Origin of the sequence: Pseudomonas sp. P42 (assembly GCF_017973755.1) — a bacterium.
Classification (GTDB): Bacteria; Pseudomonadota; Gammaproteobacteria; order Pseudomonadales; family Pseudomonadaceae; genus Aquipseudomonas; species Aquipseudomonas iridis.
In genome coordinates this window covers 505,685-561,720 of sequence record NZ_JACOPU010000004.1, presented here as the reverse complement: position 1 = coordinate 561,720, position 56,036 = coordinate 505,685, and the positions used below count along the sequence as shown (strand labels likewise).

General features: G+C 58.7%; 54 protein-coding genes and 4 tRNA genes (2 of these 58 running past the window's edge). 37 read left to right on the top strand and 21 right to left on the bottom strand.

Annotated elements, in window-relative coordinates; all coding sequences use genetic code 11:
• On the top strand, positions 1-196 hold the 3' portion of the coding sequence (locus H8B20_RS15765; protein WP_042560036.1) for a shikimate 5-dehydrogenase. The gene continues 623 nt to the left of window position 1, outside the view; 196 of the gene's 819 nt are visible here — the last part of the coding sequence; the start codon falls outside the window, past its left edge; it ends in the stop codon at positions 194-196.
• A gap of 200 nt (positions 197-396) precedes the next feature.
• Positions 397-915 (top strand): cupin domain-containing protein, encoded by a 519-nt coding sequence (locus H8B20_RS15760; protein WP_210623789.1) that lies wholly within the window; start codon positions 397-399, stop codon positions 913-915.
• A 70-nt stretch (positions 916-985) separates the two neighbouring features.
• Here the strand turns inward: H8B20_RS15760 and H8B20_RS15755 are convergent, their stop codons facing one another.
• Complete coding sequence (locus H8B20_RS15755; RefSeq protein ID WP_210623788.1) at positions 986-1,633, bottom strand: YceH family protein; 648 nt, start codon at positions 1,631-1,633, stop codon at positions 986-988.
• 125 nt (positions 1,634-1,758) lie between these two features.
• On the opposite strand from H8B20_RS15755, the gene H8B20_RS15750 reads away from it, so the two are divergent.
• The gene (locus H8B20_RS15750; protein WP_042560033.1) at positions 1,759-2,268 is read left to right on the top strand and encodes a DUF1993 domain-containing protein; all 510 of its coding nucleotides are present in this window, start codon (positions 1,759-1,761) and stop codon (positions 2,266-2,268) included.
• Between the two features lie 230 nt (positions 2,269-2,498).
• Here the strand turns inward: H8B20_RS15750 and sstT are convergent, their stop codons facing one another.
• Positions 2,499-3,731: a serine/threonine transporter SstT gene (gene sstT / locus H8B20_RS15745; protein ID WP_210623787.1), complete on the bottom strand. Its 1,233-nt coding sequence runs from the start codon at positions 3,729-3,731 to the stop codon at positions 2,499-2,501.
• A gap of 335 nt (positions 3,732-4,066) precedes the next feature.
• Between sstT and H8B20_RS15740 the strand changes: the two genes are divergently transcribed.
• On the top strand, positions 4,067-5,230 hold the full coding sequence (locus H8B20_RS15740) for an MFS transporter (protein ID WP_210623786.1): 1,164 nt from the start codon (positions 4,067-4,069) through the stop codon (positions 5,228-5,230).
• Here H8B20_RS15740 and nhaR read toward each other — a convergent pair.
• The gene (gene nhaR / locus H8B20_RS15735; protein WP_042560030.1) at positions 5,225-6,124 is read right to left on the bottom strand and encodes a transcriptional activator NhaR; all 900 of its coding nucleotides are present in this window, start codon (positions 6,122-6,124) and stop codon (positions 5,225-5,227) included. The genes H8B20_RS15740 and nhaR overlap by 6 nt on opposite strands.
• A gap of 136 nt (positions 6,125-6,260) precedes the next feature.
• On the opposite strand from nhaR, the gene H8B20_RS15730 reads away from it, so the two are divergent.
• Positions 6,261-6,503 carry a hypothetical protein gene (locus H8B20_RS15730; RefSeq protein WP_042560029.1) on the top strand — a complete coding sequence of 81 codons (243 nt, stop codon included), beginning with the start codon at positions 6,261-6,263 and terminating at the stop codon, positions 6,501-6,503.
• 29 nt (positions 6,504-6,532) lie between these two features.
• Positions 6,533-7,282, top strand: coding sequence for a TerC family protein (locus H8B20_RS15725; RefSeq protein WP_200611884.1), 750 nt, complete (start codon positions 6,533-6,535; stop codon positions 7,280-7,282).
• A 156-nt stretch (positions 7,283-7,438) separates the two neighbouring features.
• Here the strand turns inward: H8B20_RS15725 and H8B20_RS15720 are convergent, their stop codons facing one another.
• A complete protein-coding gene (locus H8B20_RS15720) occupies positions 7,439-7,606 on the bottom strand; it encodes a hypothetical protein (RefSeq protein WP_210623785.1) in 168 nt (55 codons plus the stop codon).
• A 179-nt stretch (positions 7,607-7,785) separates the two neighbouring features.
• On the opposite strand from H8B20_RS15720, the gene H8B20_RS15715 reads away from it, so the two are divergent.
• The 3 genes from H8B20_RS15715 to H8B20_RS15705 all read left to right on the top strand — a co-directional run bounded on the left by H8B20_RS15715 (position 7,786) and on the right by H8B20_RS15705 (position 9,023).
• On the top strand, positions 7,786-8,511 hold the full coding sequence (locus H8B20_RS15715) for a peptidase C39 family protein (protein ID WP_210623784.1): 726 nt from the start codon (positions 7,786-7,788) through the stop codon (positions 8,509-8,511).
• A gap of 89 nt (positions 8,512-8,600) precedes the next feature.
• Complete coding sequence (locus tag H8B20_RS15710) at positions 8,601-8,807, top strand: DUF6021 family protein (RefSeq protein WP_042560025.1); 207 nt, start codon at positions 8,601-8,603, stop codon at positions 8,805-8,807.
• A gap of 12 nt (positions 8,808-8,819) precedes the next feature.
• On the top strand, positions 8,820-9,023 hold the full coding sequence (locus tag H8B20_RS15705; RefSeq protein ID WP_042560024.1) for a hypothetical protein: 204 nt from the start codon (positions 8,820-8,822) through the stop codon (positions 9,021-9,023).
• Between the two features lie 55 nt (positions 9,024-9,078).
• On the opposite strand, the gene pbpG is transcribed toward H8B20_RS15705, so the two are convergent.
• A complete protein-coding gene (pbpG, locus tag H8B20_RS15700; protein WP_210623783.1) occupies positions 9,079-10,017 on the bottom strand; it encodes a D-alanyl-D-alanine endopeptidase in 939 nt (312 codons plus the stop codon).
• A 230-nt stretch (positions 10,018-10,247) separates the two neighbouring features.
• Positions 10,248-11,102, bottom strand: a complete 855-nt coding sequence (gene folD / locus H8B20_RS15695; protein ID WP_210623782.1) for a bifunctional methylenetetrahydrofolate dehydrogenase/methenyltetrahydrofolate cyclohydrolase FolD — start codon at positions 11,100-11,102, stop codon at positions 10,248-10,250.
• A gap of 275 nt (positions 11,103-11,377) precedes the next feature.
• On the opposite strand from folD, the gene H8B20_RS15690 reads away from it, so the two are divergent.
• The 4 genes from H8B20_RS15690 (at position 11,378) to H8B20_RS15675 (ending at position 11,856) form a co-directional block, all read left to right on the top strand.
• Positions 11,378-11,454: transfer RNA gene (locus tag H8B20_RS15690), tRNA-Arg, on the top strand.
• A gap of 32 nt (positions 11,455-11,486) precedes the next feature.
• Positions 11,487-11,562 (top strand) — tRNA-His (locus H8B20_RS15685).
• Between the two features lie 57 nt (positions 11,563-11,619).
• Positions 11,620-11,704 (top strand) — tRNA-Leu (locus H8B20_RS15680).
• A gap of 76 nt (positions 11,705-11,780) precedes the next feature.
• Positions 11,781-11,856, top strand: a tRNA-His gene (locus tag H8B20_RS15675).
• A gap of 45 nt (positions 11,857-11,901) precedes the next feature.
• Here the strand turns inward: H8B20_RS15675 and H8B20_RS15670 are convergent.
• Positions 11,902-12,114, bottom strand: a complete 213-nt coding sequence (locus H8B20_RS15670; RefSeq protein WP_042559950.1) for a hypothetical protein — start codon at positions 12,112-12,114, stop codon at positions 11,902-11,904.
• Positions 12,115-12,258: 144 nt separating this feature from the next.
• Here H8B20_RS15670 and tig point away from each other — a divergent pair, with 144 nt between their 5' ends.
• The 7 genes from tig (at position 12,259) to H8B20_RS15635 (ending at position 22,002) form a co-directional block, all read left to right on the top strand.
• On the top strand, positions 12,259-13,569 hold the full coding sequence (gene tig, locus H8B20_RS15665) for a trigger factor (protein ID WP_042559949.1): 1,311 nt from the start codon (positions 12,259-12,261) through the stop codon (positions 13,567-13,569).
• 92 nt (positions 13,570-13,661) lie between these two features.
• Positions 13,662-14,297 carry an ATP-dependent Clp endopeptidase proteolytic subunit ClpP gene (clpP, locus tag H8B20_RS15660; RefSeq protein ID WP_042559948.1) on the top strand — a complete coding sequence of 212 codons (636 nt, stop codon included), beginning with the start codon at positions 13,662-13,664 and terminating at the stop codon, positions 14,295-14,297.
• Positions 14,298-14,410: 113 nt separating this feature from the next.
• Positions 14,411-15,694, top strand: coding sequence for an ATP-dependent Clp protease ATP-binding subunit ClpX (gene clpX / locus H8B20_RS15655; RefSeq protein ID WP_042559947.1), 1,284 nt, complete (start codon positions 14,411-14,413; stop codon positions 15,692-15,694).
• A 162-nt stretch (positions 15,695-15,856) separates the two neighbouring features.
• On the top strand, positions 15,857-18,253 hold the full coding sequence (gene lon / locus H8B20_RS15650; protein ID WP_042559946.1) for an endopeptidase La: 2,397 nt from the start codon (positions 15,857-15,859) through the stop codon (positions 18,251-18,253).
• A 147-nt stretch (positions 18,254-18,400) separates the two neighbouring features.
• Complete coding sequence (locus tag H8B20_RS15645) at positions 18,401-18,673, top strand: HU family DNA-binding protein (RefSeq protein ID WP_008077714.1); 273 nt, start codon at positions 18,401-18,403, stop codon at positions 18,671-18,673.
• A 229-nt stretch (positions 18,674-18,902) separates the two neighbouring features.
• Complete coding sequence (locus H8B20_RS15640) at positions 18,903-20,774, top strand: SurA N-terminal domain-containing protein (protein ID WP_210623781.1); 1,872 nt, start codon at positions 18,903-18,905, stop codon at positions 20,772-20,774.
• A gap of 349 nt (positions 20,775-21,123) precedes the next feature.
• Positions 21,124-22,002: a DUF2242 domain-containing protein gene (locus H8B20_RS15635; protein ID WP_210623780.1), complete on the top strand. Its 879-nt coding sequence runs from the start codon at positions 21,124-21,126 to the stop codon at positions 22,000-22,002.
• A gap of 359 nt (positions 22,003-22,361) precedes the next feature.
• Here H8B20_RS15635 and H8B20_RS15630 read toward each other — a convergent pair whose 3' ends face one another.
• Positions 22,362-23,402 carry an AraC family transcriptional regulator gene (locus H8B20_RS15630; protein ID WP_210623779.1) on the bottom strand — a complete coding sequence of 347 codons (1,041 nt, stop codon included), beginning with the start codon at positions 23,400-23,402 and terminating at the stop codon, positions 22,362-22,364.
• Positions 23,403-23,405: 3 nt separating this feature from the next.
• Entirely contained in the window at positions 23,406-24,533 is a 1,128-nt protein-coding gene (locus tag H8B20_RS15625) for a carbon-nitrogen hydrolase family protein (protein WP_210623778.1), read from the bottom strand.
• A gap of 208 nt (positions 24,534-24,741) precedes the next feature.
• Here H8B20_RS15625 and H8B20_RS15620 point away from each other — a divergent pair, with 208 nt between their 5' ends.
• The 3 genes from H8B20_RS15620 to H8B20_RS15610 all read left to right on the top strand — a co-directional run bounded on the left by H8B20_RS15620 (position 24,742) and on the right by H8B20_RS15610 (position 28,801).
• On the top strand, positions 24,742-26,781 hold the full coding sequence (locus H8B20_RS15620; protein ID WP_210623777.1) for an NADPH-dependent 2,4-dienoyl-CoA reductase: 2,040 nt from the start codon (positions 24,742-24,744) through the stop codon (positions 26,779-26,781).
• A gap of 165 nt (positions 26,782-26,946) precedes the next feature.
• On the top strand, positions 26,947-27,867 hold the full coding sequence (locus tag H8B20_RS15615; protein WP_210623776.1) for a 1-aminocyclopropane-1-carboxylate deaminase/D-cysteine desulfhydrase: 921 nt from the start codon (positions 26,947-26,949) through the stop codon (positions 27,865-27,867).
• Positions 27,868-28,213: 346 nt separating this feature from the next.
• On the top strand, positions 28,214-28,801 hold the full coding sequence (locus H8B20_RS15610) for a hypothetical protein (RefSeq protein ID WP_210623775.1): 588 nt from the start codon (positions 28,214-28,216) through the stop codon (positions 28,799-28,801).
• A gap of 110 nt (positions 28,802-28,911) precedes the next feature.
• Here the strand turns inward: H8B20_RS15610 and phnX are convergent, their stop codons facing one another.
• Together phnX and H8B20_RS15600 are read right to left on the bottom strand one after the other, a co-directional pair.
• Positions 28,912-29,739 (bottom strand): phosphonoacetaldehyde hydrolase, encoded by an 828-nt coding sequence (gene phnX, locus H8B20_RS15605; protein WP_042559938.1) that lies wholly within the window; start codon positions 29,737-29,739, stop codon positions 28,912-28,914.
• Between the two features lie 140 nt (positions 29,740-29,879).
• Complete coding sequence (locus H8B20_RS15600; protein WP_210623774.1) at positions 29,880-30,989, bottom strand: 2-aminoethylphosphonate--pyruvate transaminase; 1,110 nt, start codon at positions 30,987-30,989, stop codon at positions 29,880-29,882.
• Between the two features lie 112 nt (positions 30,990-31,101).
• Here H8B20_RS15600 and H8B20_RS15595 point away from each other — a divergent pair, with 112 nt between their 5' ends.
• A complete protein-coding gene (locus H8B20_RS15595) occupies positions 31,102-31,962 on the top strand; it encodes a LysR substrate-binding domain-containing protein (protein WP_210623773.1) in 861 nt (286 codons plus the stop codon).
• A gap of 115 nt (positions 31,963-32,077) precedes the next feature.
• On the opposite strand, the gene H8B20_RS15590 is transcribed toward H8B20_RS15595, so the two are convergent.
• Entirely contained in the window at positions 32,078-32,950 is an 873-nt protein-coding gene (locus H8B20_RS15590; protein WP_210623772.1) for a LysR family transcriptional regulator, read from the bottom strand.
• Positions 32,951-33,219: 269 nt separating this feature from the next.
• On the opposite strand from H8B20_RS15590, the gene H8B20_RS15585 reads away from it, so the two are divergent.
• Complete coding sequence (locus H8B20_RS15585) at positions 33,220-34,545, top strand: MFS transporter (RefSeq protein WP_210623771.1); 1,326 nt, start codon at positions 33,220-33,222, stop codon at positions 34,543-34,545.
• A 73-nt stretch (positions 34,546-34,618) separates the two neighbouring features.
• A complete protein-coding gene (locus H8B20_RS15580) occupies positions 34,619-36,010 on the top strand; it encodes an FAD-dependent oxidoreductase (protein WP_210623770.1) in 1,392 nt (463 codons plus the stop codon).
• 69 nt (positions 36,011-36,079) lie between these two features.
• On the opposite strand, the gene H8B20_RS15575 is transcribed toward H8B20_RS15580, so the two are convergent.
• Positions 36,080-37,489 (bottom strand): type VI secretion system Vgr family protein, encoded by a 1,410-nt coding sequence (locus tag H8B20_RS15575; protein WP_210623769.1) that lies wholly within the window; start codon positions 37,487-37,489, stop codon positions 36,080-36,082.
• A 221-nt stretch (positions 37,490-37,710) separates the two neighbouring features.
• On the opposite strand from H8B20_RS15575, the gene H8B20_RS15570 reads away from it, so the two are divergent.
• Positions 37,711-38,415, top strand: coding sequence for a YebC/PmpR family DNA-binding transcriptional regulator (locus H8B20_RS15570; RefSeq protein WP_042559931.1), 705 nt, complete (start codon positions 37,711-37,713; stop codon positions 38,413-38,415).
• Positions 38,416-38,540: 125 nt separating this feature from the next.
• On the opposite strand, the gene H8B20_RS15565 is transcribed toward H8B20_RS15570, so the two are convergent.
• Both H8B20_RS15565 and zapE read right to left on the bottom strand, forming a co-directional pair.
• Positions 38,541-39,854, bottom strand: a complete 1,314-nt coding sequence (locus tag H8B20_RS15565; RefSeq protein ID WP_210623768.1) for a leucine-rich repeat-containing protein kinase family protein — start codon at positions 39,852-39,854, stop codon at positions 38,541-38,543.
• A gap of 127 nt (positions 39,855-39,981) precedes the next feature.
• Complete coding sequence (zapE, locus tag H8B20_RS15560; protein WP_210623767.1) at positions 39,982-41,112, bottom strand: cell division protein ZapE; 1,131 nt, start codon at positions 41,110-41,112, stop codon at positions 39,982-39,984.
• A 286-nt stretch (positions 41,113-41,398) separates the two neighbouring features.
• Between zapE and H8B20_RS15555 the strand changes: the two genes are divergently transcribed.
• From H8B20_RS15555 to H8B20_RS15525, 7 genes are all read left to right on the top strand, one after another.
• A complete protein-coding gene (locus H8B20_RS15555; RefSeq protein WP_210623766.1) occupies positions 41,399-41,920 on the top strand; it encodes a Csu type fimbrial protein in 522 nt (173 codons plus the stop codon).
• 105 nt (positions 41,921-42,025) lie between these two features.
• On the top strand, positions 42,026-42,559 hold the full coding sequence (locus tag H8B20_RS15550) for a Csu type fimbrial protein (protein WP_210623765.1): 534 nt from the start codon (positions 42,026-42,028) through the stop codon (positions 42,557-42,559).
• Positions 42,560-42,579: 20 nt separating this feature from the next.
• The gene (locus tag H8B20_RS15545; protein WP_210623764.1) at positions 42,580-43,116 is read left to right on the top strand and encodes a Csu type fimbrial protein; all 537 of its coding nucleotides are present in this window, start codon (positions 42,580-42,582) and stop codon (positions 43,114-43,116) included.
• A gap of 4 nt (positions 43,117-43,120) precedes the next feature.
• The gene (locus tag H8B20_RS15540) at positions 43,121-43,621 is read left to right on the top strand and encodes a Csu type fimbrial protein (protein WP_210623763.1); all 501 of its coding nucleotides are present in this window, start codon (positions 43,121-43,123) and stop codon (positions 43,619-43,621) included.
• Between the two features lie 34 nt (positions 43,622-43,655).
• Positions 43,656-44,444 (top strand): fimbrial biogenesis chaperone, encoded by a 789-nt coding sequence (locus tag H8B20_RS15535; RefSeq protein WP_210623762.1) that lies wholly within the window; start codon positions 43,656-43,658, stop codon positions 44,442-44,444.
• A 78-nt stretch (positions 44,445-44,522) separates the two neighbouring features.
• Positions 44,523-46,880, top strand: a complete 2,358-nt coding sequence (locus tag H8B20_RS15530) for a fimbria/pilus outer membrane usher protein (RefSeq protein ID WP_210623761.1) — start codon at positions 44,523-44,525, stop codon at positions 46,878-46,880.
• Positions 46,877-47,848, top strand: a complete 972-nt coding sequence (locus H8B20_RS15525) for a Csu type fimbrial protein (RefSeq protein WP_210623760.1) — start codon at positions 46,877-46,879, stop codon at positions 47,846-47,848. Before H8B20_RS15530 ends, H8B20_RS15525 begins: the two co-directional genes overlap by 4 nt.
• Before the next feature lie 23 nt (positions 47,849-47,871).
• On the opposite strand, the gene H8B20_RS15520 is transcribed toward H8B20_RS15525, so the two are convergent.
• Both H8B20_RS15520 and H8B20_RS15515 read right to left on the bottom strand, forming a co-directional pair.
• Entirely contained in the window at positions 47,872-48,627 is a 756-nt protein-coding gene (locus tag H8B20_RS15520) for an anti-sigma factor family protein (RefSeq protein ID WP_210623759.1), read from the bottom strand.
• Positions 48,624-49,130 (bottom strand): sigma-70 family RNA polymerase sigma factor, encoded by a 507-nt coding sequence (locus H8B20_RS15515; protein ID WP_210623758.1) that lies wholly within the window; start codon positions 49,128-49,130, stop codon positions 48,624-48,626. The genes H8B20_RS15520 and H8B20_RS15515 overlap by 4 nt, the downstream gene beginning before the upstream one ends.
• 270 nt (positions 49,131-49,400) lie before the next feature.
• Here H8B20_RS15515 and H8B20_RS15510 point away from each other — a divergent pair, with 270 nt between their 5' ends.
• Both H8B20_RS15510 and H8B20_RS15505 read left to right on the top strand, forming a co-directional pair.
• Complete coding sequence (locus H8B20_RS15510; protein ID WP_210623757.1) at positions 49,401-50,507, top strand: catalase family peroxidase; 1,107 nt, start codon at positions 49,401-49,403, stop codon at positions 50,505-50,507.
• Complete coding sequence (locus tag H8B20_RS15505) at positions 50,504-51,049, top strand: cytochrome b (protein ID WP_047301987.1); 546 nt, start codon at positions 50,504-50,506, stop codon at positions 51,047-51,049. Before H8B20_RS15510 ends, H8B20_RS15505 begins: the two co-directional genes overlap by 4 nt.
• Here the strand turns inward: H8B20_RS15505 and H8B20_RS15500 are convergent.
• The 3 genes from H8B20_RS15500 to H8B20_RS15490 form a co-directional block, all read right to left on the bottom strand.
• Positions 51,046-52,245, bottom strand: a complete 1,200-nt coding sequence (locus H8B20_RS15500; RefSeq protein WP_115147305.1) for an MFS transporter — start codon at positions 52,243-52,245, stop codon at positions 51,046-51,048. The genes H8B20_RS15505 and H8B20_RS15500 overlap by 4 nt on opposite strands.
• Positions 52,246-52,397: 152 nt before the next feature.
• Positions 52,398-53,549, bottom strand: coding sequence for a M14 family metallopeptidase (locus H8B20_RS15495; protein ID WP_210623756.1), 1,152 nt, complete (start codon positions 53,547-53,549; stop codon positions 52,398-52,400).
• 469 nt (positions 53,550-54,018) lie between these two features.
• A complete protein-coding gene (locus H8B20_RS15490) occupies positions 54,019-54,357 on the bottom strand; it encodes a DUF6124 family protein (RefSeq protein ID WP_042559920.1) in 339 nt (112 codons plus the stop codon).
• Positions 54,358-54,487: 130 nt separating this feature from the next.
• Between H8B20_RS15490 and H8B20_RS15485 the strand changes: the two genes are divergently transcribed.
• The gene (locus tag H8B20_RS15485) at positions 54,488-55,147 is read left to right on the top strand and encodes a LexA family protein (RefSeq protein WP_210623755.1); all 660 of its coding nucleotides are present in this window, start codon (positions 54,488-54,490) and stop codon (positions 55,145-55,147) included.
• A 39-nt stretch (positions 55,148-55,186) separates the two neighbouring features.
• Here H8B20_RS15485 and H8B20_RS15480 read toward each other — a convergent pair whose 3' ends face one another.
• Positions 55,187-56,036, bottom strand: the end of a protein-coding gene (locus H8B20_RS15480; RefSeq protein ID WP_210623754.1) for an acetyl/propionyl/methylcrotonyl-CoA carboxylase subunit alpha. 1,100 nt of this gene lie beyond the right edge of the window; 850 of the gene's 1,950 nt are visible here — the last part of the coding sequence; its start codon lies off the right edge, out of view; the stop codon is at positions 55,187-55,189.

The following is a 56,036-nucleotide window of genomic DNA, read 5'->3' as shown; positions in this document are numbered from 1 at the left end:
GGCGCAGACTGTGTTTGATGTGGTGGCGATTCCTTCGGAAACGCCGCTGATCGTGCGCGGACGGGCTGAAGGCAAGCGAGTGATCACCGGGCTGGAGGTGATTGCGATCCAGGCGCTGGAGCAGTTTGTGCTTTATACCGGGGTGCGGCCGACCGAAGAGCAGTTTCAGGCGGCGGTGGAGTTTGCGCGTAGCTGAAAGTCATGCGGTGAATGAGCTGGCCCCATCGCTGGCAAGCCAGCTCCCACAGGAATCTCGGTGAACACAATACCTGCGTATCACCAAGACCCAATGTGGGAATTGGCTTGCCAGCGATGGGGTCACTGCGGTGCATCGGGTTGCCTATACTGCTTCGCCAGCAAGGCCAGACTTGCCCACCCACAAAAACCGAGGTCAGCATGCACCCGCGCATTCTCAATCTGCATCAGGTCGAACTCGAACCGCTGCCCGAAGCCCTGTCCCCCGAAGGCGAGACCGCCGCACGTTACCAGCAACGCTCAGCGCGGATTGGCCAGCAACTCGGTGCCCAGAAACTCGGGTATCGCCTGTATGCACTGCCACCGGGTATGCGCGGCAGCCCGTTTCACAGCCATCGGGTCAACGAGGAAATGTTCTACGTGGTGGCCGGGGAAGGCGAGGTGCGTCTTGGCGCCGAGCGATTCCCGATCCGGGAAGGTGATGTCATTGCCTGTCCGCCGGGCGGCCCGGAGATGGCGCATCAGATCATCAATACCAGCGCGGGCGAACTGCGCTATCTGGCAGTCAGCACTCAGCAGCAGCCGGATATTTGCGAATACCCGGATTCGAATAAATATGCGGTGATGGACAATTTCACGGTCGATGCCGAAGGCAATGCGTCAGGCTTTGTCGCTGTGGCGCGACAGGCGGATGGGGTGGATTACTGGGATGGCGAATAACACGCACGTCTTAACGTCGGATATTTCCTGTGGGAGCTAGCCTGCTGGCTCCCACACTGATTTCAGATGCTTATTCCAGCCGCGCCAGACGCTCTTCCAGCGCCGCAATCCGCGCCTCAAGCTCTTCGATACGCTCCACCGAAACACCGCTACCCGCGCCGCGCTCCTGAGGATTCTGCCGCGCCGCCAGAATGACCTCGATATCCGCCGGATCACCCAGCGCATGGGTGTAACGATCTTCGCGCTGCCCGGCCTGACGTGGAATCAACACCGCCAGCCCGCGAGCAATCAGGCGCTCGAGCTGATGCAACACCTGCTCGGCATCTTCGAAATCATGCATGCGCCCGCTGCGGGTCAGCAGTTCGTTGATGGTTTGCGGGCCGCGCAGAAACAGCAGCCCCGTCAGGATCACCTGCGCCGGCACCAGTTCCAGCGCCTTGTCGACCTTGTGCTCCCAGCGGTCGGCACGACTGCCCATGACAAGCTTGGCAAAACCGCGACCTTCCAGAGCGCGCAGGCTCTGGCCAACCTGGCCCTGGGTCAGGTTCATCACCGGTTCACGGCTGGTTTTCTGATTGCAGGCGGTGACCAATGCGTTGAGGGTCAACGGGTAGGTTTCCGGGCTGGTGGCCTGTTTCTCGATCAACGAACCGAGGATACGGATTTCCGTGGCGTTAAGCCGTGGCTCGTCGAAGGTGGATTCTGGTTCGGTGGTCATCGCGCGTTCCCTCAGCAGTCGAAGGCGCCTAGCGTAATCCTTGCCAAACAAAAGGCAAGCCGTGTGGTCATCAAGCATGGCTATAATCGCCCCCATGTTCCACCCAGCCACTACACGAGACTGCCATGACCATTTCCCTGTACGCCGCATCCGTCCCGGTTTTTCAACAAATGCTCAACGCCCTGAGCGATGTCCTGAAAAAGGCTGAAGCCCACGCCACCGAGAAAAACATCGACCCGAACGCCTTCCTGCAAGCGCGCCTGTACCCGGACATGTTCCCGCTGACCCGTCAGGTGCAGATTGCCGTGGACTTCGCCAAAGGTGTTTCCGCGCGTCTGGCTGAAGTCGAACTGCCGAAGTACGACGACAGCGAAACCACCTTCGCCGAGCTGCAAGCCCTGATCGCCAAAGTCCTGGCCTTCATCGGCGAGATCAAGCCAGAGCAGATCGATGGCAAGGAAGGCATCGAAATCGTTACCCGTCCAGGCACACCGAAAGAGAAGCGCTTCAGTGGCCAGTCCTACCTGCTGACCTACGGTCTGCCGCAGTTCTTCTTCCACGTCACCACCACTTACGCCTTGCTGCGTCACAACGGTGTTGAAGTGGGTAAACGCGATTACATGGGCGCGTTCTAAATCGCCAAGAGCCCCTCTCCCAGGGGGAGAGGGGACTGATCCGGTTGTCTTCTCGAGCTGCGCCGACCTGATTTATCGAGTCGAACTCAGGTTTTGAACAGCACCCAAATCAGCTCCCTTTTCCCCTCGCCCCCCCGGGGGGAGAGGGATGGGGTGAGGGGACCGCGATTTCAGCCACAAAAAAGCCCGCCAAGGTTCACACCTTGGCGGGCTTTTTATTGCAGCAAAAATTACGCGGTGCGTTGGGCTTTCTCTTCCTCACCCAGGCACGCCGCTGCGGTAAACAGCACGTCGGTGGAGGAGTTCAGCGCGGTTTCGGCGGAATCCTGCAGCACGCCAATAATGAAACCTACCGCGACCACCTGCATGGCGATCTCGCTTGGAATGCCAAACAGGCTGCACGCCAGCGGGATCAGCAACAGCGAGCCACCGGCCACACCCGAAGCGCCGCAGGCGCAGATCGCGGCGACGACACTCAGCAGGATCGCCGTCGGAATATCCACGGCAATGCCCAGCGTGTGCACTGCGGCCAGGGTCAGCACGGTGATGGTGATTGCCGCGCCGGCCATGTTGATCGTCGCGCCCAGCGGGATCGATACCGAGTACGTGTCTTCGTGCAGGCCCAGACGCTTGCTCAATTCCAGGTTGACCGGAATGTTCGCCGCCGAACTGCGGGTGAAGAATGCAGTGATGCCGCTTTCGCGCAGGCACTTGAGGGTCAGCGGATACGGGTTACGACGCAGCTTCCAGAACACGATCAGCGGATTCATCACCAGCGCCACGAACAGCATGCAGCCCAGTAGCACCGCCAGCAGGTGCGCATAACCGACCAGCGCGCCGAAGCCGGACGTAGCCAGCGTCGAAGCGACCAGGCCGAAGATCCCCAGTGGGGCGAAGCGAATCACCACGCGCACGATTACCGTGACACCGTTGGACAGATCACCCAGCACTTCGCGGGTAGTGTCGCCGGCATGACGAATCGCGATGCCCATGCCGATCGCCCAGGCCAGAATGCCGATGAAGTTGGCGTTCATCAGCGCACTCACCGGGTTATCCACCACGCTGAGCAGCAGGCTTTGCAGCACTTCACCGATACCGCCCGGCGCGGATACCGCAACGTTCTCGGTGGCCAGTACCAGATTCGACGGGAACAACATGCTCGCGACCACAGCCACCGCTGCTGCGGAGAAGGTGCCCAGCAGGTAAAGGAACAGAATCGGACGGATGTGAGTTTCCTGGCCGTGCTTGTGGTTGGCGATCGACGCCATGACCAGCACGAACACCAGAATCGGCGCCACGGCTTTCAATGCCGAAACGAACACCTTGCCGATAAACGCCGTCGATTTCGCCGCTTCCGGCGCGAACATCGCCAAGACGATACCGGCAATCAGGCCGATCACGATCTGCGTGACGAGGCTCAGGTTTTTCAAGCGTTGCAATAGAGAAGGGGATGAAGCGGTCATGACGGCATCTCTGTTTTTTTATTGGGTACAAGGTTGCGTGAGGCGGTGGCAAAACCAGGGCAGACCACCACCACGCAGCGAAAGTGTTGACGCAATTTCAACGTCCTTAAACAGGCCGCTGAACGGGTGTACGTTTTTCAGGGCGCGGACTTTATCACAGCGTAGGCCTTATCCTTCAGGCATGTGACGATCTGCCACCCGATCTGTCAGCAAGATAGACCGGTTTGTGCAAGTCAGTCCGGACACACTCTGTTAAGATCGCGCATCCTCATTTTAAAGTTCTGCCAGCGGGCCTTCCGGTCATCGCTGGTGTCGTCGTTTCGTTGGAGTTTCCCATGCTGTTTCCCATCCTTCTGTTGTCCGCCGCCGGTTTCACGGTGCTGACCACGGAATTCGTTATCGTCGGCCTGCTACCGGCGATAGCCCGAGACCTTGAGGTCACCATCCCGCAGGCCGGTCTGCTGGTGACTCTATTCGCTTTTACCGTGGCGATGTTCGGCCCATTCTTGACCGCGTATTTCGCTCGCTTCGAGCGGCGCAAGCTGTTTATCAGCATCCTGATCATGTTCGGTCTGGCCAATACCGTGGCCGCACTGGCGCCCAATATCTGGGTGATGGCGATTGCCCGGTTGATCCCGGCGCTGGGGCTGCCGGTGTTCTGGGCGCTGGCCAGTGAAACGGCGGTGGACATCGTCGGCCCGGACTTTGCCGGTCGAGCCATCGCCAAGATCGGCTTCGGCATTGTCTGCGCCACGGTGTTCGGTATTCCGGTCGGCACCTTGATATCCGATGCATTCGGCTGGCGCAGCGCGTTTGGCATTCTGGCGGTGATCGCCTTTGCCAAGGCATTGCTGCTGTTTGTGTATCTGCCGAAAACCGATCTGCACCAGCATCAGGTCAGCTTCAGCTCGCAGTTCAAGATCTTGCGCAGCCCGCTGATGATCGGCCACGTCGTGTTGTCGATTCTGGTGTTCAGCGGCATGTTCACCGTTTACACCTATCTGGCCGACATCCTTGAACGGCTCGCCGGTTTCAACGGCACAGTGGTTGGCTGGTGCCTGATGGGCTTCGGCGCGGTCGGCTTGATCGGCAACTCGTTGGGTGGTCGTGCAGTGGACCGCCATCCGCTGGGAGCGTCGGTTTTGTTCTGTGCGTTCATGATTGCCGGCATGGTGTCGCTGGTGCCGAACATTCATTCGCCGCTGGGTTTGACGGTTGCGATGGGGATCTGGGGCGTGACTCAGGCGGCGTTGTTCCTGGTCAGCCATGTGCGCCTGATGAAAGCCGCGCCTGAAGCGCCGGCCTTCGCCGCATCGCTGAACATCGCCGGGGCCAACCTGGGAATCGGTCTGGGCGCGATGGTCGGCGGCCGGGTCATCGACAGCGCAGGTCTGGGCTTCCTCGGGTTTGCCGCCGCAGGGTTCATTCTGCTGTCGGTGTTCCTCGCCATGGTGCTGATGACGCTCAAGCCGCGCGACGTCTGCGTCGAGGCTTCATAACGCGGTAAACAGCTCGCGTCGGGCACCTTCGGTAATCGCAACGATGCCGGGGTGCTTGACCTTGCGCTCCACGGATATGGCATAGAACGACTCGGTCACCGCGTCGGTCTGGCCGATCAGCTGAACGCCGTACTGGCGCTTCACTTCCTCGGCAATCACGCTGGGGCCGATAAAAATCCCGCTGCCCGATTGGCCGAAGGCCTGCATCAAGGCACTGTCATCGAACTCGCCGACGATTTGCGGCTGGATCTGCTGCTCGGCAAACCAGCGCTGCAACCGACTGCGCACCACGGTTTCCGGTCCGGGAATCAACAGCGGTGCGCCGTGCAGACTGCGCGGAAAATCCTGACCGAAGCGCGCAGCCAGTTCGGCGGTCGCGAAGAAACTGATCCCGCACTCACCGAGTTTCTGGCTGTAGCCCTTGATGTCGAGGTGTGATGGCATCGGGCTGTCGGAAATCACCAGATCCAGGCGCTGGATCGCCAGATCCGCCAGCAATCGCTCGAGTTTGTCTTCGCGGCAGGTGATGCGCAGTGGTTCGTTCAGCTCCATGGTTGGCGCGATCAGGCGATAGACGATGGATTTCGGCACCACGTCTGCAACACCAACGCGGAACAGGATCTGCTGTTCGTTGGGCTGGGCGCGCAGCATCAGTTCCAGTTCACCGCCCAGTTGAAACATCTGCTCGGCGTAGGGCAGGGCCTGACGCCCGGCCTCGGTGAGCTCCAGTTGCCGGCCAACCCGTCTGAACAATTCAATACCGTAAGTTTGCTCAAGCAGGGAAATCTGCCCGCTGATAGTCTGTGGCGTCAGGTTCAGCTGCTCGCAGGCACGCACGATGCTGCCGGTCTTGGCGACCACCCAGAAATAATGCAGTTGTCGGTAATTGAGCATTAGCGGCTCCGTCAGTTCGTAAAAACCGAAGTATAGCCGCTAAAAATACGAATTTTCCTGAAGTGTTTCGCTCCCTAGAATGCCCAGCCATCGAGGGTCGGTCTGTGACCCTGACTGTTTATTCCAAGGAAGCCTCATGAAATACACATTCCCTGTGTTGATGTTTACGTCTTTACTGGTTCTGACCGGTTGCGATCAGGCCGAGAAAAGCGCTCAGCAGTTGATGGGCAAAGCGGCCGAAAGCGCCAAGCAAGCCATCGACGACACCCACAAGGCTGCCGAGCAAGCAATCAGCGACGCCACTGGCGGGCTGATCGAGAAAAAAGAACCATCGGAAAAAGACTCGGAAACTTCCGAATCTTCCTCCAAGACCATCTAAATCGTCTTACACAGAGTCAGGACTGACCCATGGAATATCTGTTAGAACTCGCCGCCAGCCCCACCGCCTGGGTTGCCTTGGCCACACTGGTCGTGATGGAGATCGTGCTCGGCATCGATAACCTGATCTTCATTTCGATCCTGACCAACAAGTTGCCTGAGCAGCATCGCCAGAAGGCGCGGCGCATTGGTATCGGCATGGCGTTGATTCTGCGTCTGGCGCTGTTGAGCACCATCGCGTTCATCGTGCAGTTGACCGAGCCGGTGATTGACATCCTCGGCCAGGCTTTCTCCTGGAAGGACATGATCCTGATTGCCGGTGGTCTGTTCCTCGTCTGGAAAGCCACGACCGAGATCCATCACAGCATGGACCCGGCGCCGGAAGACCCGAAGTCGGCCACCTCGACGGTCACGCTGGGCTTTGCTGCGGCTATCGGCCAGATCCTGGTGCTCGACATGGTGTTCTCGATCGACAGCATCATCACTGCGGTCGGCATGACCGAACACTTGCCGATCATGATCATCGCGGTCGTGGCCTCGGTACTGGTGATGTTGTTGGCTGCTGATCCGCTGGCCAAGTTCATCAACGACAACCCGACGGTGGTGATGCTGGCCCTGGGCTTCCTGATCATGATCGGCATGACGCTGATCGCCGAAGGCTTCGGCGCCCACGTACCGAAAGGTTATGTGTATGCGGCCATGGCGTTCTCGGCCGGGATTGAAGTGCTGAACATGCTGTCGCGTCGTGCCAAGCAGAAGAAGCTGGCCGCGCAGGCGTAATAGCTGAAAGACAAAAGGCCGCTTGAACTCCTGGAGTTCAGGCGGTTTTTTTTCGACTGAAGATTTGTGGTGTCTATTCGAACCCGCCCGTCATCGCGCCGCCCGCCCAGACCTCTCACGAGGGAGAGGGCCAGGGTGAAGGGCTTTCAGCATTTTTTAATGCGCTGTGGCGTGACGTACGCGATGCTTGTCAACCTTATCTACCGGCGTGGTCTGAACCGGATGATGATGGCGCCGCGCAATCCGCAGCACTCCCCAAAGCATGGCGGTGGCCACAGCCAGCCAGCCGGCAATCAACATTACGATGGTCATGGTCAGGCTCATCAGTGCCTCCTCTTTGCCCTGCATCGGGCGCCCACTTTTCAGTTCGTTCTGTCTCAGTGACAGTCTAGTCACTGGGGTGTTTCAAGCTATTGACCAAAGGTCGGTGATGACCAATCAGTTTGCTCTATGCAATCGATGTGTCTGCGGTTTAAGGCTATACCGCAGCCTTGTGGCGTCCTATGATCCTTGACCTTGCCGGAACACGACGACCGGCGTCTGAACAGAGAGTGACAAAGGTGCAGGTATTTTCTCGAATTCGTGCGGCGCTGTTGGTGGCCGGATGCGCGACTGTGATGGCCGGGTGTGCGAGCACTGTCGCGCCGCAGGTCAAGCGACTGCCGGAACGGGTCGAGCTGAGCGGGACGTTCTATCGGGGCGAAGCCAATCAAAGCGGCCCGCAGGTGTTGGCCAGTCTGTTGTCGCAGCAAGGCATCGTGATCACGCCGGGCTTGCTGGAAAAACCGCTGCACCTGCCGGGTGCCGAGGACAAGCTGCAACAGAACATCCAGAACCTGGCCCGGGAATACGGCATGGTTGTGTATCCGCTGGACAAGAGCTTGCCGGCCTTGTTGACTCAGGTTGCCGCAGGGTTCCCGGTTATGGTGCGGTTCAGCGAAGGTTCGGCATTCTGGGCTGAGCCGCGTTACGCGATTCTTTCCGGTTACGACCGCAATAAACAGAAGGTGCTGCTGCGCGCGGGCATGAACCGTCGCGAGCTGATGAGCTTCAGCGCTTTTGAATCGGCCTTCGAAAAATCTGGCGGCTGGGCCATCCTGATCCAGAAACCTGCGCAGATTCCTGCGGACGTGGATCGCCAGCGCTGGCTCAAGGCTGCCGACGAGTTGTCCCAGGCGGGTCAGGAGCCCGAAGCGGCGCAAGCGCGTAAGGCGCTGGCCGCGCACTGAGTCTCCGTTCGTCATCTGCCGGGCACGACTGCGCCCGGCAGGCCTCTGAAGATGACAACCCGTTGTTCACGGGTGAACAAGGAGGCGACATGACAGATTCTCGATCCCCGCAAGGCCCGCATTCTTCCGAGCATTCCTCAGGCGATGACCTGGGGTTTGATCCGGATTCGCCGGATGTCGCCGATCCACAAGTTGATCCCGTAGGTCCCGCCAAGGCACCGCTGGATGTGGAGCCCGGTGAAGAAGAAAAGAAACCGGCCAAACCCTACGATCCTTTAGCCAATCTGAAACCTTGATGTGAGGTGCGTATGAGTACCGATTCAAGCTTCGATGACCAAAAGCCCGACAGCGTGCCGACGACGCCTGAGGAAGGCGTTGATCCAGTGCTCGATCCGGACAGCCCGATGCGCGACCCAATGGCCCGGCCCTTGGTAGCCCCTGGGCTTACGCCGGATGTGAGCAAGGGAGATGGCATTCCTGACGATGACAAGATGCCATTGCCTAACGACTGAGGCGTGTAGATGAAAAAAAGCCCCGAAAATTCGGGGCTTTTTGTTTGGGTACCTTTTACTTGGAGGCTTCAACTACGCCACTCTGGCGGCTCTTGAGGTTTTTATCGGCCTTGTACTGTTGAGCCACCGCTGGAACGTTGGCGCTCTTGCCCGTCTCAACCCAGCTGCGGATACGGCTGGCATCGGCAAAATGTGTGTATTTGCCGAATGCGTCAAGAATCACCAGCGCTACCTGACGATTGCCCATGCTCGTCACCAGCACCAAGCAATGCCCGGCCTGATTGGTGAAACCGGTCTTGGTAATCCTGATGTTCCAGTTGTCCTTGCTCACCAAATGGTTGGTGTTACGAAAACCCAGGGTGTAGTTGGGTTTGCGAAACGCTACGGTTTTTTCCTTGGTGGTGGTCAACTGAACAAGCAGCGGTTGCTTGTGCGCCGCTATCAGCAATTTGCTCAAGTCACGCGCGGTGGATACGTTGCGCGGCGACAGGCCAGTCGGCTCGACAAAGTGAGTGCTGGTCATGCCCAGTGCTTTTGCCTTGGCATTCATCGCCGCGATAAACGCTGCGTAGCCACCCGGGTAGTGATGCGCCAGGCTTGCAGCTGCGCGGTTTTCCGAAGACATCAGGGCAATCAGCAGCATCTCGCGGCGCGGCAATTCACTCTTGAGTTTGACTCGGGAGAACACGCCTCTCATTTCCGGCGTGCTGCTGATATCGACATTGATCCATTCGTCCATGTTCTGTCGGGCTTCAACCACTACCAGTCCAGTCATCAGCTTGCTGACGGAAGCGATCGGAACGATCACGTCAGGATTGCTGGAATAGATGACTTTGTTGGTCTGCATATCCATGAGCAGGGCGCTGCCGGAAGCGATCTTCAGTGTCGAAGCGTCACGTGGGGCGGCGGTGGTTTCCGCAGCATTGATCGTTGGCGTGATGAATGCGCCTGTAAATGCAAAAAACAGGCTCAGAATCGAATGACGAATTTTCACGCGGGCGAACTCATAAAAGTTGGATATTCCGTTAGTTTGTAACGGGTTATTTCTTAAAAGCATCGCATTCTAGAAGTATGGCTGAACATCTGTCGATGGTTGTTTGAATGACCTGAAAATCTCGTGAAAAGACCTGTAAAAAGAGGGGTTTCCGGCGAACGGTTAGTGTTTTTTCTCACGCATGAAAAACCCCGCACGAGGCGGGGTTCCAATGCTGCGAAAAAACCGACTTAAGCGTGCAGGGTTTCTGCCGCGTAGAGGGTGTTTTCCAGCAGGCAGGCGCGAGTCATCGGGCCCACGCCGCCTGGCACTGGCGTGATCCAGCCGGCGCGGGGCAGGGCGGTTTCGTAGACAACGTCACCGACCAGTTTGCCGTCTTCCTGACGGTTAATGCCGACGTCGATCACGATCGCGCCTTCCTTGATCCACTCGCCCTTGACCAGGCCCGGCTTGCCGGCGGCCACGACTACCAGATCGGCACGGCCAACGTGGCCGGCCAGATCCTTGGTGAAGCGGTGTGTCACGGTCACGGTGCAACCGGCCAGCAGCAGTTCCATCGCCATCGGACGACCCACAATGTTGGAGGCGCCGACAACCACCGCATCCATGCCATAAAGATCAGCACCGGTGCTTTCCAGCAGGGTGATGATGCCTTTTGGCGTGCATGGGCGCAGCAGTGGGATGCGCTGGGCCAGACGGCCGACGTTATAAGGATGGAAACCGTCTACGTCTTTGTCCGGACGGATGCGCTCCAGTAGTTTGGAGGCGTCCAGATGCTCGGGCAGCGGTAGCTGCAGCAGAATGCCGTCGATGGCCGGATCGTCGTTAAGACGGTCGACCAGATCGGTCAGCGCTTGCTGAGAGGTGTCGCTGGGCAGGTCGTAGGCTTGCGAGAGGAAGCCGACCTCTTCACAGTCTTTACGCTTGTGCGAGACATAAACCTGAGAGGCAGGATCGCTGCCGACCAGGATCACCGCGAGGCCGGGAGTGCGCAGGCCTTGCTGGCGACGCTCGGCAACTCGTTTGGCGATCTGCTGGCGCAGGCTGGCGGCGATCGATTTGCCGTCGATTAGTTGTGCAGTCATTGCGCGTGATTAACCATCGAGAGGGGAAAAAAAGAGAACGCATTCTCGCATGTCGGGCGGTGAGGGCAAAGGCGCTTGGTCAGCAAATTCCCCTAACTCCTTTAATTAAATGAATTTTTTTCAAAAAGGATTTGACGACCTTTGGAGCGCTCTATACTATTCGTCGCACTTGTCGGGCACAGCCTAGCACTGGTTAAGAAAGTAAAGCGGAATCAACGTTCCGCGGCACTGGAAAGCACTTAGTTTGTAGTCCTTTAAGAGTACAGATTAATAAGGCGCCCGTAGCTCAGCTGGATAGAGCATCCGCCTTCTAAGCGGATGGTCGCAGGTTCGAGTCCTGCCGGGTGCGCCATTAGGCAGCTTTGGCACAAGTAACGCGATATGGTGGGCGTAGCTCAGTTGGTAGAGCACGGGATTGTGACTCCCGTTGTCGTGGGTTCGATCCCCATCGTCCACCCCATATTTCGAAAAGCGCCAGATTTAACGGTCTGGCGTTTTTGTTTTAAAAGCTTCATCCGCGGATGTGGTGGAATTGGTAGACACACTGGATTTAGGTTCCAGCGCCGCGAGGCGTAAGAGTTCGAGTCTCTTCATCCGCACCAATTAAAGCTTCATTTATGCCTTTGGGCTGGTGAGGTTCAACAAAGAAGTTGTTTGGCTTTTTTGTTACGCAATATGGTGGGCGTAGCTCAGTTGGTAGAGCACGGGATTGTGACTCCCGTTGTCGTGGGTTCGATCCCCATCGTCCACCCCATATTTCGAAAGGCGCCAGATTTAACAGTCTGGCGCCTTTTTTGTTTTAGCGATTTGAAAAGTCGGCGATTGCCGCTTTCGAGTCGCAAGAGCAGGGCGCTTCGTCGAATTTATGTTGCTCGATGATGCTGTGCTGCTCGTCGAGCTTGCTTGCAAGGTCGGCCGTCAGGGAATGATTGGTCGCCGCTTCTATATATAGAAGAGGTCGGCGCAGAGCCCTGGCGTGATTGGTTGTATTCGCCTCGGGGGCGCGACGCATCCGTGCATCGGCTCCTATAAATTGCCTGCTGTTTTTTTACCCGTTTTCAGTAGGGTGACTTCTTGAGTTTGACCCACTAGAATGCATGCCCTTGATTCTGGGGTCGGAAACGGCCGGCTAACGTCTGTGCAACGAGGAATATCCATGCAAGTTTCTGTTGAAAATACTACTGCTCTTGAGCGCCGCATGAGCGTCACCGTGCCGGCTGAGCGTATTGAGAGCCAGGTCAACAAGCGTCTGCAGCAGACTGCCCAAAAGGCCAAGATTGCTGGCTTCCGTCCAGGCAAAGTGCCAATGAGCGAAATCAAGCGCCGTTTCGGTGCTGATGCTCGTCAGGAAGCTGTTGGTGATGTCATCCAGTCCTCCTTCTACGAAGCTGTGGTCGAGCAGAAGCTGAACCCGGCTGGTTCGCCTGCAATCGAGCCAAAGTCGCTCGAAGCTGGCAAGGATCTGGAATACGTTGCCGTATTCGAAGTGTTCCCTGAGTTCACCGTTGCTGGTTTCGAAGGTATCACCGTTGAGCGCCTGAGCGCTGACGTGGCTGACGCTGACCTGGACAAAATGCTCGACATCCTGCGCAAGCAGAACACCCGTTTTGAAGTGGCCGATCGCGCTGCCCAGAACGAAGACCAGCTGAACATCGATTTCGTTGGCAAGGTCGACGGCGAAGTGTTCGCTGGCGGCTCCGCCAAGGGCACTCAGCTGGTGCTGGGTTCCGGCCGCATGATCCCTGGCTTCGAAGATGGCCTGGTTGGCGCTAAGGCGGGCGAAGAGCGCGTTCTGAATCTGACCTTCCCAGAGGACTATCAGAACCTGGACCTGGCTGGCAAAACCGCCGAGTTCACCGTGACTGTAAACACCGTTTCCGAGCCAAAGCTGCCTGAGCTGAACGAAGAGTTCTTCGCTCAATTTGGCATCAAGGAAAGCGGTATCGACGGTTTCCGCACTGAAGTTCGCAAGAACATGGAGCGTGAACTGCGTCAGGCGATCAAATCCAAGGTCAAGAATCAGGTAATGGACGGTCTGCTGGCCACCAACCCGATTGAAGTGCCAAAGGCTCTGCTGTCCAACGAAGTCGACCGTCTGCGCGTGCAGGCTGTTCAGCAGTTCGGTGGCAACATCAAGCCTGACCAACTGCCGGCCGAGCTGTTCGAAGAGCAAGCCAAGCGCCGCGTCGTGCTGGGCCTGATCGTGGCTGAAGTGGTCAAGCAGTTCGACCTCAAGCCTGACGAAGCCCGCGTACGCGAAATGATTCAGGAAATGGCTTCTGCTTACCAGGAACCTGAGCAGGTTGTGTCCTGGTACTACAAGAACGACCAGCAACTGAACGAAGTTCGTTCGGTTGTGCTGGAAGAGCAAGTTGTGGATACTGTTCTGCAGAAAGCTAGCGTGACCGACAAATCGGTCTCTTACGAAGAAGCGGTCAAGCCGGTAGAAGCTCCAACAGCCGACTGATTGTTTTTGCGTTAAGAAGTGCTCACATAAGCCAGCTCTCGAGCTGGCTTATGCGTATTCAAGACATAACTATTTGGGAGTGACTGCAGAGCATGTTCCGTAATTCGTATATTCAGCAGAACTCTGATATCCAGGCCGCAGGCGGCCTGGTTCCGATGGTTGTCGAGCAATCTGCTCGTGGCGAACGCGCCTATGACATCTACTCGCGCCTGCTTAAGGAGCGAGTGATCTTTCTGGTTGGTCCGGTAGAGGACTACATGGCCAACCTGATTTGCGCGCAACTGCTGTTCCTTGAAGCGGAAAACCCGGACAAGGACATCCATCTCTATATCAACTCCCCGGGCGGTTCGGTGACAGCGGGCATGTCGATCTACGACACCATGCAGTTCATCAAACCCAACGTATCGACCACTTGCATCGGCCAGGCCTGCAGCATGGGCGCATTCCTGCTGACCGCAGGTGCTCCAGGCAAGCGTTTCTGCCTGCCGAACTCGCGTGTGATGATTCACCAGCCACTGGGCGGTTTCCAGGGCCAGGCATCGGATATCGAAATCCATGCCAAGGAAATCCTCTTCATTCGCGAACGTCTGAACACGTTGATGGCCAAGCACAGCGGTCACACTCTGGAAGAAATCGAGCGCGATACCAACCGCGATAACTTCATGAGTGCAGAAGCTGCCAAGGCATATGGCTTGATCGACGAAGTGATCAACCAGCGCCCAGCGTAAAAATAAGCAGCTCAAAATAGGCTTGGTCGGCTGGTCTGATCAGCGGCGGGCTTGAAAAAGCCCGCAATAGCCTTCATCTTGTGTTGCAAGCCTATCGGATTTGGATCGAACGAATGACTGACACCCGCAACGGCGAGGACAACGGCAAGCTGCTCTATTGCTCCTTCTGTGGCAAAAGCCAGCATGAAGTGCGCAAATTGATTGCCGGCCCCTCGGTCTTTATCTGCGACGAGTGCGTCGACCTGTGCAATGACATCATCCGCGAGGAGGTGCAGGAAGCCCAGGCCGAAAGCAGCGCGCATAAATTGCCTTCGCCTAAAGAAATCAGCGGCATCCTTGACCAGTACGTCATTGGTCAGGAGCGTGCAAAAAAGGTTCTGGCCGTAGCGGTGTACAACCACTACAAGCGTCTTAACCAGCGTGACAAAAAGGCTGACGACGTCGAACTCGGCAAGAGCAACATCCTGCTGATCGGCCCGACAGGCTCCGGTAAAACCCTGCTGGCCGAAACACTGGCCCGCTTGCTGAACGTTCCGTTCACCATCGCCGATGCAACCACCCTCACCGAGGCCGGTTACGTGGGTGAAGATGTCGAGAACATCATTCAGAAACTGCTGCAGAAGTGCGATTACGACGTAGAGAAAGCCCAGATGGGTATTGTCTATATCGACGAAATCGACAAGATTTCCCGCAAGTCCGACAACCCGTCGATCACCCGGGACGTTTCCGGTGAGGGCGTGCAGCAGGCCTTGCTCAAGTTGATCGAAGGCACTGTCGCTTCCGTACCGCCGCAAGGTGGTCGCAAGCATCCGCAGCAGGAGTTCCTGCAGGTCGACACCCGTAACATCCTGTTCATCTGCGGTGGCGCTTTCTCGGGTCTCGAGAAGGTCATCCAGAACCGTTCCACCAAGGGTGGCATCGGTTTTAACGCAGAAGTGCGCAGTAAGGAAGAAGGCAAGAAAGTTGGTGAATCCCTGCGTGAAGTCGAGCCTGACGATCTGGTCAAGTTCGGTCTGATCCCGGAGTTCGTCGGTCGTCTGCCGGTCCTCGCAACGCTGGACGAGCTGGATGAGGCTGCGCTGATGCAGATCCTCACCGAGCCGAAAAATGCTCTGACCAAACAGTATGCCAAGCTGTTCGAGATGGAAGGCGTCGATCTGGAATTCCGTGCCGATGCACTGAAATCAGTTGCTAAACGTGCCCTGGAACGTAAAACCGGTGCTCGTGGCCTGCGTTCGATTCTCGAAGGTGTGCTGCTCGACACGATGTATGAAATCCCCTCGCAGTCTGAGGTGAGCAAAGTCGTGATCGATGAAAGTGTGATCGAAGGCAAGTCCAAGCCACTGTATATCTACGAAAACAGTGAGCCGACTGCCAAGGCAGCGCCGGACGCATAAGCGTCCACTCTGCCGGAATAAAGAAGGGGCCTTCGGGCCTCTTTTTTTTATGTCGTTTTTTACATCCGCTTTGCGCTTGTTTTTTTTCAAGGCAGCCCCCATCTTGGTTTCAAGTTTAATTCCATCTGATTACGGCCATATGGCCGCCGAAGAGGCGAAATCATGAAGACAACCATCGAATTGCCTCTCTTGCCATTGCGTGATGTCGTGGTTTATCCGCACATGGTTATCCCGCTGTTCGTGGGGCGCGAGAAATCCATCGAAGCCCTCGAAGCTGCGATGACGGGCGACAAGCAGATTCTGTTGCTGGCCCAGAGAAACCCGGCTGATGATGATCCCGGTGAGGACGCTCTCTATCGCGTAGGTACGATCGCTACCGTTCTGCAGCTACTCAAGCTGCCTGACGGCACCGTCAAGGTGCTGGTCGAGGGTGAGCAGCGCGGTACCGTTGAACGCTTCAGTGAGGTCGACGGGCACTGCCGTGCCGAAGTCTCGCTGATCGAAGAAGTCGAGGCTGTCGAGCGCGAATCCGAAGTGTTCGTGCGCACGCTGCTTTCGCAGTTCGAACAATATGTACAGCTGGGCAAAAAAGTCCCGGCTGAAGTCCTGTCTTCGCTCAACAGCATCGATGAGCCGGGCCGCCTGGTGGACACCATGGCTGCACACATGGCGCTGAAGATCGAGCAGAAGCAGGAAATTCTCGAAATTATCGATTTGTCGGCACGGGTCGAGCACGTCCTGGCATTGCTGGACGCCGAGATCGATCTGCTGCAAGTCGAAAAACGCATCCGTGGTCGCGTCAAAAAGCAGATGGAGCGCAGTCAGCGCGAGTACTACCTGAATGAGCAGATGAAGGCCATTCAGAAAGAACTGGGTGACAGCGATGAAGGCCACAACGAAATCGAAGACCTGAAAAAGCGTATCGACGCTGCGGGTTTGCCGAAGGACGCCTTGACCAAAGCCACTGCCGAGCTGAACAAGCTCAAGCAAATGTCGCCGATGTCCGCCGAGGCCACCGTGGTGCGCTCTTACATCGACTGGCTGGTGCAGGTGCCGTGGAAGGCGCAGAGCAAGGTGCGTCTGGACCTGGCTCGCGCAGAAGACATTCTCGATGCTGATCACTACGGCCTCGAAGAGGTCAAGGAACGTATCCTTGAATACCTCGCTGTGCAAAAACGCGTGAAAAAAATCCGTGGCCCGGTGTTGTGCCTGGTTGGTCCTCCTGGCGTGGGTAAAACCTCGTTGGCGGAGTCGATTGCTCATGCCACCAACCGCAAATTCGTGCGCATGGCCCTGGGTGGCGTGCGTGATGAAGCGGAAATTCGCGGTCACCGCCGGACTTACATCGGTTCGATGCCGGGAAGATTGATTCAAAAAATGACAAAGGTGGGCGTCCGTAACCCGCTGTTCCTGCTCGATGAAATCGACAAAATGGGCAGTGACATGCGTGGCGATCCGGCATCTGCTTTGCTGGAAGTGCTTGATCCGGAGCAGAACCACAACTTCAACGACCACTATCTGGAAGTCGATTACGACCTTTCGGATGTGATGTTCCTGTGCACCTCGAACTCGATGAACATCCCGCCGGCGCTGCTCGACCGGATGGAAGTCATCCGTCTGCCGGGCTATACCGAAGACGAGAAGATCAACATCGCGGTCAAATACCTGTCGCCTAAGCAGATCACCGCCAACGGTCTGAAGAAGGGCGAACTGGAATTCGACGCCGAAGCAATCCGCGACATCATTCGTTACTACACCCGTGAAGCCGGTGTGCGCGGCCTCGAACGTCAGATCGCCAAGGTCTGCCGCAAGGCGGTGAAAGAGCATGCGATGGAAAAACGCTTCTCGGTGAAAGTGACAGCTGAGTTGCTGGAACACTTCCTCGGTGTGCGTAAATTCCGCTATGGCCTGGCCGAGCAGCAGGATCAAATCGGTCAGGTCACCGGCCTTGCCTGGACGCAGGTTGGTGGCGAATTGTTGACTATCGAAGCCGCTGTCGTACCGGGCAAAGGTCAGTTGATCAAGACGGGCTCGCTGGGCGATGTAATGGTCGAATCGATCACTGCGGCCCTGACCGTTGTGCGCAGCCGTGCGAAGAGTCTTGGCATTCCTCTGGACTTCCATGAGAAGCGCGACACGCACATTCACATGCCGGAAGGGGCGACCCCGAAGGATGGTCCTAGCGCCGGTGTAGGCATGTGCACGGCATTGGTGTCTGCGCTGACCGGTATTCCGGTGCGCGCTGATGTCGCCATGACGGGCGAAATCACATTGCGTGGTCAGGTGCTGGCGATCGGCGGTCTGAAGGAAAAACTGCTGGCGGCACACCGCGGCGGAATCAAGATTGTGATTATTCCGGAAGAGAACGTGCGCGATTTGAAGGAGATTCCTGACAATATCAAGCAGGATCTGCAGATTAAACCGGTTAAATGGATTGACGAGGTCCTGCAAATTGCGCTGCAATACGCGCCGGAGCCCTTGCCGGATGTGGCTCCGGAGATAGTTGCCAAGGATGAAAAACGTGAGTCTGACTCTAAGGAAAGAATTAGCACGCATTAATCGTTTTTGACTGGGTGGCTTCCTTGACAGCTTTTTAGAGCCCTTGTTATAAAGCGGCTCTTAAGTGTTTGTAGGCCATCCAGCACTCGTTTTTGCTTTCACCAAAAAACTTAGAATCATCTCAAAATAGATATAAGGGGACTTAGAGTGAACAAGTCGGAACTGATTGATGCTATCGCTGCATCCGCTGATATCCCGAAAGCTGCTGCTGGCCGTGCGCTGGACGCTGTAATCGAATCCGTCACTGGCGCTCTCAAGGCTGGCGACTCCGTAGTTCTGGTTGGTTTCGGTACTTTCTCCGTAACTGATCGTCCAGCTCGCGTTGGTCGTAACCCACAGACCGGCAAGACGCTGCAAATCGCTGCTGCTAAAAAACCAGGTTTCAAAGCCGGTAAAGCACTGAAAGAAGCGGTTAACTAAGTTTTCAGGTTTTTACCCATCCGGGTCGGGGTTATGCCTGACTTGGCAGCGGAGCGGTAGAGCAGGTCGCTGAAACAGTTGCCTGTAACGCCGGGATCGAGGGTTCGAGCCCTGTCCGCTCCGCCAGTTACGAGAAGGCGCATCCTCGGATGCGCCTTTCTTCTATCCGGATTTTACCCACGCTCCACGGTTGCCTAAATATTGAAATTCAACCGTTTCTGGGGGACGCATGCTGCAGAATATCAGGGACAATTCACAAGGCTGGATTGCCAAGACTATTATCGGGATCATCGTTGTATTGATGGCGTTCACGGGTGTCGAGGCCATTTTCCAGGCTACGACCAACAGCCAGAATGCGGCCAAGGTCAACGGTGAAGACATCAGCCAGAATGAGCTCAGCCAGGCCGTTGATATGCAACGCCGTCAACTGATGCAACAGCTGGGCAAGGATTTCGACGCTTCGTTGCTCGATGAAAAAATGCTCCGCGAATCAGCCCTCAAGGGTTTGATCGATCGCAAGCTGCTGTTGCAAGGTGCGGACGAAGCGAAATTTGCTTTCTCCGAAGGTGCCCTTGATCAGGTGATTCTGCTGACGCCTGAATTTCAGGTTGACGGCAAGTTCAGCTCCGAGCGTTTCGACCAGGTAATCCGTCAACTGGGTTACAGCCGTATGCAGTTCCGCCAGATGCTGGCTCAGGAAATGCTGATCGGCCAACTGCGCGCCGGTGTTGCAGGCAGCGGCTTTGTGACCGACGCCGAAGTGCTGGCTTTCGCCCGTCTGGAAAAACAGACCCGTGACTTCGCGACCCTGAACGTCAAGGCCGATCCGGCTGCAGTCAAGGTGACCGACGATGAGGTCAAGGCTTACTACGACGAACACGCCAAGGAGTTCATGACTCCGGATCAAGTCGTCATCGATTACCTGGAGCTGAAGAAGGCCTCGTTCTTCGACCAGGTTACTGTCAAGGATGAAGATCTGCAGGCGGCGTATCAGAAAGAGATCGCCAACCTGTCCGAGCAGCGTCGCGCGGCTCACATCCTGATCGAAGTGAACGACAAGACCACCGAAGCTCAAGCCAAAGCGAAGATCGAAGAGGTGCAGGCGCGTCTGGCCAAAGGCGAGAAATTCGAAGCGCTGGCCAAGGAGTTCTCGCAGGATCCGGGTTCGGCCAACAATGGCGGTGACCTCGGTTACGCAGGTCCTGGTGTCTACGACCCAGCCTTCGAAAAATCGCTGTACTCGCTGGCCAAAGATCAGGTTTCCGAGCCGGTTCGCACCGATTTCGGTTTCCACCTGATCAAGCTGCTGGGTGTTGAAGCACCTGAAGTGCCGTCCCTGGCCAGCCTGAAAGACAAGCTGACCCGCGATTTGAAAGCGGCGCAGGTCGAGCAGCGTTTCGTCGAGGCGACCAAGCAGCTGGAAGACTCCGCGTTTGAAGCGTCTGACCTGGCTCAGCCAGCAGCAGATTTGAAGCTGACCGTTCACACTTCCAAGCCATTCGGCCGTGAAGGTGGCGAAGGGGTTACGGCCAACCGTGCCGTAGTCACTGCTGCATTCAGCACCGAAGTGCTCGATGAAAGTGCCAACAGCACTGCCATTGAGCTGGATCCGGACACTGTGATCGTGCTGCGTGCCAAGGAGCACTTGAAGCCTGCTCAACTGCCTCTGGAAAGCGTGAGTGCGGCCATCCGCGCTCAGTTGACCAAAGAGCATGCCAGCGCTGCAGCCAAGACCAAGGCCGAGAAGCTGATTGCTGATCTGCGTGATGGCAAGGCTCCTCTGGACAAAGCGGTTGACGGTCAGGACTGGAAAACCACTGAAGCGGCCACCCGTGGTCACGAAGGTGTTGAGCCGGCGGTGCTGCAAGCACTGTTCCGCATGCCGAAACCGGCTGCCAAGGACAAACCGACGTTCACCAGTGTGACGTTGCCGGACGGCAGTTTGATGATCGTTCGCCTTAATGGCGTGAACGAAGCCGCTGCTCCGACGGATGAAGAGAAGGTTCAGTACCGTCGCTTCCTTGCGTCGCGTGAAGGTCAGCAAGACTTTGCGGCGTATCGCAAGCAGTTGGAAAGCAAGGCTGACATCAAGAGGTTCTGATGGCGGTTTGAGCTGTAGTACAAGAAGCCCCGGCCTGTGTGCCGGGGCTTAATGAGATGGTCAGCCTGACCGAGAAGCCCTGCAGGTTTGCGCTTGCAGGGCTTTTCTCGTTTTCGGCTTATGCTCTCTTCTGTAACTATCCATTCGGTTTGGGGTGGTGCTGTCGTCGCTTTTAGCCGAGAACTGATTCTGGATTTTGCTGGATTTCCTTCATTGAATTATCAGCGCGACCTTTTTCCGCAATCTGGGGTCGATAGGCTTGTAACCGTTTCAAGACACTAATCCTTACGCCGCGAGGGCGCGTTCTGTTGCACAATACGCCCCGGACTGTTTTCCCTCAGGATGTTTAATGTTGATTTCCACTCCCCTGCGTGTTGTCGGGTTGGCGCTGTTGTTGGCCGGTGTTGCCGGTTGTGCGAAAGACAAGCCGATGTATGAGCACGAGAGCTTCGATGACTCCGGTACGTTTTCGCGTAATTACCCCGTGACCGACGTTGTCAGTTGCGAAGCGGCGCGTCGTGCGTTGTTGAGTCAGGGCTACATCATTACCAGCAGCGACTCGAAACTGATCAGTGGCCACAAGAGTTTTCAGCAAACCGGCGATACGCACATGGAGATCAGCTTCAATGTGGTCTGCGCTGATGACGGCAGTGCCGGGCACCACGCGACGATGTTCGCCAATGCCTTGCAGGATCGTTATGCGCTGAAGAAGACCAACAACTCGGCCAGTCTCGGTGTCGGCGTGTTGGGCTCGGTATCGATGCCGATCGGCTCGTCGGACGATTCGATGGTCAAGGTCGCCAGCGAGACGGTGACGGCGCAAAAGTTCTATGAGCGCTTCTTTACCCTTGTAGAACAGTTTCTGCCGGCAGAAACCAAGAAAGCAGCACATATCGAGGAAAAGCCGAAGCCGGATCTGGGCGTGCCTGAGGCAAAAGTGGCCCCCGCGAGCCTGACGCCAGCCGCAGAGCCCGCTCCAGCGCCTGTTACAGCTCCTGTTACAGCGCCTGTACCAGCACCGGAGCCAGCCGTGACCGCGCCTGCGCCCGCTGAGCCGGCACCGGTCAGTTCTGAGCCGTTAGCGCCTCCTGCGGAGTCGCCCCCCATTGCTCCGGCACCCAGTGCAGAACCTGCGCCGGCTACCGAAACCATCACGCCACCGGCCAATCCGACGGACATTCCGCCGCCGTCCGAGCCGATTCCGGCAATGCCGGCCTCCGGCCAATAATCCCACGCCTCGGCTAGTCCCTTGTAGGAGCTGCCGAAGGCTGCGATCTTTTGATCTTGAAATCATCAAGGATCGAGCCTTCGGCAGCTCCTATAGAGGAATATCTCGTTACATTCCCCTGACAAAAATCCCGCGATAAATTCCTGACCGCCTGCTACGTTTTATTCATGAAGGCCAAGCTTCACTTTTCCTTCACACGGGCACGTTATGCTCGAGGCACTGGGCATTTGCTCAGGCCCATTCAACAGAGCAGCAGGGGGATTACGCGATGGATGACTATCAGGAAGAACTGCTCGAATACCAGGCCTACGAACTGGATTCGCCAGAGCCGGCGGAAGACGCTACCGAGCTTTAAGGTGTCAGGCTGTTTTACGATGACTGCGGCGGAATTCGCCCGGCGTCTGGCCGCTCCAGCGTTTGAACGCTCGCTGGAATGCTTCGGCTGAAGCAAAGCCGAGCAGGTAAGCGATTTCGCCGAACGCCAGTTCCGTATCGCGGATGTAGGTCATCGCCAGATCACGGCGAGTGTCGTTGAGGATTGCGCGAAATTGCGTGCCTTCCTCAGTCAGTTTGCGTCGCAAGGTCCATGTCGGCAGCTTCAGGCGTGCCGCCACTTCTTCCAGGTCGGGTTCTCGGCCACCATTCAATAACGGCCCAAGCAGTTGCGTGATGCGTTCGCGCAGGCTACGAGTGCGGGTCAGTTGCTCCAGCTCTCTTTCACACAGCTGCAGCAGATGCCGCCAAGTGCTCGGGCAGTGTTCGGGGTTGCGCAGGGCAAGGCTGGCCAGGTTCAGGCGCAACTGGTTGCGCTCGGCGCTGAACTGGATCGGGCAATCACCCAAGGCAGCGTAAGCGTCGCGATAATCGGGCGCGTCGAATTCGATTTCAACACGTTCAGCCCGCAGCGGTTCGCGGCTGACGCTAGATAGTTGATGCAGCCAGCCGGCGATGATCGAATCCACTACGAAACGGTTATAGGCGTTGTACGGGCTGATCGAATAGAAACGCAGCCATGCGCCAGTGGCGTCCTCGTGAAAGCTCGACTGGCCGCGGTAATTGGAACCGTACAACGGTTCGAAGCGGATCAGGCAACGAGCGGCCTCACGTACGGTAGGCGCCTGTGATGCGGTGACACCGGCCAGCCCCGCCTGGCTCAAGCGACTGAGCTGGCCCATGCGCAGGCCGAGGGCCGGATCCCCGGTCAATTGAATCGCGCCATGCCCCAATCGCATGTAACGCGGAATCGACAATCGTGCCCCGGCCTCGGCCAATCTTGCCGCATCCAGTGCGTATTGTTCGAGCAGCGGCTGTGGGTCGGCGCCGTGACTGCGAACCGCATCGGCGAGGCTATGAACGAAACCTACCGACAGATCCCCAAGGCGCATCGGCAGCGGCTTCATCGCTTACAACCAGATATTCAGCATACGTGCACCGCGGGCGTCACCGTCGGCGAACTGCTGGCCGTTGCTGTTGAGGAAGCTTTGGCCTGCGCCTGATTTATCCCAGAACTGCCCACGCAGAAACACACTCATACCGGCGACTGCATGGCTGCTGGGCGGTTGCGCGGTCAAGGTCAGGCGATGCCAGGCCTGGCCTTCGCTGACTTCGCCGGGCTTGAGACTGACGGAGCTTGGTGTACTCGAACTCTTGTAGCCACGCCACGGCTGATTCCATGCGCCCTGACCGAATACCTGCGCCGGCACGGCAATCAATTGCGCGCCTTGTTCGTCGAGTTTGCGGTAGTTGTCCGGATACCAGCTGTCGCTGCCGATGAGTACGCCAAGTCGCCCGGCCGGGGTATCGACAACGTTGATCGTCTTTTCATTGGCCTGGATGACATCACGCTGGCTGAACACCGGGTGCAGTTGTCGCTGCGGCTGGCCAAGCGGTGCACCGTCGCGACCGAAGACCACGCTGCTGTTGTACAGCGCACCGCTGCCAGGTTTGAGCTGACCGTCACGGATGCTCGGCTCGGGCAGAACGATTGAGCCGGCCACCAGCGTCACGTGAAATTCCCTGGCCAGGCCGCCGAACAGCGCCTGGTAGTCCTTGGCCATGGTGCGCGATTTCATGCGCAGGTGAGCATCGTCGAGACGGTCTTTACCCTTGGCGCTCAGCCAGGCACGGGCGAACAACAATGGATTGCTCGCCGCCAGCCAATTCATCGCCTCGGCGAGGGTGGGGGCTTGATAGAGCTCGTCTTTTTCGCCGCTGATCATTAACCAGGTGCCGACATGTTCCGGCAACACCACCACGGTCTTGTCATTCAACAAGCCTTGATCCTGCGCTTGCTGCAAGTACGCCGCGAGTTTGCGGCGCAGGCGCGCGGGGCTTTGGTAGTCGGTGGGGAACAGTTCCGGCTGGATGCCCAGCAGATTACCTCGGTCGGCGGGCGTGCCCTGATCGACCGCCAGTTTGATGCGCAGGTCCGACAGGTAATGCCCCGCAGGCCGGTCTGCCGCCCACATGGCGTAGGTGGTGAGGACGGCAACGAGGGCCATGGAAAAAAACAGGTACAAAAGTTTGCGCATGAAAACCAACAACGACCGGGTACAGGGTATGGCGACTAGGGTAGGGCCCAGGGTCTGGCTTGCCAAGGGGTGCTGCGCATTTAGATCATTAACTTGTCAGTTACGGTCATTGAGTGACAGCGATGCGACTCTTAGTCTGTCGAACATGACTGACGGGGGACGCAGAGCTCCCGCACTTTTTCCGTGATCGCTTGTTGTGGAGTTACCGATGACCGCCGCTCATTACCCGCACCTGTTGGCCCCGCTGGACCTGGGATTCACCACGCTGCGCAACCGCACCCTGATGGGCTCGATGCACACCGGTCTTGAAGAAAAGCCGGGTGGCTTCGAGCGCATGGCAGCTTACTTCGCTGAACGTGCCCGTGGCGGCGTCGGCCTGATGGTGACTGGCGGGATCGGCCCGAACGACGAGGGCGGTGTGTATTCCGGTGCAGCCAAACTGACCACCGAGGAGGAAGCGCTCAAACACCGTATCGTCACCCGCGCGGTGCACGAGGCGGGCGGCAAGATCTGCATGCAGATCCTCCATGCCGGCCGTTATGCCTACAGCCCGAAACAAGTCGCGCCGAGTGCGATTCAGGCGCCGATCAACCCGTTCAAGCCAAAAGAGCTCGACGAGGAGGGCATCGAGAAGCAGATCAGGGATTTCGTCACCTGTTCGGTGCTGGCGCAAACCGCCGAGTACGACGGCGTGGAAATCATGGGTTCGGAAGGTTATTTCATTAACCAGTTCCTCGCCGCGCACACCAACCATCGCACCGACCGTTGGGGCGGTAGCTACGAAAACCGTATGCGTCTGCCAGTGGAAATCGTGCGCCGCGTCCGTGAGGCGGTCGGCCCCAATTTCATCATCATCTTCCGTCTGTCGATGCTTGATCTGGTCGAAGGTGGCAGCACCTGGGACGAGATCGTCATCCTCGCCAAAGCCATCGAGCAGGCCGGGGCGACCATCATCAACACCGGCATCGGCTGGCACGAAGCGCGTATTCCGACCATCGCCACCAAGGTGCCGCGTGCGGCATTCAGCAAGGTCACGGCCAAGCTGCGTGGCTCGGTGAGCATTCCGCTGATCACCACCAACCGCATCAACACGCCGGAAATCGCCGAGCAGATACTCGCCGAAGGCGATGCCGACATGGTCTCGATGGCGCGGCCGTTTCTTGCCGATCCGGACTTCGTCAACAAGGCTGCCGAAGGTCGCGCTGACGAGATCAACACCTGCATCGGCTGCAACCAGGCCTGCCTCGACCACACCTTCGGCGGCAAGCTCACCAGTTGCCTGGTCAACCCGCGCGCCTGCCATGAAACCGAGCTTAACTATCTGCCGGTGCAGCAAATCAAGAAGATTGCCGTGGTTGGTGCCGGCCCTGCCGGGTTGTCCGCCGCGACCGTGGCTGCCGAGCGTGGCCATCAGGTGACGTTGTTCGATTCTGCCAGCGAAATTGGTGGCCAGTTCAACATCGCCAAACGCGTGCCTGGCAAAGAAGAGTTTTTCGAAACCCTGCGCTACTTCAACCGCAAGCTGCAAACGACTAACGTCGAGGTGTGCCTGAACACCCGCGTCGACGTCGCGAAACTGGTTGACGGCGGTTACGACGAAATCATCCTCGCCACGGGTATTGCACCGCGCACTCCGGCGATTCCGGGCGTGGAAAATGCCAAGGTGCTGAGCTATCTCGACGTGATCCTCGAGCGCCAACCGGTTGGCAAACGCGTGGCGGTAATTGGTGCGGGCGGCATCGGTTTCGACGTTTCCGAATTCCTCGTTCACGAAGGCATTGCCACCAGTCAGGATCGCGCCGCGTTCTGGAAGGAGTGGGGCATCGACGCCAAACTCGAAGCCCGTGGTGGCGTGGCCGGGATCAAACCTGCGCCGCACGCGCCGGCTCGCGAAGTGTTCCTTTTGCAGCGCAAGAAAACCAAGGTCGGCGACGGTCTGGGCAAAACCACTGGCTGGATTCACCGTACCGGGCTGAAGAACAAGCAGGTGCAGATGCTCAACAGTGTTGAATACCTGAGCATCGACGACGAAGGCCTGCACATCCGCATCGGCGAAACCGGCGAGCCACAGTTGCTGGCGGTGGACAACATCGTGATCTGCGCGGGGCAGGACCCTTTGCGTGAACTGCACGATGGCTTGGTAGCGGCCGGGCAAAACGTGCACCTGATCGGCGGTGCTGATGTCGCGGCGGAGCTGGATGCCAAGCGTGCGATCAATCAAGGGTCGCGTCTGGCTGCAGAGCTCTGATCAACCGCTATCGGTAACGGACCAACTCCTGTAGGAGCTGCCGAAGGCTGCGATCTTTTGACTTTGTTTTTCAAGAACAAGATCAAAAGATCGCAGCCTGCGGCAGCTCCTACAAGGGTTTTTTTGGCTGGTAGACTGTGGTCTTTTTCAGGTCATGCGGTGCTTATGTTTTTGCCTGCGCAAGCTCCTCTTGAACTCCTGCAACTCGACTGGCTCACCGCCGCCAATGTTGAAGTCGCCATCCTGCGCCTCGATCAAATCGACCCGCTGATCAGCGGTAACAAGTGGTTCAAGCTCGTTGAGCATCTGAAAGCCGCCGATCGCACCGGTGCCGAAGGCATCATCAGTCTCGGCGGCGCGCACTCCAATCATTTGCACGCGTTGGCGGCGGCGGGTAAACGGCTAGGGTTCAAAACGGCGGGGCTGCTGCGCGGTCATCCACAAGAAACACCGACTGTCGCTGATCTGCAAGCGTACGGCATGCACCTGCATTGGCTGGGTTATGGCGGTTATCGGGCGCGACATGATCCGGGGTTCTGGGAGCCGTGGCAGGCGCGTTATCCAACTCTGCATGCGGTGCCAGAGGGCGGTGGCGGATTAGCCGGGGCGCTGGGTTGTGCCGCGATCAAGGCGCAGGTCGATGCGCAATTGAGCCATTTGGGTTGGAACGATTATCACGGTTGGTGGCTGGCCTGCGGCACAGGGACGACGTTGGCCGGGCTGGCACTCGCCGAGGCGGGGGCGCATCCGGTTTACGGCGCGTTGGCGGTGCCTGAGGATCACGGCGTGGCGGCGCAAGTCGAGTCGATCCTGCAGGAAACCGGCCGGCGCAGGGCTGACTTTGAGCTGACCGATGCCAGTCGCGGCGGTTTTGCCAAGGTCGATTCGGCATTGCTCGCGTTCATTGCACAGACCGAGCTGGACAGCGGCGTACCGTTGGAACCGCTGTACACCGGCAAGGCGTTGCTGGCGCTCAAGCAGCAGGTCGAGGCGGGTAAATTCGCCAGCGGCACACGCTTGGTCTTCGTGCATACAGGTGGATTGCAGGGACTGCGGGGGTTCTCCCACAACCTTCTTGTAAGTTGAGCTTTTGTGGTCGGGGGATCTATCGATGGCCAAAGAGAGCCGCTGCTGTGTCTCGGCCCGGACCACCCCCGCCTGGGCTCAACCCGATGGCGCGTTTTTGCTCTGAGTGGTCTGAGTTTGGTTCAATGTACTGGTGCGATCTGGATGTGTTCTATGGCAATGCGTGAAGTGGCTGAATTTAATGGGTGTTAATTGTTTTTGAAGTTTGGGTTTGATGACTGAGTGTTGGTGTTACGGCTTGTTTTTTATATTCTGTATTTGACTTCGGATTGCTTGGTTATGTCGTGCTGTTTATTGTGTGGGCAAGTCCTCGGGTAAAAGTAATTGCTTGGGGTGTTAATGTTGTTTGATTTTTCAAGTGGATTATTTATGTTCTCTGAAACGACCTGTCTCCAAACCGAAACCAGTGGGCAAGCCAGTTCCGCTCAAACCTGTAGTGCCGGTCAAGCCTCTCATCAAGCCTGTTAAGCCACTCAAACCAATCGTCAAGCCGGTCAAGCCGATTGGGCCAGTCAAGCCCGTTAAGCCCGGCTCGCTCACCAAACCTGTAATTACCGGCGGCACTGTCGGACCTGTTGCAACGAAAAGGCCACCCATGCCTTGGCCGACCATCAACTTCAATATTGATCCGGTTGCTCTGGCGACACTTATTATCAGTTTGGGCGGAATCCTCAATACTGATGGCTCTGCGTCCCTTCCCGATGGCAGTCTGGTTGATACGAGTAAGAACCTACTCAAGGGGCCCGATGGCGTTATCCATCATCAAGACGGCCGTGTCGAGTTTCCTGATGGCCGCATTATCTGGCCGGATAATACGATCGAACATCCGTATGGCCGCATTGTTTGGGAAGATGGAACAGAACAACTTCCTGACGGCAGTATCAAGTATCCGGACGGCCTGACTTACGATGCGCAAGGTAACCTTGTCTCGTAATAAGTTGTGGGTTGGCCATGTTGTAAAGTTTCGTGATGCTCTGCGTCTCGATCAGTAAAACAGAAACACCGCCGACTGGCTCTAAAGTCGGCGGTGTTTTTTATTGCAAGTTAGCAGGATTGCGGCATTTCACCGTTGGCCAGACGTTTGTTGATGTCGGCAATCACTTCCGGCAGATCGCTGATAGTGTCGATCATGTAATGCGGGCGCGAGCTTTCGAACAGCGCATGGATACGCGCGCGTTCGCTGGCCAGTTCATCGCTGCCCAAGGCACGGAAACCCTCGTAATCCAGGCCCAGCGCGTTGCCCGAGCAGATCAGCGCCACGGTCCACATTCCGGCGCGGCGACCTTCGAGGATGCCCGGGACGGTGTCGTCGATCTTCACGCAGGCGCCGACGTCGTCGATGCCCAGCGCAATGACGTTGGCCAACGCCTGTGCTGGCCAAGGGCGGCCGTTCGGCACTTCGTCGGTGGCGACCACATGGTCGGCGATGTAGCCGTTGGTGGCGGCCAGTTCGACGACTTTATCCATCACCTGTTTCGGGTAGCCGGAGCAGGAGCCGATCTTGATGCCTTGCTGGCGCAGGTTGGCGATGGTCTCCAGGGCACCGGGAATCAGCGCCGAGTGTTCAGCGATTTTCTCGATTTGTAGCGGCATGAAGCGCTCGTAAATGGCGGTCACGTCATCGTCGGTCGGCGTGCGGCCGAACGCTTTGCGGTAACGTTCGGCCACCTGCGGCTGATCGCACAGGGTGCGGATGTGATCCCATTTGCCCATGCCCATCGGGCCGCGGGCCTCTTCAATGGAAACCTGAACGTCGAATTCGGCGAAGGCTTCGACGAAGATCTGCGTCGGGGCGAAGGAACCGAAATCGACCACGGTGCCGGCCCAGTCGAGGATAGCGGCTTGCAGCTTGGTTGGGTTGGTGTAGTTCATGATGTTGAAAATCCTGTGTTGGCAATGCAATTCAAATGTGGGAGCGAGCCTGCTCGCGAAGGCGTCAGATCAGTCGATATCAATGTTGAATGTTCAACCGCATTCGCGAGCAGGCTCGCTCCCACAGGTATTAGGGGGGGTTAGATTTCTAACACTTCCATCTCGCGCAATACTTCGCCCACCGCCGCCACGGCCTGGCGCATTTGGTCCGGGCTGACATGACCGATGCAGCCGACGCGGAAGGTTTCGACCTGAGTCAGTTTGCCGGGATAGAGGATGTAGCCCTTGGCCTTGACCCGTTCGTAGAAATCCTTGAACTGATAACGCGGGTCATTCGGCGCGTGGAACGTTGCGATGATCGGCGCCTGAATCGCTGCTGGCAGAAAGCTGCGCAAACCGAGTTTGCCCATCTCTTCCATCAGCGTCTGGCAGTTGGCGGCGTAGCGCGCATGCCGCGCCGGCAGGCCACCTTCTTCGTTGTATTGCAGCAGGGCTTCGTGCAGCGCCGCGACCACGTGGGTCGGTGGGGTGAAGCGCCATTGCCCGGTCTTCATCATGTAGGCGTGCTGGTCGAACAGGTCCATCGCCAGTGAGTGCGAATTGCCGGCGGCTGCGGCCAACGACTCTTTGCGTGCGAAGACAAAACCCATCCCCGGCACGCCTTCCAGGCACTTGCCTGACGCGGCGATCAGCGCATCGAATGGCACTTGCTGCGCATCCACCGGCAGCGCGCCGAATGAGCTCATGGCGTCGATGATCAGGCGCTTGCCGTGTTGCTCGACGACGTGAGCGATTTCCGCCAGCGGATTAAGAATGCCGGTGCTGGTTTCGCAGTGGATCAGCGCGACGTGAGTGATAGTGCTGTCGGCGCGCAGCAGACGGTCGACGTCGGCGGCGGTGGTCGGTTCGTCTTCAGCGGTCTCGAAAGTGCTGAACGAGCGGCCCAGCACTTCGCAGATTTTTGCCAGTCGCTTGCCGTAGGCGCCGTTTATCAGCACCAGTATTTTGCCGTCGCGTGGCACCAGCGTGCCGATCGCTGCCTCGACCGCGAAAGTGCCGCTGCCTTGCAATGGCACGCAGTGGTGGGTCGCGGCGCCGTTGAGAATCGCCAGTAATTGCTCGCAGAGGCTGGCGGTCAGTTGATTGAAGCGGTCATCCCATGACCCCCAGTCGACCATCATCGCCTGGCGGGTGCGGGCCGAAGTGGTCAACGGGCCGGGAGTGAGCAGGATGGGTTCGGCGGTACTCATTCGTGTGTCCTCGGATAGCGCTGTGGGATGAAGCTACGGGGCCTAAGTTGCAATTTGCCGTTGCATCAATCAAATTGTTTGTTGTTATGCCAGCCATCAGTGAGAGTTATTCATGAACCTGTTTCAGCTGCGCGCCTTCGATGCCGTGGCGCGCGAGGGCAGCTTTACCCGCGCCGCCGCACGGTTGTTCATCAGCCAGCCGGCAGTGACCGGGCACATCAAGGCGCTGGAGGAGCATTACCAGATCACGTTGTTGCGACGCACCGCGCGACGGGTGGAGTTGACTGAGGAAGGCACCAAACTGGCGGCGATCACTCGCGCAATGTTCGGTCTGGCGGAAGAAGCGCAAACCATGCTGGAGGCCAACCGCCAGTTGTTGACCGGGCGGCTGGAAGTGGCGGCGGACGGCCCGCACATGGTCATGCCGATGCTGGCCAGTCTGCGTGCGCGCTATCCGGGGATCACGGTGAATCTGCGTTTGGGCAATGCCCAGGAAACGCTGGCGGCGTTATTGTCGGAACACGCCGACGTCGCGGTGCTGACCGAAGTCGAGCCGCGCAAGGGACTGCATCTGCAAGCACTGAGCGAATCGCGGATTTGCGCACTGGTGCCGGCGGGGCATCCGTGGGCAGCGCGTGCCATGGAGGTGAAACTCAAGGAACTGGATCAGGTGATCATGGTGCTGCGTGAGCCGAGTTCGATTACCCGGCGCACATTTGATCTGGCCTGCACGCAGGCGTCGATTCATCCGCGCGTGTTGCTGGAGCTGGACAGTCGCGAGGCGGTTACCGAGGCGGTCGCCGCGCAGCTGGGCGTTGGCGTGGTGTCATCGGTGGAAGTCAGCCACGACCCACGGGTAGTGGCGATTCCGATTGTCGGGGAGGGCTTGGTCAATCGCCACATGATCGGTTGCATGGAGCGGCGGCGGGAGTTGCGCTTGATTCAGGCGTTTTTTGGATTGGCGCCAGCCTGATAAACCGTGGCGCTTTCATCGCTGGCAAGCCAGCTCCCACAGGTTTCTCCGGTGTACGCACAATTTGTTAAAGGCTGAAACCCTGTGGGCTTGCCAGCGATTGGGCCAGCGCCGTTCACACAAGACTCTCGCGAACCATATCCAGAAACGTCGCCACCACTCGCCGCGAACTCTGTTCGCGCAAGCACACCAAAGTTTCGGTCAAACGTCGGGTGCAGTCGGTGATCGGCAACGCGCAAACCCTTGAGTCGGCGCCAAACTCGGCCGCTGAAACCACGCCCACACCAATCCCCACCACCACCGCCTCGCGCGCCGCTTCCCGGCCTTCGACCTGAATCGCCGGACGAATGCGAAACCCCGCCCGAGCCATTTCCTCCTCAAGCGTTTGCCGGGTCACCGAACCGTGTTCGCGCAATACCAGCGGCGTGTCATCCAGGTCCGCCAGGCAGATCGACTCGCGCTCGGCCCACGGGTGATTGCGCGAAACAAACGCCACCATCGGATCGTTGCGCAGCGGTACGCACAGCAAGCGTTCATCGCTGACATCACGCCCCAGCAGCGCCAGATCGGCCTGATAGTTAAACAGGCGAAACAATGATTCGTCGGTGTTACCGGTCTCGATCTTCACGTTGATGCCTGGAAAACGCTCGCAGAACCGCGCGATCTGCGGCAACACATGCACCGGCGCATCTACCGCCAGAATCAGGCTGCCGGTCTGCAGCGCCTGGGATTCCTGCAATAACTCCTGTGCTTCCGCTTCAATCACAAACAGGCGCTGGGTGATCGCGAGCAAGCGTTCGCCCAGATCGGTCAGGCGTACCGAACGTTTGTTGCGATGAAACAGCAAAACCCCAAAGCGTTCTTCGAGTTTGCGCACCTGGTCGGAAATCGCCGGTTGCGTGAGAAAAAGACGATGAGCGGCTTTGGTGAAGCTTCCATGCACGGCCACGGCGTGGAACGCTTTGAGTTGGGCGTGGGAAATTGACATGGTCGCTCCAGTTAAAAGCTGAGCTTATGTGTGAAATACGATAAATCGATTTTATTTATTAAACAGTAATTGCTTTGATCGGCTCACGCCACCGCCGACTGCTCGATCGAACAGCGGCGCTGGCCATGAGCCTGTGCGTGCAACAGCAGGACTCATCTGACCGTTATCGCCATAGGGATGGGGTGATATCGCAGTGCTCAACAATAAAAAACACAGGCGTTTACTTAACGATTCTGCCGGCACACTCACACCCTGAGGTCAGAACCACAATGAACAAGCACATCGGCAACATTGCGCGTTGGCGCATGCAGATTTTTGCTATCACATGGCTCGCGTACGCCGCTTTCTATTTCACTCGCAAAGCATTCTCGGTGGCCAAACTGGGCATCGGCGAAGATCCAGATTTCATGCTCGACAAAATGACCATGGCCAACCTCGATGCCATCTATCTGGCGGCATACGCCATCGGCCAATTCACCTGGGGCATGCTCGCTGACCGCTTCGGCCCAAGGGTTGTAGTGTTCGGAGGCTTGCTGATTTCTGCGGCGGCGGCACTGGTGATGGGCAGTTTCGCCACGCTGCCGATCTTCGCCACCTGTATGTTGATTCAAGGGTTGGCGCAGTCCACGGGATGGTCGGGGTTGTGTAAAAACCTTGGCAGTTTCTTCCCGTCCAAGCAGCGCGGGCGAGTGCTCGGCTTGTGGAGTTCTTGCTACGCATTTGGTGGGCTGGTGGCGTCGCCGTTCGCCGGTTGGTGGGCCTACACGCTCGTCGGCAGCTGGCACGCGGCGTTTTTCTCCAGTGCGGCAGTGGTGGCGGTGGTGGCGGTGTTGTTCTTTATCTTCCAGCGCGACAAACCGGAAGATGTCGGCCTGCCGGCGGTGGAACCGGAGCCTGTGTTAAGCGCCGAAGAGACCGAAGCCAACAGCAAGCTCAGCGTTTGGGAGCCGTTGAAGGAAATCCTGCGTAATCGCACGGTGCTGGTGCTGGGCCTGGCGTATTTCATGTTGAAACCGGCGCGTTACGCGATCCTGCTGTGGGGCCCGGTGATCGTGTTTGAACAGATGCCCAGCGTCGGCAAGGTGGGTGCGGCGATCATCCCCACTTCGTTCGAGCTGGCCGGGCTGCTTGGGCCGATCATGATCGGTCTGGCGTCGGACAAATTGTTCGGCGCTCGGCGTATGCCAGCCTGTGTGATCAGTCTGCTGGCGCTTACGGTGACGCTGGCGCTGTTCATGGCTGCCTTGCAGAGCGGCAGTGTTTTGCTGGTCGTGGCATTGCTGTTTGTCATGGGCCTGACCCTGTACGGACCCGACTCGATGATCAGCGGTGCGGCCGCCATCGATTTCGGCAAAGCCAAGGCCGGGGCCACCGCCGCCGGATTCGTCAACGGCTGCGGCTCGGTCGGCGCCGTGCTTGGCGGCTTGCTGCCGGGCTACTTCGACACGGTGACGGTGTTCATCGTCTTCGCCGGTTGCGCACTGTTCTCGGCGCTGGTGTTGATTCCGCACTGGAACAGCCGGCCGGTCGGATTCATGGAGCCGCGCGCGTCCATCCCCAACTGCCCCTTGACGATCAAACCTCTGCGTAACTGAAACCCCTTTGCCTCGCGGCCTGCTGCGGTGTTCGCGGCAGGCTGTGCCGTGGCCAACTGACTGGAGAAAACCCATGAGACCGTTTTGGCTGGAGCAGGCCCTGCAGGCCGACACCTCCGAAACCTGCCCGCCGCTGCAGGGCGAAGTGCGCACCGACGTGTGCATCGTCGGCGGTGGTTATACCGGGTTGTGGACGGCGATCATGCTCAAGCAACAAAACCCCGAACTCGATGTGCTGCTGATCGAAGCCGACATCTGCGGCGCCGGCGCCAGTGGGCGTAACGGCGGGTGTGCGCTGTCGTGGTCGGCCAAATATTTTACGCTTGAGCGCTTGTTCGGCGTTGAGGAAGCGGTGCGTCTGGTCAATGAATCCGAACGCAGCATTCATGCGATCGGCGAGTTCTGCGAGCATTACGGCGTCGATGCCGACTACCGGCTCGATGGCACGCTTTATACCGCGACCAACCGTGCGCAGGTCGGTTCGACTGACGCGGTAATCGCTGCGCTTGAGCGCAACGGGATCAACTCGTTCACTCAACGTCCGGTGGCTGATGTGCAGCGCATGGCCGGTTCCAGCAAGCATCTGGAAGGCTGGTTTTCGCCGGCAGCAGCCAGTGTGCAACCCGGCAAACTGGTGCGCGGGTTGCGCCGTGTAGCACTGGAGTTGGGCGTGAAAATTCATGAAAACACGGCAATGACCGGTTTGGAGGAGGGCCGACCAGCCCGCATTCGCACGGCCAACGGCAATGTGCAGGCAGACCGCGTGGTATTGGCGATGAACGCGTGGATGGCCCGCGCCTTCCCGCAATTCGAACGCAGTGTGGCGATTGTTTCCAGCGACATGCTGATCACCGAACCGCGTCCGGATCTGTTGCAGGAAATCGGCTTGACCAGTGGGGTCACCGTGCTCGATTCACGGATTTTCGTGCACTACTACCACAACACCCCGGATGGCCGGATCATGCTCGGCAAGGGCGGTAACACCTTCGCCTTTGGCGGGAGGATGTTGCCAGTGTTCGATCAGCCATCGCCTTACGCGGACCTGCTCAAAACGAGCCTGGGCGATTTTTTCCCGGCGTTTGCCGATGTCAAAGTCGATGCGACCTGGAACGGCCCGTCAGATCGCTCGGTCACCGGTTTGCCGTTCTTCGGTCAGATGAGCAGCAGTGGCAATGTGTTTTACGGTTTCGGCTATTCCGGCAGCGGCGTCGGCCCGTGTCACATGGGCGGGCAGATTCTGGCGTCACTGGTGCAGGGGCTGGACAATCCGTGGACGCGCTCGCCGCTGGTCAACGGGCCGATGGGTTATTTCCCGCCGGAGCCAATCCGCTACCTCGGATCGTTGATGGTGCGTAACGCCATCCGCCGCAAGGAGCGCGCCGAAGACCATGGCCACCGGCCCCGGCATCTGGACGTGCGCCTGGCCAAATTTGCCGCGGCGGCAGGCAAGGCTGACAAGGGCTGACAACCGCATGACCGCAAAACACCCCTATCTTGTAGGCGCTGCCTTCGCCAGCTCCTACAGAGGTTCAGGTCACAGGTGGGTACCGTTGAGCAGCCAGTCGAGCAACAGACTGCTGTCAGTCGCCGACGGTGTTTCGCGGGGTGTGGGATTGCGTGTGTTGCCCAGGCACAGGATCGGCCGGTCCGGATCGCTGTCGAGAAAACTCACCCACACTTCACTGCCTACGCTGGGCAATTCATCTGGCGCGATTCGACCGTTGGCCCGAGTCATGGCGATGGGTAGCCAGATGGCTTCGGTGTCGGTGTCGGCGACGGGGGGCGATTGTGGTTGCGATGGCCACAACCTGACGGCGATCTGCCCTTGCGCATCGAGCCGCGCAGGTTGTCCCGGAGTTCCCAGCACTTGCGCCAGGTGATAGCCCGCAATGCTCGGTCGCGGTTGCTGAAGTGGCGGGCGATAGTCGGTTGACCACGGTTGGGCAGTGAAATCGTTGTAGTAACGGTGCACCGTCGCTGCCGGGTCCAGAATCGATGGATGTTGCCCGTGATGGCGCAGGCGGGTGATGCGCCATTGTTCGTTGAATTGGCTGATCGGATGTTCCGTCACCTGCAACAAGTGCCCGCTGAACAAACCGATGCAGTCACTGCGGCCATTGATTGACCGGTGTTGGCAACGTTGTCGTTCCAGATGGCGACGACTGCGTTGTTCACTGTGGCGTTGCTGCGGCGAAGGCATCGGCAGCAACGGTTTTGACGGGGGCTGATTGGCCGCATCCCCGTCGGCAGTGTGTAGCCCTCGATTGCGCACGGCGTGCAGCGTCGGGATGGGCTCGGCGTGGTGGTGCTGGTACAACGAGCTCACACAGGGCGAGGACGCTTGTTCATCCTCCATGAACGGTACCAATGATGGTTCTTGCGGCAGACTCAGGCTGTCATCGGCGAACACGACAACATGCCCGTGGGTGCTGTGCTCGAAGTGATAGTGGATGCCTTCTTCTTCGCAAAGCCTGTGTATCAGCGCCAGATCGCTTTCCTCGAACTGCACGCAAAACGGACGCACCGGATACTGACCCACGGTCATTTCAATTCGGTAGCTGTCGGCCGGCAGGGCGTTTTCAGCGAGCAACCGTTCAAGAATCTGCGGCACGCTCAGTTGCACGAACACCCGCCGTTTGCTCGGCTGCGCCATCCGTTGCAGCGCCGGGACCACGATCAGTCGATAACCGATGCGGTGCGCTCCGCGATGTTCGCAACTGGCACTGTCGATCATGCCGTGAATGCCGTGATGGTCGTCCAGACGCAGAAATATCGGCTGCTGCACCAGCGTGCCCGGCGTCACGGCGGGGGCGAGGCCGATCAGTTCGATGTCGAAGCGGTAGGGTTGGTTGAGCGCTTCCTCGCCATTGAAACGCACCACCGGCAGGCATAATCCACTGTCGGTCAGGGTGAGGGTAAACGGACTTTCCTTGTCATTGAGCATTCGAACAGGCTCTGTCAGGCGATACGGGCCTCAGAGGGTACGAAACCGCAGCGCTGAATGGTCATGTCAAAGGTGGTTTTCAGAATCGCCCTACAAGGTCCGGCGAAGATGTCGATTCAACATTGGATTTTTTTGGTCGATTGCCGACTTTAGGCCGTATAAACTTGGCGCCACGCGTCGGCCAATAGATGTCTCGGCGCCACAGATCAAGAGAGTGAGTAATGGGCGCACAGTGGAAGGTTAAACACAAAGAAGCGGCATCCAATGCCAAGGGCAAGATCTTCGGCAAACTGGTGAAAGAAATCACCATTGCTGCGCGTAACGGTGCCGATACCGCGACCAACGCGCACCTGCGTCTGGTAGTCGAACAGGCCAAGAAAGCCTCGATGCCGAAAGAAACCCTCGACCGCGCAATCAAGAAAGGCGCGGGCCTGCTGGGCGAAACCGTGCAATACCATCGCGTGACCTACGAAGGTTTCGCCCCGCACCAGGTGCCGTTGATCGTCGAGTGCGTCACCGACAACATCAACCGCACCGTGGCCGAAATTCGCGTGGCGTTCCGCAAGGGCCAATTGGGCGCTTCCGGTTCGGTTGCCTGGGACTTCAACCACGTCGGCATGATCGAAGCCTCGGCAGACACTCCGGACGCCGATCCGGAAATGGCGGCGATCGAAGCCGGTGCCCAGGATTTTGAGCCGGGTGAAGAGGGCGCGACCCTGTTTATCACCGATCCGACCGACCTCGACGCGGTGCAGAAAGCCCTGCCGGAACAAGGCTTCACCGTGCTGTCGGCCAAGCTCGGCTACCAGCCGAAAAACCCGGTCAGCGGCTTGAGCGATGAGCAGATGGCTGAGGTTGAAGCGTTCCTCGAAGGCCTCGACAACCACGATGACGTGCAGGATATGTTTGTGGGTCTGGCTGGCTGATTTGTTTACTCAGTAGAGCCGCCACACAGGCAAGCCCGCTCCCACAGGTATGGCGTCGTGCACACACTATGTGATCGCCATAAACCCTGTGGGAGCTAGCCTCCCAGCGATTGACCGTGCAGCGGTCACAGCTGTTGCAATACCTCAATCACCTCACTGAACCCCGGCCGCCCCAGCACATCGGCCTGAGAGCAACGCTGCGCCAGCTCTTCAAGCACCTCACGTCGCTCATTGCTCAGTCCCGAGTCGATCCGCGCCAGCAATTCTCCCAGCAAGACCCCGAACGCCCGTACTTCGATGCGCTGCAGCGCCCGCGTTTCCATGCTGTCGGTGGTGGAATGAAACGACGCTGCGCCGAAATCCCCCAGTAAACAATCACCCTGATCGTTCAACAGAATGTTGTGTCCGTAGAGATCACCATGGGTGATGCCTTGCTGATGCAGATGCTCCGCTGCCGACGCAATGCCCATGGCAATGCGCAGTGCAACCTGTGCGCTGAAGCGCCGATCCTCGGCATAGACATCCCGCGAGCAGGACGCCAGGCTCGGCAGTCCTGCCAGGTTGGCAAAGCTTGGATCGATCAGTTGCATGACCAAACCTTGCTGGCCGTCGGGATGGCCATGGATGCGACCTTCAATTCGAATCAGATTCGGGTGCAACCCGGCCGTGATGCAGGCGTTCATTTCATGCAGTGGTGAGCCATCGCTGGTCATTTCGCCTTTGTACAGCTTCACCGCAACCGGCGTCACCGCACCATCGGCGCGTTGCCAGGTCGCACGGGAAATGACCCCGGAGGCGCCTTCGCCCAGTTGTTGCTCCAGACGCAGCGCCGACCAGTCGATCTGCGGCGTGGCTTCAAGCGCCGCGGCGTCGGCTTCGGTTTCCAGCGGATTGCCAGCGTAGGCCAGCCACGTCAGGCTCGGCAACGTCAGCAGCCAGTGTGGCAACTCGGTCAACTGGTTGGCGGCGATGCGCAGCAGTTCCAGTCGGTGGCAATGACTCAGCGACGACGGCAGCGATTGCAGGCGATTGCCGGCCAGCATGAGTTTTTGCAGGTGCGCACGTTCACCCAGTTCGCTCGGCAAGGTGTCGATGCAGTTGTCCGTCAGGATCAGCCAGCGCAGCAGCGGTGGCAGGGCGGCGCCAGGGACGTCGGCGATGCGGTTGGCCTTGAAGCCAATCATCGTCAGGGCCGTGCATTGGCCAAGGCAGGCGGGCAGCGCGGTGAACTGGTTGTCGGAGCAGAACAGCACGCGCAATCGAGTCAGACGATGCAGGTCATCCGGCAGGCAACTCAAGGCGTTGCCACTGAGATTGAGGATTTCCAGGGTGTCGGCCAGATCGAAGATTTCTGCCGGGAACTCGGTCAGGCCGCAGGACAGGTCCAGCCGCGTGATGCCCGACAATTCGCCGGCGCGCAATTGAGCAAGGGTATGCATGAAGGAATTCGCAAATAGAGGGGTCGCTGAGAATGGGCGACATGATAGCGGCAAAGCTGTGGTTTGAAATTTTATCGGATCTTGACTCGGCTTTAATGGTGGGGGTCCCTCAGGGAATTGATGCAGGTCAGCCCGTGCTGTGTTCTTCCTGCAACTGCCCCAGCCGGCTGCGGGTGCGGGCCAGATCGATAACCTGACCCGCCAGGCTTTCGCCCAGTGGCAACCGACCGAGCAAGGTCAGGTGCTTGTCCTGGTCGTAGAGCACGTCGATCAAATTGATGAACCGCTGCTGTGCGGCGATCGAGCATTCGCCCAGCTCCGGCAGCCCGTCGATGATCCAGTTGTCGAAGCGTCGGCACAATTGCAGATAGTCCATGACCGCCGTCGGCTGTTCACACAGGTCAGCGAAGGTGAAGCCGACGCGGCGATCCTCGCAAAAACGTGCGCGAAACGGCCGGGTGCCAACGGTTAACGAAATGGCGGGTGCATCTTCCGTCGGCAGGTTCAGCGCCTCACGCTGAGCGGGCGTGGCTGGCCACACGTAGCGTCCCTGAGTGAAAACCTGATGCGCATGGTTGCGCATCTGACTGCGGTAGTCGTGAGGGCCACCGACCTCCATGACCTGCATGCGCGAGTTGATCAGCTCGATTACCGGTTTGAATCGCGCATGGTAAAGCGGATTGGGCAGCAGGCCTTCGGGCGGATAGTTGGAGGTCACCAGCAGCAGAATCTGCCGCTGGAACAGCGCTTTGAACAGGCGGGTGATAAGCATCGCGTCGCCAATGTCATGCACATGAAACTCGTCGAAACACAGTACCCGACAGTCCAGCAGCAGTTCATCCAGCGTTATGGCCAACGCATCGTCCTGTTCGCGATGGCTGAACATGCCTTGATGCAACTGCGCGAAAAACTCATGGAAATGCAGGCGGCGTTTCTGCGTGATCGGCAGCGCCTGAAAGAAGCCATCCAGCAGCCAACTCTTGCCGCGCCCCACGCTGCCGTGCAGATACAGGCTCGGTGGGGTTTGCGCTGTTTCGTCGAGCAACAGACTGGCCTGCTGCGCCATGCAGTCGATCACTCGCAGCTGGCTGTGGCTGAGGGTGTAACCCTGGCCGTTGGCCTTGTGGCGGAAGTAATCGCGGATCAACTGGGCGCTGGCGTCATGGCCTGCTTTGGCAGGCGTGCCTTTACCGAACAAACGGCGCAGCACCGGCCAGTGCTGGGTCAGTCGCGATCGTTTCGGCGGATGGGCGGGCACTTTGGTTTACTCCGTGTTCAGCGAGCCGGCGCCCAGGAGCGCCGCGGCGTAGTTTAACCGGGCGCGCCGCTGGCCTACTACCGTGGCAGATCGAGAGTGGTCGGTGACTGAACAATGTTGTGCGTCCGCGTACGGCTATTTTCGGCGGCAGGGTCGGCAGTTTGCCAACCTTTCGAAACATATTCCGGAAGATCCCTGGATCCAATCGACTGGCGCAATCGCGGTCTGTTGCTAACCTGAAAAACATGATCGGCTTTTGGGCGATCCACCGGCAAGGAATGGGACAGTGAATGCAAGGGTGGTCATGGGCCTGCTGGGTGTGTTTGTTGCGCCTGCATACGCGGCAGATCTTCAGGTCGAGGTGCGCGTCGATGTGCAGCGCGGCTGCCAATTGATCGGCCAGCAGCGGGATGCCGGAATCGAGCAGTTGGGTGTGCTCGATTTCGGCAGCACTTCGCGGCTGGACGATCCAGCGGGGCCACTGTCGGCGGCGTTGATCAATCAACGTCTGCCGCGTCTGGAATGCAACCCGGACACGCCTTATCAGCTGCGCGTCGATGGCGGTTTGCACGGCGGCGTGGGTGAGGTTCGCTACATGGCTGGCACGGCTGACAGCAAGCCTATCGCGTATCGCTTGTATCAGGACGCAGCGCGGCGGGTGCCGCTGGTGGTGGATGTACCGGTCAGCGGGCGCGTGCCGGACACGGGCACGGTGGAGCTGCCGTTGTATGCGCGGATCGAACGGCTGGCCGAGGTGCCACGGGTCAGTCGCTACTCGGATCTGCTGAAAGTCACGGTCACCTGGTGATTACCAGATTTCAAATGGCATCCCGCTGGATTCGGGTTGCGCAGGGAAGGCGTTCAATGATGAACGCAGTGGTTGAGTCATCCTAAAGGAGCAGGGACGGGCGCAATGACAGGCAAGTACCGGATGGTCATGGTGGCAGGCACGCTCGCGTTACTCGCTGACGAAACGCAAGCGGCGATGGGCGGGCAGATCAATGCGCGGCTGATCCTGATTGCCGGCTGCGAAGTGACCAATACCGCCACCCCTCAAAGTCCGGTCAGCGACCTCGGCAAACTTGATTTCGGCCTGCAGGGCCCGACCTGGGACGCACCGATCAAGGCCAGTCTCGACGGCGACAGCAGCGGCAAACTCAACGTCGCCTGTAACCCTTCGGTAACCGGATTCACCGTCACTATCGACGGCGGCGCACACGGTGACGGTGCCACCCGGCGACTGAGCAACGGCCGCCAGACCATTCCCTATCAGTTGTTTCTCGACGCCTCCGGCAATCAGAGCTACAGCATCGGCCAACAACACAATTTCGCTGTTACCAGCGGTGCGCAGATACCCATTCCGGTATTTGGCTCGGTGGTGGCGAATACCCGCGCGGTTCCGGCAGGTGTCTATACCGACACCCTGACGGTGACGCTCGACTGGTAACCCCGTAGAGGACGGACACCATGCGTACGTGTACATCAAGGATAGGTTTGTCGCTGCTCGGTCTGGCGCTGGTTTCCAGTGCCAACGCCGCCACCACCGTCACCGGGCAGATCACCTCCAGCCTGATCCTGATCAGCAGCTGTCAGGTCAACGGTGCCAGTGGTTCCAGTGGTCTGAACTTCGGTGCGTTGAACTTCGGCACCGCCAACAGCCTGTTCACTACCGCCACCGGGCAGGTGCTGGGCGGTGGCGGCGGGGCACTGTCGATTCTCTGCTCCAGCGGCACTACACCGACGGTCAAGGTGCGCGCGGGCTCCCACGACGGCATGTCGCCGGGTGGGACGCGAGCGCTGTACGACGGCGTTGCCAACTATGTGCCGTACGACTTGTATACCGATGCCGGGCACTCGCAGCTGCTGGCAATCGACGGCACGATCAATCTTGCCGCCAGCACCGGCGTGGCTCAGACCGTCAACCTCTATGGTCAGGCGGTGGGCAAGGCTGGCCTGCCGGCGGGAACCTACACCGACACTGTCGCTGTTGAACTGACGTTCTGATGCCATGCGCCGTCCGGCCGGCATCGCGCTCCTTCTGCTCTCTGCGGCCAGTGCGCCGCAGTCGCTGACGGCAGCGACCAGTCAGAGCTTTCAGGTCAGCGCTACGGTGACGGCGGGGTGTCTGGTGGTGGGCGGAGGGGCGAACTATGGAGGGTTGAATTTCGGTTCGCGTTCGGCCTTGGCCACCGGCACGGTGCAAGTCGCGCTGACTGGCGGTGTGCAACTGCAATGCACTCCGGGTGTGAGCCTGAACATGAGCATCGACGGCGGCCAGTACAACAGCAGTGGCCGGCACATGCAGGTCAATAGCGGCAGCGCGCGGGTGGCATATGCGCTGTTTCGCGACGCGGCGTACAGCCAGAGCCTGGGCATCGGCCAGAGTGTGGCGGTGGCCTACAGCGATGCGAACAACATCAGCCTGCCTGTTTACGGTCAGGTGCAATTGCCGGGCAATCAGCCCGGGGGGACGTACAGCGACGTGTTGCAGGTGCAACTGACGTGGTAAGACGACGTTTGAGTGGCTGACAAGGAGCAGGTTTATGGGGGCAGTTACATCACGGCATTCGCGGGTTCAGTGCGCGATGTTGGGGTTGGTCATGCTCGGGGCCAGTCACGCGCAGGCCGCCAGTTCGGTGCTGATCTGGCCGATCGATCCGGTGCTTGAGGCCGATCAGCAGGCCAGCGCGCTGTGGCTGGAGAACCGTGGCAGCGAGACGGCCAATCTGCAGATTCGGGTATTCGGCTGGAGCCAGAACGGTTTCGAAGAGCAGTACCAGAATCAGCGCGACGTGATCGGCAGTCCGCCGGTGGCGAAAATCGAGCCGGGACAGAAGCAACTGGTGCGCCTGACTCGCACCAGAGACGTGCCGCCGGGCCAGGAACTGGCCTATCGAATCATCATCGACGAAATCCCTTCCGCGCAACCGGCCTCCCCTGAAGGCGGCAAGACAGCGGCGGCCATTCGTTTCCAGATGCGTTACTCGGTGCCGCTGTTTGCCTACGGCGCGGGCCTGTGGAGCAAAGAGGACAGCACCCGGCCGCGTGACCCCAAGGGCATCGGCCTGCCGCAGTTGAGCTGGCGCACGGTGGCGGTGGAGGGCCGACCTTATGTGGAAGTGCGCAATCAGGGCGCAGTGCATGCGCGTTTGACTGACGTGACCATCAGACAGGGAGGGCAGAGCAAGCCACTGGCCGAAGGGCTGCTGGGTTATGTGCTGCCGGGCGCCGTGATGCGCTGGCCGGCACCGGGCGCGATGGCGGGTGATTCGGCTTTGCAGGTGCGGGTCAATGGTGCGCCGCAGGTGCAGAGCATCAACCCGGCGCGCTAATTGAGTCGAGTCCGCTAAACCGGCGTCGGCTAAAGCAGTATCAGGAGGATTCAGTCCATTGACGGACGTAACACACGTATGAGCCCGGGATGGGCTCGCCGTATTCCGCGTGCGTTGTGGCTCATGACCGGCGCATGTTGCCTGGTGTTCGTTCAATCATCGGAGGCCGGCGAGCTGCCGCCACCGCCCAGCGGCATGGAGGCCGTGAGTGATGCACAGCTATTTTTGGAACTGGTGGTCAACCAGATGAATACCGGACGCGTGGTGGCGGTGGAGCAGCGTGACGGGCGGCTGTTTCTTGCGGCCACGGCATTGCGTGAAACCGGGATGAAACTGCCCGACAGTCTCGGCGCCGAGGTCGACCTCGACAGCCTAACGGGGCTGCACAGTGATTACGACAGCGTTGGCCAGCGTCTGCTGCTGGATGTGCCCCCGGAGTGGCTGCCGGAGCAGTTTATCGGCAATCGCGAAGTCTATCCGCGTACTCCGGCGCTTAGCAGTTTCGGCGCGCTGTTCAACTACGATCTGTACCTCAACGACACCGATGACGCCGGCACTTATCTGGCGGCCTGGAACGAAGTGCGGGTGTTCGACAGTTGGGGCACGTTATCCAGCACCGGCCAATACCGGCGGACGATTTCCAGTGATTCGGTGAATACACTGAACAACGGCTACCTGCGTTACGACACCACCTGGCGTTACTCCGATGATGAGCGAATGCTCACCTACGAGGCCGGCGACGTCATCAGCGGTGCTTTGCCGTGGAGCAGTTCGGTGCGGCTGGGAGGGGTGCAGTTTTCCCGGGATTTCGCCGTGCGTCCGGATCTGGTGACTTACCCGTTACCGCAATTTGCCGGCGAAGCGGCGGTGCCGTCCTCGGTGGATCTGTTCATCAATGGCTACAAGTCCAGCAGCGCCGACCTGCAACCGGGGCCTTATACCCTGACCAACATTCCCTTCATCAACGGCGCTGGCGAAGCGGTGGTGGTGACCACCGACGCACTGGGTCGGCAGGTGTCGACCACGGTGCCGTTTTATGTCACCAGCAGCTTGCTGCAAAAGGGGTTGAGTGACTTTTCGGTGGCCGCGGGTACGCTGCGTCGCGATTATGCACTGAAGGATTTCAGCTACGGCCCGGGTGTGACGTCCGGCAGTCTGCGTTATGGCGTCAGCGACAATTTCACTTTTGAGAGTCATGCCGAGGCCGCTGAAAATCTAACCCTCGGCGGGATCGGCGGCAACCTGCAACTGGGCAACTTCGGCGTGCTGAACAGCGCCATGAGCCAAAGCCGTTTCGACGGCGAGGGCGGTCAGCAGGTGAGCCTCGGCTATCAGTACAACAACCAGCGCTTCAGCTTTTCTTACCAACGCTTGCAACGTCACGATCAATACGCCGACCTGACCGTGGTCGACAGCCCGTACATCAGCCTCAGCCGCCGCAGTGAGCAGGCCACCTTGAGCCTCAATCTCGATCGTTGGGGCAGCCTCGGCGCCGGTTATTTCGATGTGCGTGCCGCTGACGATTCGCGTACGCGGCTGCTCAACCTGAGCTGGAGCAAACCGCTGTGGCGCAACAGCAGTTTCTACCTGTCGGCCAACCGCGAGGTCGGCGACAGTAACTGGGCGGTGCAGGCGCAACTGGTTATTCCGATCGATCTGCGCGGCAGCCTGGCGATCAGCAGCGAGCGCAGCAAGACCGGGCAGAACCGGCAACGGGTCAACTACAGCCGGGCGGTGCCAACCGAAGGCGGGGTGGGTTTCAATCTCGGCTACGCCAAGGGTGATGGCGCCGATTACCGTCAGGCCGACGTGACCTGGCGTCTGCAGTCGGTGCAGTTGCAGGCCGGTGTCTATGGCACATCCGATGCCGAAACCCGTTGGGCTGATGCCAGTGGCTCGCTGGTATGGATGGATCGTCAGGTATTCGCCGCCAACCGCATCGACGACGCCTTCGTCGTAGTCAGCACCGATGGTTTTGCCGACATCCCGGTGCGCTACGAAAACCAGCAAGTGGGCCAGACCGACAAAAACGGTCATCTGTTAGTGCCATGGAGCAGCGCCTATTACCGCGGCAAATATGAAATCGATCCGCTGAACCTGCCGCCGAATGTGCGCAGCCCTAATGTCGAGCAGCGCATCGCCGTCCGCCGTGGCAGTGGTTATCTGCTGGAATTCCCGCTGACGCGTGTCATCGCTGCGAGCATCATTCTGGTCGACCCTCAGCAGCGTGAATTGCCCTTGGGCGCGGGCGTGCTGCATGAACAAAGCGGTTCGCGGACGGTGGTCGGATGGGATGGCCTGGTCTATCTGGAAAACCTGCAAGCACAGAACTCGCTACAAGTGACCCTTGCGGATGGCAACATCTGTCAGGCGCAGTTCAGTGTCGACATGAACCAGAGTCAGGTGCCGTTGATCGGTCCGCTGGTGTGCCGATGAGCCGCGTGCGCGGGCTGCTGGGTTTTGCGTTGTTGCTGCCGGGAGCGGTGCAGGCGGCTTGCTCGGTCGTCGGCACCACGCCGGCGGCGTTCGGCACGCTGAGTTCGATCGCCGTGCGCACCACGTCGCAGCCCAGTTCCACGCTCAATGGCGGGTTGAGCTGCACTGGTTCACTGCTGTCACTGCTCACCAGCAACGATCACTTCTGGGGCACGGTCTCCTCGACGCAAAGCGGATTGCTCGGGCCGACCGGCGACGTCATCAGTTACACGGTGTACGCAAATAACAGCACCAGTTACCCGCTGACTCGCGGCACGGCCTACGACTTCGCTCGCAACGGCATCATCGACGCCTTGGGCTTGTTGAACGGCACGGCGCCGAAAACCCTGCCGCTCTACTTGCGCACGACCATCGGCAGCAACGTCGCCGCCGGTGTGTACACAGAAACCCTGAGCATTTTCTGGAACTGGAATTACTGTTCGGGGATCGGCATTGGCGCCATCTGTCTTGGGCGCGACATCAACAGCGGTACGACCACGTTGACGGTAAACCTGACCGTCTCCAACGATTGCACGATCACCGCGCCAAACATCGCCTTCGGCAGTGCACCGGTGGTCAGCGCCTTCACGCCGGTAACCGGGCAGACCATCAATCTGGCCTGCACCAAGGGCAGTGCCTACACCGTGAGTTTGAGCGACGGGCAAAATCCGCTCAGCGTTGGTGGGCGACGACGGATGATTTCCGGCGGTAACTATTTGGCTTACGACATCTTCAAAAGTGCCGGGACGACGCGTTGGGGCAGTGTGGGGGCGGAGCGACGGATGAGTACCGATGCTGAGGTAAACCCAGGCAACGGGTTGGGCACAGGCAGTCAGATTTTCAATTACAACGCGAAGATCTACACCGACCAGCCCACGCCGCCGGCAGGGACATATGTGGACAATGTGGTGCTGGATGTGGGCTTTTGAACCGACCACTCCTGCGTTGATTTTCAGAATTGCAGCGATTGCTTGAGCAGTGGCGCGGCCGGGGTATCAACCGGACTGACCATCGCATAGTTGTAACCACCGCCTGACCAGTAGTCCGCCTGCAAATCCCCATCACTGCGACTGCCCCTCGGCAAGAAGGTGTTTTTCGGCCCAGGCGGTCGCACATAAAAACTGACCTTGTGCCCACTCGCATCTTCATACATCACCATCGCCGCCGGCCCTTCATCGGTACTCAGCAAGCGCCCGCTGACGGGCTCAAACCCCGCCGCCGTCAAATCTGGCAAGCGACTGACCTGAGTGAAATAACGATCAAGCCAGCGCTGCATGTCGCCAGCTCCATCGACCTTGTAATCCGCGGGCAGCATGCCTTGCTGGGCAATCAACCGATAGGCCTGCAGGGCGTCGGTCATGGGTAGCACGGAGGCTCGCACGAGGGTCATTTCCCGTGCCTGCCAACCGCTGAAACCACCGACGCTCACTGCGATCAGTAGCACCGCCGCGCTGGCCAGATGGCGGCGCGACTGACGCTGGCGGCGCAGTCGAATCATCGCCGGATCAAGCGCCGGATTGGCCGGTTGCTGCAATGCGCCGCTCAGTGCCGCACGCAGCTGCTGGGCGTCCTGTTGCCAGCCACGAACCTGTGCGGCGTCGTCCGGATGGGTGGTCAGCCAGGTTTCCAGCACGCGCCGGTCGGCGTCGCTGAGTTGGTGGTCGACGTAGGCGTGCAGGTCACGCTCGCTGGGAGGCATGCTGATCATTTGAGTATCCGCAAAGAAGGACTGATGATTTCGCCGTCGCTGAGTTGGCGCAAAGCCTGGCGGGCGCGGGACAGGCGCGACATCACGGTGCCGATCGGGGTGTCGAGAATCTCGGCGACCTCTTTATAGGAAAGGCCCTCAACCGAAACCATCAGCAGCAGCGCGCGCTGTTCGCTGGGCAGGCGGTCGAACGCTTGCAGGGTCGATTGGGCGATCACGGTGCGCTCAGTCGACGGTTCGGCATCGTCGCGACCGGTGAAAAACTCGAGCATCCGCGCGTGACGGCGCGAGCGGCGATGGGCATCGAGAAACTGCCGGTAGAGGATCGAAAACAGCCAGGCGCGCAGATCACCTTCTTCGCGCTTGCCGCCCCAACTCGACAGGGCCCTCTCAAGGCACGCCTGCACCAGATCGTCGGCGCTGCTGCTGTTGCGCGTCAACGAAACGGCAAAGCGCCGTAGCCTTGGGATCAGTTCACGCAGTTGTTCGTCTAGCTCGTTCATGGCGAGGGGCTGCTCTTTGCCGAAAGGCGATGTTGAGAAGAAAGACGTCCCTCAAGGATGGTTATTCCATCCGCCGGTTTGAAAATTTTTTCTCCCTTCTTCGTAAGATAGTTCGCTGCGCGTTGTAAGCCGCGTAATGCATTCAACTTTCCTGCTCAACGCATCAGCAAACGCAGTGACCTGAAAGAAACTACAGTTCAAAGGGAATAATCCTACGAGGCGTGCGTCTCATAGCACCTTTCCCTATGGCCGATGGCCCTGGAGTCTTTCATGGTTGATCGCAGCTCACCCAACGCGGCACCACCCGGCGGGCCGCAACGCCCGCCATTGAGTGCCGCGAGCCTGGTATTGCGTCTTGGCGCCATTGCCGTGGTAGTCGCCGCCGTGGCCGGGGCTTTTGCCTACGTTAATGGCACCTTTGACCCACAACGTCTGACGCCCAAAGCGCTGGTCGATGTGTTGGAGAAGAACAACGGCGTGCATCCCGGGTTTCGCCGTAATCACGCCAAAGGCGTGTGCGTGATCGGGCATTTTGAGAGCAGTGGCGAGGCGCGAGTGTTCTCCACCGCGCAGGTGTTCAACGATCCGCGCACGCCAGTGGTCGGGCGTTTCGCGCTGCCGGCGGGCAATCCTTATGCACCGGACAGCAGCGTGCCAATCCGCAGCCTGGCGCTGCGATTCACTCAGGCCAATGGTCAGCAATGGCGCACCGGGATGAACAGCATGCCGGTGTTCCCGGTTGGCACGCCTGAGGCGTTCTATCAGTTGCAACAGGCGCAGTCGCCGGATCCGGCCACCGGCAAACCGGATCCGACCAAGGTGCCAGCCTTTTTTGCAGCGCACCCGGAAGCTGTGCCGTTTCTGACGTGGGTGAAGACCGCCAAGCCATCCGCCAGTTACGCCACTGAAACGTATAACAGCGTCAACGCGTTCTATCTGGTAGACGCCAGTGGCAAAAAACAGGCCGTGCGCTGGAGCATGAAACCCTTGGCGCAGGACACTGCGGGTGCCACTGCGCCTGAGGGGGGCGATTTTCTGGAGAAAGACCTGGTGCAACGTTTGGCCTCCGCACCGTTGCGTTTTCAGTTGAACATTACCTTGGCCAATGCCGATGACCCGGTGAACGACGCCAGCAAAGCCTGGCCAGAGGGGCGCAAGGTTCTGAACGCCGGCACCTTGGTGCTGGAGCGAACCCAGCCGCAACTGAGCGGCGAGTGCCGCGACATCAACTACGATCCGCTGGTGCTGCCGGCCGGGATTCAAGGTTCCGACGATCCGTTGCTTGCGGCTCGCTCCGCCGGTTACGCCGATTCCTACCTGCGACGCACCAGCGAAGTCAGCCAGTTGCCCGCCGCCAAACAGGAGGCTCGTCCATGAGCGCTCAACCGACTCATTTCGCGCTGCTGGCGCGGCTGCTGCATTGGCTGATGGCGCTGATGATCATCGCCATGCTGTTTATTGGCGCCGGCATGGTCACTTCGGTTTCCGAGCGGCATGAATGGCTGATCCATCTGCACAAGCCATTGGGTATTGCGATTCTGGCGCTGGTGATCGTGCGTCTTCTGGTGCGGTTTTCCACTCGGCAACCGCCGCTGCCCGCCGATTTGCCGAACTGGCAAGTGATGGCGGCCAAGGCATCGCATGTATTGCTGTATGCGCTGATGCTGGTGTTGCCGTTGCTCGGGTGGGCGATGATCAGTGCGTCGGGCGAACCGGTGATGCTCAGCAGTTCGCTGCTGTTACCGTCAATTGTGCCAGCCGATGCGCAGTTGTTTGCGTTGCTGCGCAAGGCCCATGGGTATCTGGCATATCTGTTGTTCCTGACAGTGCTGCTGCACCTGGCGGCGGCGCTGTTCCATGGCTGGGTGCGCCGCGACGAGGTGCTCGACAGCATGTTGCGCGGGCGTGATCGCCGTTAGCCTGCCTGAGTGGCGCATTGTGAAGATGCGCCACTTCTCAGCGTCAGGTACCAGTACGCCAAGGCCAGGGCATTGATGCCCGCGCCCAGCCAGCACACGCCGATCCATCCGGCCCACGCATACATGGCGGTAGAGCCGATCGAACCCAGCGCGCTGCCGATCGAATAGAACAACATGTAACCGGCGGTGAGGCGGCTTTGTGCTTCCGGGCGTACGCTGTAGATCATGCTTTGGCTGGTGACGTGCACGGCTTGCAAGCCCAGATCGAGGGTGATTACGCCGAGTAGCAACGCCCACAGCGAGGATTGGGTGAGGGCGATCGGCAGCCACGAGCCGAGCATCAACAACAGCGATAACCCACTGACCCACTGGCCGAGACCTCGATCAGCCAAATGCCCGGCGCGGGCGGCGGCCAGCGCGCCTGCGGCACCGGCAAGTCCGAACAAGCCGATTTCGCTGTGGGAAAGTGACAGCGGCGGGGCGGCTAGCGGCAGCACCATCGGCGTCCACAGCACCATGGCGCTGGCGAAAGTCAGCAGGGCGAGCATTGCGCGCTGACGCAGAACGGGCTCCTCCCTGAACAAACCAAAAACCGAGATGATCAATGCACGATAGGTTGTCGTCGGCTGCGGACGTTCTTTTTTGGGCAGCACGTGAAACAGCAGTAAAGCGATCAACAACGTCAGCCCCGCCGACAGCAGATAAATTGCCCGCCATCCAGCCAGATCGGCCATGGCGCCTGCGACCGTGCGCGCCAGCAAGATGCCGACCACGATGCCGCTGGTGACCACGCCAACCACGCGCCCGCGTTGTGCCGGGATCGCCAGCGTCGCTGCATAAGCCACTAATACTTGCGTTACCACGGCGAGCAGACCGGTCAAGGTCATGCCGATCAATAGCCACAGGCTGCTGGGTGCCAGCGCGATCATCAGTAACGCCGCGGCCGATAGCAGCGTCTGCGCGACGATCAATCGTCGTCGGTTGAGCAAATCGCCAAGTGGCACGAGCAATACCAGGCCGACGCCGTAACCGACCTGAGTCAGGGTAATCACGATGCCAATGGTTGCCGGCGACATGGCAAACGCTTCGGCCATCGCGTCGAGCAGCGGTTGCGCGTAATACACATTGCCCACGGCCAGGCCACAGGCAACGGCAAAGAGCAGTATCACGCTGTTGTTGAGTGAATGAGGTTTCATACCCAGCTTCCTTTTAGGTTTCAAATTAAAACCAGAATCACATTATGTAATCTGGTTTCGTTTTGCAACCTGATCGAGCAAGACTGTGCACTGCACAAAACAAAAGATCGCAGACAAGCTGCGATCTTTTGCGGATTACCGAGAGCGGGGGGTCAACGCAGGGTGTCGATCATGTCGGCAATGGTGGTCAGCACGTCTTTGCCCAATTGCTTGGAGCGTTTGCCCGACCAGCCGGTGTGTTGATCTGGATGGTCGTCGTGATCCTTGAACGGCATTTCCAGCGTCAGCGACAGGCAATCGTACTTCTGACCGACGCTGTTGCACGCCAGGGTCATATTGGCCTGGCCCGGTTCGTCGCGGGTGTAGCCGTACTTGGTCTGGAAGTCTTTGGTGGTGTGCTTCAAGTGGTTGCGGAAATGTTCTTCGAGCTTCTCGATCCGCGGTGTGTAGCCCGGATTGCCTTCACAACCGGCGGTAAACACGTGCGGGATGGTTTCATCGCCATGAGCGTCGAGAAACAGATCGACACCGTATTTTTCCATTTGCTGTTGCACGAAAAGCACTTCAGGGCTGACCTCCTGAGTGGCGTTCTGCCAGGCGCGGTTCAAGTCCTGGCCCATGGCATTGGTGCGCAGGTGACCATGGAACGCGCCGTCCGGGTTCATGTTCGGCACCAGGTAAAGATCGGCGCTGGCGAGCAATTTGTTCATGACCGGATCATCGTGTCTTTCCAGGCGCTCGATCACGCCTTCCATGAACCATTCGGCCATGTGTTCACCCGGGTGTTGCTGGGCGATGATCCAGATTTTGCGCTGGCCTTCGGCACCTGTGCCTTTGCGCAGCAATTGGATGTCGCGGCCTTCGACGCTCTTGCCGGTGGCCAGCAGTTCGGTGCCGGCTTTGGTCAGGGCCTGCTCGATCAGCCAGTCGTGACGGCCACGGCTGTAAGGTTCGAAGTAGGCGAACCAGGCGTGGGTCTGGGTGGCTTCAAGGGAGAAACGCAGGCAGTCGCCTTCGAAGATCGTCGGCACACGGAACCAGTTGACGTGATCGTAGGAGGCCACTGCCTGATAGCCTGGCCAGCCTTTGCTGTAAGTCGATTGACTGGCGTTGTTCAGGCGAAACCAGTGCTCCTGGCCAACATGCAAGCCGCTGGCCTTGAAGTGAAACCACTGGAAATGCGCGCTGCGGGTGTCTGGGCGGATGGCCAGAACCGGGTTGAGCGGATTACTGATATCGATGACTTGGATATTGCCGCTGTCGAAATTGGCGCTGATGTCGAACGAAGATTTGGCCACGGTCATAATCGGTTCCTGAATATGATTTTTATGGCCGTTACTTTACACACAAGATGGACGTGAAACCGAGTGCAATTGTGGTGTGGAGGCGGGGGCGTCCTCCATGACGCGGATGCAGCTTAGAGTGTATGCGATTGATTCTCAAGTGCTATCTGTTGTTAGTTTTCCCCAATGCAGCCGGGCTTGTCTTGCCAATCGATATTCTTTTGATATTATCCGCGCCATCGAATTTGCGGCATCTAAAGACTTCATTAGCCTGAAGCTATAAGCCCAAAAAAATGGGCAAAAAAAGACCCGGCAAAAAGCCGGGTCAAAAACCGTGATTAGCCTGATGAGGAGATAGTCCAGAAGACCGACCTAAGGTCTCTGGTCCATCGACTGATCTCGCGACCAGCTGAATGCAATAATAATCATTATCATTTGCAAGTCAAATGTTTTCATCTGCACGATAGGAAAATTCTTTCCTCTCGCGCTTTCAGGTTTCCTCGCCATCAAGCGAGTGGTCGACCATCGCGCGCGCCATATCCACCATGTGCACCACAGAAAATGCCAGGTCACGGCTCGCGCCCTGCAGGTTTTCTGCTGCCTTGAACGCAGTGGCTGCTGCGCATCGCAGTAGATCCGATGCGTGCACCAGCGCTTCCTCGCCGCTGAGATGGCGCCTCACATCGAAGAAGCGCTCATCGACTTCGGGCTCTGACACAGCCGGTTTCAAGTAATAGTCCAGTGCTCGCTGTGCCGCGGCATTGCCTTGTGGCGAGGTGAACGTGGTGTCCATTTGCAGATCGGGCAAGTCTTTGCTGCTTATATTCATGATGACGGCCACTCCTTGTTCGATTGAAAATCCGTGCTTTCAGAATAGTACGAAGTGTAGTTGTGACTAAAAATTAAATACTACAATTTGTGTTTTGTCGTGCGGAAGGCCTCCGCGTAAGGTGCTGCACATGGATAAATGGATTGAGTTGGTCAAGGCCAAGATGAGTGAACTCAAAATCACTCAAACAGTGCTCGGAGAGCGCGTCGGTATGTCCCAGGGAGGGATCGGTCATTGGCTGAACAAACGTAGGGAACCGGGCATCACTGAAATGAATCGCGTGCTGCATGCGCTGGGCATGGAATATCTGGAAGTGGTGGTACTGATCCGCGAGCAGCAGGAGACGCCGGAGGATGAGATGCCGCTGGCGCAGAAGTACAACCCGTACTTCCGTTACCCTGTCAGTGACTGGCGAACGCCGTGCGAGGTGCGCGAAAGCGGACAGCCAGCCTATGCGCCCGCGCCCGATAAACAACGCTTCGAACTGACGGATTACCACGCCCGAGGTGCTGCGTTCTGGCTGACGGTGACGGGGGATTCGATGACCGCGCCCAGTGGCATAAGCATTGCTGAAGGCATGCTGATTCTGGTGGATCCAGAGGTGGAGGCGGTGCCCGGCAAGCTGGTGATCGCGCAGTGGCCGGGAAGCGACGAAGCGATTTTTCGAAAACTCGACGAAGAGGGCGGCCAGCGCTACCTGGTGCCGCTCAATCCGACCTGGCCGAAAGCCCTGTTTACCGATGAGTGTCGAATTATCGGCGTAGTGGTTCAGGCAACGGCGCGTTTTTAGTCAGATCGATCCTCGCCAGGCGTAGGATCGATCTTCATTTCACACAGCTTCCAGCTCAACCAAAGCGCTGCCTTCGCTAACCATTTCGCCTTCCTGGCAATACAGTGCCTTGATCACGCCGGCGTGTGGTGCGCGGATGCTGTGTTCCATTTTCATGGCTTCCAGCACCACCAGTTGCGCCCCGGCCTCAACCGATTGACCTGCTTCAACCAGAACCCGCACGATGCTGCCGTTCATTGGCGCAGTCAGTCCGCCTTGATGACTGTGGCTGGCTTCGACAGCGCTGATCGGGTCGTACGACTCGATACGCCGCAACTCGCCTTCCCATTGCAGATACAGTGAATCGCCCTGACGGATAGCGCGCAAGTCACGACGCACCCCGTCGTGCTCGACAATCAGTGCTTCACCCAACAGTCTGGCGGTGCTACCTGCACCCAGCGTCAACGCGCGATCCTGGCCCTCGCAACTCAAGTGCAGGGTGATTTCCGGCGGCAGACCCGCGCGCAAACCGCTATTGCGAGCCCATGGCGAACTCGGGTCATCAGCCCGCGCAATGCTCGGCAGGCTTTGCGCAAACGCCTGCGCCGCCACATTCCAGAACGCATCACTCAGCTCGCCCGGAGCCGGCAACAGTTGCTCCTGATAACGCGGAATAAAACCGGTATCCAGTTCCGCCGCCGCGAACGCGGGGTGAGCGATGATCCGCCGGAGAAAATTGATATTGGTTTTCAAGCCGCCAATCGCAAACTCATCGAGCATGCTCAGCAGCCTCAGACGCGCCTGCTCACGATCTTCGCCCCAGGCAATCAGCTTGCCGAGCATCGGGTCGTAGAACGGCGAAATCTCGTCACCTTCTGCGACGCCGCTATCTACCCGCCGCCCCGGACCA

Coding starts and splice junctions, on each gene's coding strand:
- H8B20_RS15760 (WP_210623789.1), top strand. CDS start 397: ATGCACCCGCGCATTCTCAATCTGCATCAGGTCGAACTCGAACCGCTG.
- H8B20_RS15755 (WP_210623788.1), bottom strand. CDS start 1,633: ATGACCACCGAACCAGAATCCACCTTCGACGAGCCACGGCTTAACGCC.
- H8B20_RS15750 (WP_042560033.1), top strand. CDS start 1,759: ATGACCATTTCCCTGTACGCCGCATCCGTCCCGGTTTTTCAACAAATG.
- sstT (WP_210623787.1), bottom strand. CDS start 3,731: ATGACCGCTTCATCCCCTTCTCTATTGCAACGCTTGAAAAACCTGAGC.
- H8B20_RS15740 (WP_210623786.1), top strand. CDS start 4,067: ATGCTGTTTCCCATCCTTCTGTTGTCCGCCGCCGGTTTCACGGTGCTG.
- nhaR (WP_042560030.1), bottom strand. CDS start 6,124: ATGCTCAATTACCGACAACTGCATTATTTCTGGGTGGTCGCCAAGACC.
- H8B20_RS15730 (WP_042560029.1), top strand. CDS start 6,261: ATGAAATACACATTCCCTGTGTTGATGTTTACGTCTTTACTGGTTCTG.
- H8B20_RS15725 (WP_200611884.1), top strand. CDS start 6,533: ATGGAATATCTGTTAGAACTCGCCGCCAGCCCCACCGCCTGGGTTGCC.
- H8B20_RS15720 (WP_210623785.1), bottom strand. CDS start 7,606: ATGAGCCTGACCATGACCATCGTAATGTTGATTGCCGGCTGGCTGGCT.
- H8B20_RS15715 (WP_210623784.1), top strand. CDS start 7,786: ATGATCCTTGACCTTGCCGGAACACGACGACCGGCGTCTGAACAGAGA.
- H8B20_RS15710 (WP_042560025.1), top strand. CDS start 8,601: ATGACAGATTCTCGATCCCCGCAAGGCCCGCATTCTTCCGAGCATTCC.
- H8B20_RS15705 (WP_042560024.1), top strand. CDS start 8,820: ATGAGTACCGATTCAAGCTTCGATGACCAAAAGCCCGACAGCGTGCCG.
- folD (WP_210623782.1), bottom strand. CDS start 11,102: ATGACTGCACAACTAATCGACGGCAAATCGATCGCCGCCAGCCTGCGC.
- H8B20_RS15670 (WP_042559950.1), bottom strand. CDS start 12,114: ATGCGTCGCGCCCCCGAGGCGAATACAACCAATCACGCCAGGGCTCTG.
- tig (WP_042559949.1), top strand. CDS start 12,259: ATGCAAGTTTCTGTTGAAAATACTACTGCTCTTGAGCGCCGCATGAGC.
- clpP (WP_042559948.1), top strand. CDS start 13,662: ATGTTCCGTAATTCGTATATTCAGCAGAACTCTGATATCCAGGCCGCA.
- clpX (WP_042559947.1), top strand. CDS start 14,411: ATGACTGACACCCGCAACGGCGAGGACAACGGCAAGCTGCTCTATTGC.
- lon (WP_042559946.1), top strand. CDS start 15,857: ATGAAGACAACCATCGAATTGCCTCTCTTGCCATTGCGTGATGTCGTG.
- H8B20_RS15640 (WP_210623781.1), top strand. CDS start 18,903: ATGCTGCAGAATATCAGGGACAATTCACAAGGCTGGATTGCCAAGACT.
- H8B20_RS15635 (WP_210623780.1), top strand. CDS start 21,124: ATGTTGATTTCCACTCCCCTGCGTGTTGTCGGGTTGGCGCTGTTGTTG.
- H8B20_RS15630 (WP_210623779.1), bottom strand. CDS start 23,402: ATGAAGCCGCTGCCGATGCGCCTTGGGGATCTGTCGGTAGGTTTCGTT.
- H8B20_RS15625 (WP_210623778.1), bottom strand. CDS start 24,533: ATGCGCAAACTTTTGTACCTGTTTTTTTCCATGGCCCTCGTTGCCGTC.
- H8B20_RS15620 (WP_210623777.1), top strand. CDS start 24,742: ATGACCGCCGCTCATTACCCGCACCTGTTGGCCCCGCTGGACCTGGGA.
- H8B20_RS15615 (WP_210623776.1), top strand. CDS start 26,947: ATGTTTTTGCCTGCGCAAGCTCCTCTTGAACTCCTGCAACTCGACTGG.
- phnX (WP_042559938.1), bottom strand. CDS start 29,739: ATGAACTACACCAACCCAACCAAGCTGCAAGCCGCTATCCTCGACTGG.
- H8B20_RS15600 (WP_210623774.1), bottom strand. CDS start 30,989: ATGAGTACCGCCGAACCCATCCTGCTCACTCCCGGCCCGTTGACCACT.
- H8B20_RS15595 (WP_210623773.1), top strand. CDS start 31,102: ATGAACCTGTTTCAGCTGCGCGCCTTCGATGCCGTGGCGCGCGAGGGC.
- H8B20_RS15590 (WP_210623772.1), bottom strand. CDS start 32,950: ATGTCAATTTCCCACGCCCAACTCAAAGCGTTCCACGCCGTGGCCGTG.
- H8B20_RS15585 (WP_210623771.1), top strand. CDS start 33,220: ATGAACAAGCACATCGGCAACATTGCGCGTTGGCGCATGCAGATTTTT.
- H8B20_RS15580 (WP_210623770.1), top strand. CDS start 34,619: ATGAGACCGTTTTGGCTGGAGCAGGCCCTGCAGGCCGACACCTCCGAA.
- H8B20_RS15575 (WP_210623769.1), bottom strand. CDS start 37,489: ATGCTCAATGACAAGGAAAGTCCGTTTACCCTCACCCTGACCGACAGT.
- H8B20_RS15570 (WP_042559931.1), top strand. CDS start 37,711: ATGGGCGCACAGTGGAAGGTTAAACACAAAGAAGCGGCATCCAATGCC.
- H8B20_RS15565 (WP_210623768.1), bottom strand. CDS start 39,854: ATGCATACCCTTGCTCAATTGCGCGCCGGCGAATTGTCGGGCATCACG.
- H8B20_RS15550 (WP_210623765.1), top strand. CDS start 42,026: ATGACAGGCAAGTACCGGATGGTCATGGTGGCAGGCACGCTCGCGTTA.
- H8B20_RS15545 (WP_210623764.1), top strand. CDS start 42,580: ATGCGTACGTGTACATCAAGGATAGGTTTGTCGCTGCTCGGTCTGGCG.
- H8B20_RS15540 (WP_210623763.1), top strand. CDS start 43,121: ATGCGCCGTCCGGCCGGCATCGCGCTCCTTCTGCTCTCTGCGGCCAGT.
- H8B20_RS15535 (WP_210623762.1), top strand. CDS start 43,656: ATGGGGGCAGTTACATCACGGCATTCGCGGGTTCAGTGCGCGATGTTG.
- H8B20_RS15530 (WP_210623761.1), top strand. CDS start 44,523: ATGAGCCCGGGATGGGCTCGCCGTATTCCGCGTGCGTTGTGGCTCATG.
- H8B20_RS15525 (WP_210623760.1), top strand. CDS start 46,877: ATGAGCCGCGTGCGCGGGCTGCTGGGTTTTGCGTTGTTGCTGCCGGGA.
- H8B20_RS15520 (WP_210623759.1), bottom strand. CDS start 48,627: ATGATCAGCATGCCTCCCAGCGAGCGTGACCTGCACGCCTACGTCGAC.
- H8B20_RS15515 (WP_210623758.1), bottom strand. CDS start 49,130: ATGAACGAGCTAGACGAACAACTGCGTGAACTGATCCCAAGGCTACGG.
- H8B20_RS15510 (WP_210623757.1), top strand. CDS start 49,401: ATGGTTGATCGCAGCTCACCCAACGCGGCACCACCCGGCGGGCCGCAA.
- H8B20_RS15505 (WP_047301987.1), top strand. CDS start 50,504: ATGAGCGCTCAACCGACTCATTTCGCGCTGCTGGCGCGGCTGCTGCAT.
- H8B20_RS15500 (WP_115147305.1), bottom strand. CDS start 52,245: ATGAAACCTCATTCACTCAACAACAGCGTGATACTGCTCTTTGCCGTT.
- H8B20_RS15495 (WP_210623756.1), bottom strand. CDS start 53,549: ATGACCGTGGCCAAATCTTCGTTCGACATCAGCGCCAATTTCGACAGC.
- H8B20_RS15490 (WP_042559920.1), bottom strand. CDS start 54,357: ATGAATATAAGCAGCAAAGACTTGCCCGATCTGCAAATGGACACCACG.
- H8B20_RS15485 (WP_210623755.1), top strand. CDS start 54,488: ATGGATAAATGGATTGAGTTGGTCAAGGCCAAGATGAGTGAACTCAAA.